The following is a 57,217-nucleotide window of genomic DNA, read 5'->3' as shown; positions in this document are numbered from 1 at the left end:
TTGCGTTATTTAGTCTATCTGTTGCTAAAGCTGATGACTCACAGACCAATCCCGTAGCGAACAAAATCAAAATAGAACTTCAAAAGAAAACCAACAGAAAGTTTGATGGTTACTACGGTTATTGTGACTTGATGATTGAAATGGAGCACAAAGGCAAGAGCGCCAAGATCAAAAAAGTAAACGGAAGTGGCGATAAACGCGTATGCCAGTTCGCTAAGTCAAATGTGAAAATTGGAAAACGTTATCGCTATAAATTCTCTGAAAAGTACATACGACTACACATAACAACGGGCAACTAGTATTCACTAATCATATTTCGATAATTTGAATATATTTATAAGTGGAATTAATATCACATTCCATTTACTGCTTTGGTGTTTATAGATACACTTGCTGACGGGAAAGTAAAATAACGTTAGGAATATCAGTTTGTTGCTCACGCAAAAAAAATATACACAAGAAGCAATGGACATCGCAGCCAAAGTATCGAAAGAAGTCGAACTTAGACATGCAAAATGGCTAGCTAGTATGAACCACCAAGTGGATCAGTCGCAAGTGGATAAACTCCTCAGTTTACAGGGGCGTTACTGTGACGACGTGATCTTTAGTGAAGAAGACAGAATCACGCGCAACCAAAGAATACTTCTCATATGTGAACAAGAGCGAGTAAAAGAAAAACGCCAAATCGTCGAAGACAAGCAGAAAACACTTCAAAAAGTCATCAGCGATGTATCGAAAGTCGCCGATCGAATGTTAATGAAGAAGCTTGAAACACTTCCAATTGATAAATTATCGAGCAATATCCCCCCATTTGAACTGTTCGCATCGTTTGCTTATTCTCCATCACTCAGCTTTTCAAAACTGGCAGACTTGGCCGGCGATAGCCACCAACTAAGCTCAACGATTATTGATCTGATTGAAAACTCGAGACTGCGTGAGCGAGGAAGTGCAGCTAGAACCAGCTCAGATGTAAGAGTTGCGATTAGCCGTCTTGGAATTGAAAATTGCCGCAAGCTATTCCCAGTCTTAATGGCACGACCAATAATGAGGTGGTCAGACAGTAATACTAAGATCCTGACTCCCAAGTTTTGGCAACAACTGGTTTTGAGTGCCAACGTTACCAAAATGCGATTGGAATCGGCAGGTGTTCAAGACGCTGATTGTGGTGTTCTAATTGGAACACTTCGTAGCCTAGGAAGCATAGTGCTGATTAATCATTTCACAGACACTTTCGAAGATGCTCTTATTGAAGTCATGCTGAACTATAGAAAAACGAACAGAAAAGATGAGTACTATGCTTGTGCCGACGTTCGACCTAATTCCGCGTTCTTACCTAAAGTTATTGTTGATATGGAAGCAGCGGTCACTAAACGACTTGTGAAAAGCTTTAACTGGCCGAAAAGTGCAGAGCATATTAAAGTTGCCATTCTAGAAGACATAGAAAACAAACCGATCTTAGAACGCAGCATCTATGGAGCAGCATTGGCACAGGCTAGGGCTTATGCAATATACGACAGCTTATCGAGAAGCGAAGTGTTCGCTGAAAAACACAAACCATTTTGGTTTGCTAACGTTCAGATCTCAGGAGAAGCGCTATCATCCATTAGAATGAGCGCTCCAGGCAAGATGACTCTTATGATATAGAGGAGTTACGATGTCACAAAACTTCAAGCGACCAAGTCTGGTCGCTTTTTTATTGCTCTGGAAAAAGGTTAAATCGTCAGTTCGGAAACTAGTATTAGTTTCTGTTATGAATATTTAGAGCCATAGTGACGGCGTAACCTAATAGGTGTGAGGCTATATCGGTAACGAGGTTAACTCAGGCGGCCAGTCGCATCATCAATGAAGACCAGTAAGCAACATTTATCAGAACGTCCTTCAAACCAATCGTGGTGAGAGCCATCAATTTGAACGAGCTCGCCTAAACAATCACGTCGGTAACGAGGTTGGTAGGGACCCAAAGTCCGTCGGCGATCATCCATTGGCGAAGCGTTTCCAAGGAGATATTAAATCCGTGAACCTGTGTAAGTTTTTCATGTACGAGCGTTGGGCCAAATCTAGATAGTATTCTGAGATAAGTTTGAGTACGTGAAGCTTGGCGTCATCGCTGATGCGATTACTCGAAGGTTTACCGCGGTTGCCATGAATTAGGGATTCAACGCCAAGTTCCTTAAAAGCTTTAAGCATGCGAGACAAGTGTCGATAGCTTGTGGCATCTCGGCGCTGTAACTTATTGTTTAACACACCTTGGATAATGGAGAAACGTTGCAATTCAAGGTCGTTCATCGTAACTAACATCCTAAATACCTCCAAGCAAACATAGGACAGATTCACTTGGAAATATTAGGATATTATCACTTTGGGCTTACAATCACAGTGCGCATTATATGTGTTATGTTAAATAAAATATCCACGTACGCCAATTCTTCTCTAGTTTGGTCTCCTATCCCTCTCAGATTTTAAAATACAGCGCTTTTTGTAGGTGTCATTAAACATAATGGTGATTTACCATAAAATACTTAATATAGATCTTAATAATCTTACGATTGTTAAGATCTATATTAATGCGCTACGCGAGTTCTACTAGTGATTGGATTGCTTGGTAGATATCTTGTCTTCGAACTGGCTTCGAAACAAAACCGTCCATGCCAGCTTTCATACATGTGATTTTGTCACTCTCAAGCGCATGCGCGGTCAAAGCAATGATTGGTGTGCTGATTCCTTTTTGTCTGATCAACCTTGTTGCAGTTATCCCATCCATTACTGGCATTGAGACGTCCATTAAAATGATATCGATACTTTGTCTTTGTTCTTCCAAAAACGTTAATGCTTCTGCACCATTACTGGCGATAAAAACGTTATGCCCAAGCTTGTTTAGGATAAGTTTAATCACCAGTTGGTTTGATTCTGTGTCTTCAACGACAAGAAGATTCATCGCTTTTGATGGATGATTTTGCTCTATCTTTACGGGCCTTTCTTGATTATTCCTGGTTAACACCGGAATCCTGATTTTGAAACGTGAGCCAACGTTCTCTTCACTTTTTACGCTGATTGTTCCGCGCATCATCTCAACCAGATGTTTGGTTATAGCGAGCCCCAAACCAGTACCACCAAACCTGCGTGTTATTGAACTGTCACCTTGATGAAAAGCCGTGAAAAGATGGCCAATCTTAGCTTTTGGAATTCCGATGCCGGTATCAGCAACAGAAATCATGAGCTCGCTATCTTTTTCAATCACAGAGATATCGATGCCACCAAAGTCAGTAAATTTGCTCGCGTTGCCAATCAAGTTAAAGAGAATTTGAGACAAGCGTGTTGAATCAATCCAATATTGCTTGTTTTGTTCAAGGTTACAATCGAACTCAAAACTCAAATTCTTAGCTGTTGCCACTTGTTTTTGTTGAGAAACAATGAGAGTTACAGCGTCACTTAAATCAGTCCACTGTTCATTCAAATGAAAGCTACCCGACTCTATTTTTGACAGGTCGAGAATATCGCTAATGATTGCGAGAAGCAGATCAGCTGAGCGCTCCATCTGATTTAGAACTTCTGATTGATCTTCGGTTAAAGTCGATTGTCTCAATATGTCGAGCATGCCTAAAACCGAGTTTAATGGAGTTCGAATCTCATGGCTCATCATGGCCAGGAACTCAGACTTAGATTGGTTTGCTCTTTCCGCTTCTTCTCTTGCTTTTGCAAGTTGCGAGGTGCGGACCTCTACGATACGTTGTAACTTTTCTTTAGTTTCAATATCGATAACGGCCCTTTCAATCAAAGGTCTAAAACGTCGGAGCGTCTCTTTGTTTTCAATACTGAAATGCCCTTTTTGAGCGCCGACAAGTATGATAATCGTTTGCGTTACTTCAGACCTAATGCCAGTTAAAAGCATGGAGCTTACCTGACTTTTTATAAAGGAGTTTAGGCTCTCAAACTCCTTTAAACGCATAGGTTCGAACAACAAAATACACTCGCCGTTAAGCGCTCGCTCTGTAGCGTTACCTTGTAACCAATTCACCCTATCAAATACACTATTGGTTGATAAAAGAGTCTTGAAACTTTGGCGATGGCTGTCACGTGTGATTACGATAAAGTCATCAAAATCAATGTACTTTTTCAAAACATTGTTCAGTCCTGAAAAAATCTCATGCCGGTTTCTGGCTTCACTCATTGCCGAAATTGCAGATAAGATTGCTTTGTTCTCATCTGCTAGTAATTTCTCTCTTTGCCTCGCTTCTTTGAGCTCGACAAGTGCCTCTTGTAACGCTTCTTGTTGGTATATCTCTAAATATTTATCTTTCATAAGGTTTATGGAAAATTGCTGAAGATATCATCAAGTTTCCATGTCCATTTTCGCCACCTATAAATCTTCCTTGCTCACCAAAAGTAAACGGGCAAATAAAAGGTAGGTTCTCTAATTCCTGGTTAATTTGTTCACAAACACTATTAATATCCTGCTTTAAGTGCAGCATAGGACCGGCACAAAAGATATTGATCACCCCTATTTTTCGAGACTCTTCTAACTTTTGATTAAAAGCCGCGTTAACCACTCTGGCCGCTCTCGCCACGAGGTGCTGCCGACTTCCTTGCATGAGTGTTAACACTTCACCTTCTTCAATATTTGTGAAAAGCTCGATACCACCCTGCTCTGTTTCTCTTATTGGGTGAGACAGCTTGTAATAAGGCCGTTCGTAAAGATGCCCAGCAATGCGACCCAGAGGGTAAGCACTAGAGTTTGTAAATAGGAAGCTCTCTTCGTCGGATTGCGTTTCTTGGTGATTGGTCCACTTACGGTAGACATCTAATGCGGGTTGGTTGTCTATTTCTAAAAGGCAGCGCCCTTTAGTTTTTGTTGCGATGCCAGTGATACCCGTTGGTGAATGCCCTGCACTAAAAGCGATATCAACTGGTTGGGATGAATAGAATAGTGTCAGACTTACGCCGTTCTGCTCGTATCCTTGTGAAGTGATTACAGACCAATTCCCTTTAACATTATTGTCGGCTGACGAACCACCAATAATGGGAACCAAAGTACCAAAGCGTTCATCGATACATTCAATAATTGATTCTTCATATCCTGGTGTTGCGTGAAGAAGGATCAGATTCGGTACTTCACCTACTCGATTCGCATGAACAAGTGCCATATTAAGTGCGTCATCAACACTTGTTTCTATATTATCCTCATAGGTAGCAATGCCCGTTCCATATGCGTGCTGACCCGAATCATAAATAGCAAGTACTGCAATCACAGGCCCTTGATGGTACCCATGATTAGTCATGATCGCTTGGCACGAGCTAGCTCCGTGGACGGTTACCTCAGGAAAGAGTTCAACGAACGCGTTTTGGATTTTTCTGAAATCATACTCTTCGGTGTAATAACAGACGATATGCGACAGGGTATCCTCTGTCAGCTCAGAGCGAAATCGTTTGATAGCTAAATATTCGTCGGTAATATGAGTAAATAATGATTGGCACTGCATACGGTTTTATTATTGTTTATCACTTTACTGTTATACCATTGCGAAAATTAAGCGCTAGGCAAGAAAGTATTAATTGCACAAAGAAGATACAATTATCTCGCGTCAGATCTGATTTATAAATGAACTCGGACAATATTTTCGTTTATTTTGAGATTAATTGCTTTTGTCTCAGAAATAGCGCTCCAATCAATCTCCTTATATTTATCACCTAAGTTAATAAAATTGCCAGATTGATTTAGATCAATTTTTACACTATCAGTTTCCGAGCTTTCAATCGAAAATCCTTCTGAAGCCTTGTTTATAGTGATCTTTGCTACCCCAATTGTTACATCACATCGCTGTTTTTGTGAACAATCTACCTCTCTATTCGTCTCGTATGTAAAGGTGCGCCAGAAAAAGGCACCAATTAAAAGACTGAGCATGATTAAGATTTGTGCAAGTCGTGCCTTTGTTAACTTTTGTGCGGCCATAATTCCTAATATCCTTGTTACAAACTTCAAACTTTTTAAATAAAAAATGATTTCCAGAGGCCTTGTAAGGTTACTACTCTGTCATTGAATTGTTAATTCAAGTATAGTGTCACGCTGAAAATGCCACTTTTTATTAAAGTCAGCAATGGAAATAAAGTGATGATAACACTTGAATTCTAGAGTTTACTTGGGTGGTGTTACGACGCAAGTCGTGTTGGAAGTAAAGTGTAGTTAATTAGAAATTGGAAGCATGCAAATGAGCCAAGTAAAGCAGCTTGAACAAAACTACAACTATACAGTCGTTCGCCAATTTACCCTTGTGACCATTTTATGGGGCATAGTTGGTATGGCTGTTGGTGTTTTGATTGCCGCTCAGTTAGTTTGGCCACAGCTAAACTTTGATACGCCGTGGTTGACGTACAGTCGTTTACGTCCATTGCATACTAATGCGGTAATTTTTGCGTTTGGTACCAGTGCCCTGTTCGCGACATCTTATTATGTTGTTCAGCGCACCTGTCAAACTCGTCTTTTTGGTGGCCCACTCGTTGCCTTCACCTTTTGGGGTTGGCAAGCAATCATCTTAGCCGCAGCAATCACCCTACCTCTAGGTTTTACCTCTGGTAAGGAATATGCTGAGCTAGAATGGCCAATCGATATCGCAATCGCGATTGTATGGGTATCATACGCGGTCGTGTTCTTCGGAACATTGGTCAAACGTAATACCTCTCATATCTATGTGGCTAACTGGTTCTTCGGTGCCTTTATCCTCACAGTAGCAGTACTTCACATCGTGAACAGCATGGCTATCCCTGTGTCACTTGGTAAATCTTACTCGATTTACTCCGGTGCCGTGGATGCGATGGTTCAATGGTGGTATGGACACAATGCGGTAGGTTTCCTACTGACCGCTGGTTTCCTAGGTATGATGTACTACTTTGTCCCTAAACAAGCTGAACGTCCTGTTTACTCTTACCGTTTATCTATCGTTCACTTTTGGGCACTGATCTCTCTATACATTTGGGCTGGCCCTCACCACCTGCATTACACAGCACTACCAGACTGGACTCAGTCTCTAGGTATGGTGATGTCTTTGGTTCTATTCGCTCCGTCTTGGGGTGGTATGATCAACGGTATTATGACGCTGTCTGGCGCATGGCATAAGCTTCGCTACGACCCTATCCTGCGTTTCCTAATTGTTTCATTGTCTTTCTACGGTATGTCTACTTTCGAAGGTCCAATGATGTCAATCAAGACTGTAAACGCGCTATCGCACTACACAGACTGGACCATTGGTCACGTTCACTCCGGTGCATTAGGTTGGGTTGCAATGGTTTCAATTGGTTCTGTATACCACCTTGTTCCACGTCTATTTGGTCAAGAGCGCATGTACTCTGTAAGTCTAATCAACGTTCACTTCTGGTTGGCGACTATTGGTACTGTTCTTTACATCGTAGCAATGTGGATCTCTGGTGTAATGCAAGGCCTAATGTGGCGCGCAGTTAACTCTGACGGCACACTAACTTACAGCTTTGTTGAATCTGTAGAAGCATCTTACCCGTTCTACTTCGTACGTTTCTTAGGTGGTTTCATCTTCCTATTCGGTATGTTCTTAATGGCATACAACACGTACAAGACGGTAACTGCACCTAAAGAAAGCCTAAAAGCTATCCCTCAACCGGCATAAGGAGATTAAAGAATGAGTAATAATTCGAATAATCGCCACGAAATCCTAGAACGTAATGTCGGTTTGTTGGCAATTTTCATCGTCTTTGCAATCAGTTGGGGTGCGCTTGTAGAAATCACTCCTCTGATTTTCCAGAAGCAAACGACGGAGCCTGTAGAAAACCTACGTGCTTATACTCCTCTGGAAATGGAAGGTCGTGACATCTACATCCGTGAAGGTTGTAACGTTTGTCACAGTCAGATGATTCGTCCTTTCCGCTCTGAAACAGAGCGCTACGGTCACTACTCTGTTGCAGGTGAAAGCGTTTGGGAACACCCATTCCTATGGGGTTCTAAGCGTACTGGTCCAGATTTGGCTCGTGTAGGCGGACGTTACTCTGACGAATGGCATCGTGTTCACCTTATTGACCCACGTGAGCTAGTACCTGAATCAAACATGCCTGGTTTCCCTTGGCTTGAAGAGAACGTGCTAGACGGCAAGCTGACACAGAAGAAACTAGAAATCTTCCGTGACCAGTTCGGTGTCCCTTATGAGGATGAAGAAATCGCGAATGCGGCTAAAGAAGTAGAAGGTAAAACAGAGATGGATGCAATCATCGCTTACCTTCAGTCTCTTGGTCATGCAATGAAGTAAGGGGGTCATATGGATTTCGGTACAATTCATAGTATTTATACCGTTGTACTCTTCGCTAGTTTTATTGGCATCGTATGGTGGGCATTTGGTAAGAAGCGTAAAGCACGCTTTGAAGAAGATGCTAACTTGGTGTTTGCTGACGAAGAACAAACGACCCCAAATAACCAAGGAGTGAAGAAGTAATGACTACATTCTGGAGTCTCTGGATTATCGTGATTACTGTCGGTACGCTAGTAGGCTGTGCGATCCTCCTGACTTGGTGCGCTAAAGATAAAATGGGCGTCGAGGAAGGGGAAGACATGGGCCACGAGTACGATGGTATTCGCGAGCTTAACAACCCTCTACCGAAATGGTGGACATACTTATTTGTGAGCACATTTGTGTTTGCAGCTGTATATCTGACCCTATTTCCAGGACTAGGTAGCTTTAAAGGTGTCCTAAACTGGCAAAGTTCAGATCAAACCGTACGTACGTTGGAAGAATCAAAAGAAGCCATCGCACGAGCACAAGAAAACAAACAACTTAACCAATACGCTAAAGAGCTTGATGATGCTGATGCTTACTTCGGTGAAGCATTCCGCGCACTTGCTCACAACGCAGATGGTCTACGCCCTATCCCTGAGATTGCGCAAGACCCTGAAGCGATTAAAGTTGGTCAGCGTTTGTTCCTACAGAACTGTTCGCAATGTCACGGTTCTGATGCTCGTGGTCAGACAGGTTTCCCTAACCTAACTGACGACGCATGGTTATATGGCGGTGAGCCAGCGGCTATCGTGACTACTATCATGCAAGGCCGTATCGGTCAGATGCCAGCGTGGAAAGATGCACTTGGCGAACAAGGTGTTCAAGAAGTTGTAAGCTACACGCTAAGCCTGTCTGGTCGTAAGGTGAATGCACGTGAAGCAGAAGCTGGTAAAGCTCGCTTTGTCGTGTGTGCAGCTTGTCACGGCACGGATGGTAAAGGTAACCCTGCTGTGGGTGCACCTGACCTAACTGACCAAGACTGGTTATTCGGCGATTCACGCGCTGCAGTAACAGAAACAGTTATGAACGGTCGCTCTGGTGTGATGCCAGCTTGGAAGGACATTCTAGGCGAAGACAAAGTTCAACTTGTCGCGGCATACGTCTGGAGTTTAAGCAACTCTGACAATAAGTAACATTTCAATAACAGCCCCTTTCATAGGGGCTGTCTTTCCTTTAAATTTAAAGCCTTACATTTTTTCATTTAGCTGTTGAGAACTTTTTTATGGTAAAGCCTTGGTATAAACAATTTTGGCCGTGGTTCCTGATCATCCTGCCTCTAACTGTTGTGGTATGGACAATCGTTACAGTGGCCGTATTCGCCAACAACTCTGTTTCTTTGGTCGCCGAGGATTACTATAAAAAAGGCAAAGGTATCAACATCGACATCAGTAAAATGAATGTCGCTCGAGACCTTGGTCTTAACGCTACCGTTTCTTCAGATGACAACACGGTGGTTATCTCCTTCAACAAAGGAGAACTGCCACACTTCCCTGCACTAACTGCAACGTTCACACACCGCACTCTACCAGATCGTGACTTTACTAAGCTTCTTACGGCGGATGCGACTGGTAATTACCGTTTAACACCTGAAAGCTCCATTCAAGGCCCTTGGTTTGTAGAACTTGAACCACACAACAAAGAATGGATGATTCAAGGTCGAGTCGAGTTCCCAGCACAACCAACAACTTTGATGAAGTAAGTCTATGTGTAAATCCTGTTATCACTGTGGTGAAGATGTACCAGCCAACACGGATTTCAAAGTAGAAATATTGGGTGAAATTCGCGATATGTGTTGCCCGGGCTGTGAAACCGTGGCTCAAACGATTGTCGATAGTGGTCTTGTCTCCTATTACCAATATCGAACTGCGCCTGCAGAGAAGGCAGATCTAGTCCCTGAGCAACTCCAAGCCCTTATCCATTATGACAACGAGGAAGTTCAGTCAGAATTTGTTCGTAACCATGAGAACATTTCTGAAGTCACACTTTCATTGGAGGGCGTGTCATGTGCCGCTTGTGCTTGGTTGATTGAAAAACAAGTGTCGGGTGTTAAAGGCTTGGTTTCCATTCGTGTTAACACCACGACCAACCGTGCTTTACTCGCTTGGGATAAAACTCAAGTTCGGCTTAGTGAACTGCTGTCGGTCATTCATAAACTCGGTTACAAAGCCGCCCCTTTTGAAGCAGATAAACAAGAAGCGGCTTACCACCATACGATGAAGCAGTACCTCTATCGCTTGGGCATTGCTGGTCTTGCAACCATGCAAGTTATGATGCTCGCAGTCGCGCTGTATTTGGAAGTCTTTGGCGATCTAGAGCCCGAGTTTAAAAACTACTTCCGCTGGGTGAGCTTAATTTTTGCGACTCCTGTGCTCCTCTATTCCGCGCTCCCTTTTTATCTCAATGCATGGCGAAGCATTAGGGGGCGAACGCTTGGGATGGATGTTCCAGTCTCTATTGCATTGATCTTCGCTTATGTGGCGAGCTTAGTTGCAACAGTGACCGAACAAGGCGAAGTTTTCTTCGAATCTATCTCGATGTTTACCTTCTTCTTATTGGTTGGCCGATTCTTAGAAATGCGGGCTCGACGCAAAGCAGCTGCAGCTAGTGGTAACCTTCTAAAACTCATCCCTGCGATTGCCACGACGTTAGACGGTGAACAAATCCCGGTGAAAACGTTGAAGATTGGCGATCGTATCCGTGTTCTTCCTGGCGAACACATTCCCGCCGATGGCAAAGTGATTTCTGGCCGCATCCATATCGACGAGTCGATGCTTACCGGTGAGTCGGTTCACGTGGTTAAGAAAGCCGGAGATGCGGTTTACGCTGGCACATTGAATGGCGAGGAGTCGTTTGAGTTAGAAGTTACGAACTCGAAAGCAGACTCGATGATTTCTAACATTGTTCGTCTTCAAGATGAAGCCCAGCACTCCAAGCCTAAAATTGCTGAAATCGCTGACGTCGTGGCACGTTATTTCGTAGGCGCGATATTAATTATTTCCGCAGGCACTTGGTTCTACTGGCATCAGACTAAACCTGATGATGCGTTCTGGATTATGCTGTCTGTCTTGGTAGCCACTTGTCCATGTGCTCTATCCTTGGCAACCCCAACCGCGCTAACTTGCGCTACCTCTCGTATGGGCAACTTTGGTATTTTACTGCGTAAAGGTCATGTATTCGAAACGCTATGTAAGATTAATCATCTTGTCGTTGATAAGACAGGCACCCTGACTAAAGGCGACATAGAAATTAGTCAAACCCAGACCTTCGCTGGCTTCAATGAAACTGAAGCACTTGCGATTGCATCGGCACTTGAAGCACACGCAAACCACCCTATTGCTCGCGCATTTTCAGGGTTTGGTCGTGAAGGTTTCACCGTCAGTGATGTTCAAAACATCATTGGTTCTGGTATTCAAGGCTTATGGAACAACAAGACGGTAAAAATTGGTAGTGCCACCTTCGTAGTTGGTGAAAACCGAGATGAGAGTAACGCTGTATATCTTTCTGTAGCCGAAGAGCACGTTGCAACCTTCTATTACCGCGACCCTATTCGTAAAGAGAGTAAAGCGTTCATTCAACGCTTTGCAGACGCCGGTATCAAAACAACCTTGTTGACAGGCGACTCACTTCAAAATGCGCAGCCTGTTGCGAATGAAATGGGTATTGACCATGTGATCGCATCGGCAAAACCAGAAGACAAACTCGCTTATCTTAAAGGGCTAGATAAAAACGACATCACCATGATGGTTGGTGACGGTATCAATGATGCACCAACTCTAGCTGGAGCTCACCTATCCGTTGCGATGGGTGGTGGTACCGATGTCGCTAAAGCCTCTGCAGATATGACGCTTCTTGGCGACAATTTAGAGAAGCTTTTAGAGGCTAGATTGCTTGCAATACGTACAAGAAAGATAATCCGAGAAAACTTGGCTTGGTCTTTGGGCTACAACCTGCTAATTTTGCCACTGGCAGTTGCAGGCTTGGTCGCTCCATACGTTGCTGTAGTGGGCATGTCAGCAAGCTCTATTATTGTTGTATCCAACTCGTTGCGACTACTTAAAGAGAAGTAAGTGAGAGATCAAACATGGAAAGTCTTTACATATTAATCCCTATCGCCATTGTATTGGTCTGTGTTGCCGTTGCTATCTTCCTTTGGGCCGTTCGTAGTGATCAGTTCGAAGACCTAGAGCGACAAGGTCACAACATTCTTCTTGATGAAGACGAAAAACCAAATAACAAAAAACAATAGCGTTACCCTATGAGTCCAGATTTTATTGGTGCGTTTATGATCGGCCTCGTTGGGGCTGGTCATTGTATGGGAATGTGTGGCGGTATCGCCTCGTTACTCTCCATGGGTGCACCGAACAACAAACCATCTTCTTCTATTCCTCTTTTCTATAACTTTGGTAGGCTTTCCAGCTACGCTTTGATTGGCGCTATTGTTGGTGGTGCTATATCAGGCCTTTCAGAGTTAAGCGGTCTTACCCAGTCTCTTGCGTGGCTTCGATTTGTCGCTGCACTTTTCATGATCTTAGTTGCACTCTACATTGCTAAATGGTGGCAAGGGCTGCTTGTTGTTGAAAAAGCTGGGCAGTATATCTGGAAGTTAATTTCCCCTGCAGGACAACGACTACTTCCCTTGAAGCACCCCTCCCATGCATTCCCATTTGGTTTTGTTTGGGGTTGGCTGCCATGCGGATTGGTCTATTCAGCGCTCACTTGGTCCGCCGTGTCGGGCAGCGCATTGAATGGCGGATTAATCATGCTAGCATTTGGGCTGGGGACTCTACCTTCGATGCTCGCGATTGGGTATGGCGCGAGGCATTTTCAGAACCTGCAAAAATCGTTAATATTTAGAAACATCTCAGCATTAATTCTAATAAGCTATGGCATGTATACTGCCGCCGGAGCAATGAAAATGCTCGGTTTCATATAGTATGAAAGTCGATATCAGTCATTTTTTTACTACCCTTTAGAAGTAAGCAGTGATAAAATATTGATGTATATCAAATAGTGAAAGGTTGTTATGATTTCTGAAAAACCTGCAACAAAGCGTATCCAATCAGGCGGTTGCGCGATTCATTGCCAAGATTGTAGCATTAGCCAACTGTGTATTCCGTTCACTCTAAATGAGTCTGAACTGGATCAGTTGGATCAAATCATCGAGCGTAAAAAGCCAATTCAAAAAGGCCAAGAGCTTTTTAAAGCAGGTGATGAGCTAAAATCTCTGTACGCTATCCGCTCTGGCACGATCAAGAGCTACACAATTACAGAACAAGGCGATGAGCAAATCACTGCGTTTCATTTAGCAGGTGACCTTGTAGGTTTCGACGCGATTACGGGTGACCTACACCCAAGTTTCGCTCAGGCACTTGAAACATCAATGGTTTGTGAGATCCCTTACGAAATCCTTGATGACCTGTCAGGAAAAATGCCTAAACTTCGTCAACAGATCATGCGTCTGATGAGTAACGAAATTAAAGGTGACCAAGAAATGATCCTTCTGCTTTCTAAAAAGAATGCTGAAGAGCGTCTTGCTGCTTTCCTATACAACCTATCGACACGTTTCTCTCAACGTGGCTTTAGCCCAAGAGAATTCCGTCTAACCATGACTCGTGGTGACATCGGTAACTACCTTGGTTTGACGGTTGAGACCATCAGCCGCCTACTTGGCCGCTTCCAGAAATCTGAGATTCTGAGCGTAAAAGGTAAGTACATCACCATCTTAGACCATGATGCATTGATGGAACTTGCAGGCGTCAGCAAAGACTAATTTGCCCTATCAATTGATGTAGCTCGAAAATGAGCTACATCATATTTCTTCTAAAATCCCTTCGAAAGTCCTCAAATTCTTCCTCAAACTGAGCTACAGTAAAAATGTACCTTGTGTACTCCAATATACTGATTTACCTTATATTCGGTATTTGGTTTTACAATAATAAGTGGGCTTAGTTATGAGTATATACAGTAAGATCCTTGTTGTTGCTGACATCAATAATGATGAGCAGCCAGCACTTGCAAGAGCAGTTCAACTCGCTCGAAAAAGTGTATCCAGAAGCCGAATCACTTTCTTTCTGTCAATCTACGATTTTTCGTATGACATGACCTCAATGCTGTCGGTCGATGAAAGAGATGCTATGCGTCGCGGTGTTATCCACCAACGTGAACAATGGATGCGTAAGATAGCCCAACCGTATTTAGACGATAGCTTCGACTTTGATGTTTGTGTTGTTTGGCATAATCGCCCTTATGAAGCGATCATTGCTGAAGTCTTTGCTGGCGGTCACGACATCGTTATTAAGGGAACGCGTAAACACGATGTTCTAGAATCCGTCATTTTCACTCCTACAGATTGGCATTTGTTGCGTAAGTGCCCTATCCCTGTGCTTCTAATTAAGAACTCCGATTGGCCAGAGCACGCGAAGATTCTCGCGTCTGTTCATGTTGGTTCGGAAAATCCAACCCATATTGATTTGAACGATTCGATGGTAGAACGCCTTAAAGAAATCACCAATCGTCTCGATGCTGAACCGTATCTCGTTAATGCCTATCCGGTTACTCCGGCGAATATTACGATTGAGTTACCCGAGTTTGACCCAACAACGTACACAGATGCTGTTCGCGGGCATCACCTAACCGCAATGAAAGCACTTCGCCAAAAGCACGGTTTGGATGAAGAGCAAACAATCGTTGAACAAGGTCTACCAGAAGACATCATCCCAGCAACGGCAGAAAAGCTAAATGCAGCAATGGTTATTCTTGGCACGACTGGTCGTACGGGGCTTTCTGCGGTGTTTATTGGTAATACGGCTGAGCATGTGATTGATAAAATCAATTGCGACGTACTGGCATTGAAACCAAACGGTTACATCAGTCCGCTCGATCCTAATACAGCGACATAACAGCGCTTTTTTTAAAGTAATATAGAAATAAAAAATCCCCCAATTGTTGGGGGATTTTTTATTCTGTTTACTGCCCTGGAGGCACGCAAATTAAAAAGGAGGCTCATTTAGCCTCCTTTTTTCGAATTAGATGTTGGTCACATCGATAAACATTGATTCGTCAATGTTCGTCGACGATACCACAGCTTCACTGAATTCGTATTCTTCGCGATTTCCTTCACGGTCCAGTGGAAGGTTTTCAAAGTCGAACAATTCACGGTCAGCAAGCTGGCTTGGGCTTACGTTCTGGATTGACTTGAAGATAGCTTCTACGCGACCAGGTGTTTTCTTGTCCCAATCGATAAGCATTGCTTTGATCGATTGACGTTGAAGGTTCTCTTGAGAGCCACACAGATTACAAGGAATGATTGGGAACTCTTTGTGCTCTGCGTATTTGATCAGGTCTTTCTCACGACAGTAAGTCAACGGACGAATCACAACGTTACGGCCATCATCTGAACGAAGCTTTGGAGGCATCGCTTTAAGGCGAGAACCATGGAACATATTCAAGAACATCGTTTCTACGATATCATCCATGTGGTGGCCAAGCGCCAATTTAGTCGCGCCGATCTTCTCTGCGAATGAGTAAAGCGTACCACGGCGAAGACGCGAACATAGGCCGCAAGTCGTTTTGCCTTCTGGCACTTTTTCTTTAACCACTGAGTAAGTGTCCTTGTCTACGATGTAGTAAGGAATGTTCAGTGTTTCAAAGTAATCTGGAAGAATGTGCTCAGGGAAACCTGGCTGCTTCTGGTCAAGGTTAACCGCAACCACCTCAAACTTGATTGGTGCTGCCTTTTGTAGATTCAACAGGATATCAAGCATCGCAAATGAATCTTTACCACCACTAATACATGCCATTACAACATCGCCTTCTTCGATCATGTTGTAATCAGTAATGGCATTTCCAACATTTCTTCTTAGGCGTTTCTGAAGCTTGTTGAATTCTAGGGTTTCTTTTCTTGTATCTACTTGGTTCATTGCGGGCTCTCACATCGCCGATAAATCGACCAGGGCTTCCTAACATGGGTTTCTATGGGGCGTGGATTATACGAGCTTTTTACGCAGGATTAAATGTTTGTGTGACCGAGTCGTCAATAAATGCACTCTAAAACAGCGCGATGGGCAATAAAAATAAAAAAGAGCCGCCATGGCAGCTCTTTCAAAATCAAATCACGATTACTTTTTCGCGTTGGGTAGATAAGGCAGAACGCGAGTCGTTGGTTGAGGAAGCGTCATATGTCCGCCTTCACCAATATCACTCAGTGCGACTTGAACTTTACCATTCACTATGGTTTTTTCTGTGCCATTGGAGAATGTAATGGTGCCATTTAACTCGTCAGCAAATTCCATCGTCACGCCTTGAACCTCTGGAGTGAACCAACCTGCAAACATACCGCCTAAATCTTCAAGCAAAGCCTGCATTTGGGGCATCAAAGGCGTAAGTTGCTCGTAAGATACGTTACCCTGTAATGGCTCTTTGGTCATCACAACTAAAGAGTAATCACATCGTGTGTCTTTCGGCGTTTGGACGAAGACAAGTGGGTTCGCTGACTTCAAGTTCTTGTCGATCGGAATAGGAAGTTCTTTAGAAGCCGGAATAACAAACTCTTCGTAATGCTCTTCTTTTTCCATCCATGCTTTTTCTATCTCACACAATTTCTTAGTGTCTGCGTCGACAAAAAAGACACCGACTTTAACGTCGTCATGCCCTTCTTTCGCATTGTTCTTCAATTGTGTGTAGAGCTTAGAATACGTAAACATGTATTCTTGCGCGTGAGTTGCAGGCGATGCTAAGACCAGTACCGCACTGCCTAGTAAACTTAGGCTTAACTTCTTCATCCGATCCGTTATTTCTTCTATTGTGTCCAGTAAGCGTTATTGTGACGAATCATCGCACGTAAGTCATTAACGTAAGCGATGCCACGTTCGGAATACGCGAGCAAACCATGAGTTAGCTCCGATGCCGTCGCCACAGATAACAAATCCTTGTGTTTCTCTGCTAAGTTAGCACGAATGTCGCGTAAATCAGCGTAAGCACGGTTGCGATTCACATTCATAAAGTAGCCGTGCACCGACTCTTGTACTGTGTCGAATTTTTCTACTTCATGCGTTTTTCCTGCCCCACGATGTGCCGGGACAATTCCGCAGCCCTTCTTATAACACCATTGACCAAACAAGTTGTTTGCTTGAGTGGCAAAACGAGAGGTTCCCCACGCAGATTCATTGGCGGCTTGGGTTAAAACCAACGCCTCAGGTAACACGTTGACACGCTTGAACATTTCATCTAGCCAAGCTTGTGTCACCGTACCTTCTTGCAATGGGTAAGAGTAAAGCGAAGCCAAACGTTCAGCGTAAGAGGTTTGCTCTGAGCTCACCTCGCCGATTTTTAAAGACGTTAGGAATGCACGCTCTTTCTCGATTCGTTGATTTTCTAAAGCTATTTTCGGTCGAAGGAAGTCGAAGAACGCTGTCTTCTTATCTTTCGTGTTCTTAATCGAGTTGAAATCAGGAATGTCACCAATATAAGGGAGGTTAGACAAATCTGGGTGTGTGACCGGGCCATGTACCACCTGCGAGTCAATCGCATTGCGATATTCGCGGTCGTAGTGCAAATATGGTCCTACAGAAACAAAAGTGGCGGCTATTGTGATAGCCGCCACTCGTAAACTCATTGATTTTAAAGATTTAGGCATCAAACACCTGAGAGTTACCATCGTGATCGTTATCATTTTGCTGTGTCGCTACGATCTTTAACTTGATACCAAACATTTCGCGATACAGGATTCCCTTCAAATGGAAGAAGAACGGTAGCACGAAGATCAAGCCAATTCCGTAGAACATTGTAGCAACAATAAACATCAACATCACGCCTAAGTAAAGCCCTGCGACGACAAAAAGCTTCTTGTTGATGGCACGAAGTGACAAAAGAAGTGACTGCATTGGCGGTACTCTTTTCTCACAAATCAATAAGATAGAATGACTAAACGCTAAAGAAAGATACAGAGACAGCAATGGGAAAATCATTCCCGCTACACCCTGCATCATCAAGCTAAACAGCGTTGCTAGAATCACTGGTACCGTAAACTGAAGACCTTTGCCCACATGACGGATCTTGGTTCGTAACCCAGCAACGTGGCTCATCGCCATTAAGCTGATACCAGCATAAATCGGCGCGCTGATCACTTCGTAACTAAAGTTAGCCACATAAATAGCGGAAACGATGTCAGTGGTAAAAGATTCTGGGTCTTGAATAGCATCAAGGATTACGCCTGGATCACCCAGTTGAAGTTGCAGTGCGATATAGAAGATACCCAACTGTACGAAAAGCAAAAGAATAATCGCAGGTGAGAAGGACAAAAACTGTAGAATGGTGGTGCGCCAAGCTTCACTAAAAACGGCTGCAGCTTTTAGTTCATACTTGCCAGAAAGAGCTCGCTCTACACTCCCTCCAAGATTGAAATCTTTCTCAAAATCGTTGTTCATATTTAATCCAAGGCTAACTTGTAAGATTTTTCTGGAAAACCAGTTAATTAATAAGGGCGTTATTATAAAGAAATCTTTCCACGTCTAAAATCATAAGTCGGCCTCAATACTTGCAAAATCTGCTATTTGGTCGATAATTAACCACTCGCAAATCCATGAAATTGAAAACATTTGCTGAAGAAATTAATGCCTTGCTTATGTATAGCGGAAAATTGAATACCCCCATAAAAACAGTATGGTAAGGAATGTTTACTTTTGCCTGCAAAATTTTTTCTGTTTCAAGATAAGAAAATGCTTTGATTTCACAATTTTGGTGATTATGATGCGCGCCTCAAAAGTGAATGACTAATGTCACATCAATTGGTCGAAACCCAATTTGAACGTGGGAGAAATACAGACGTTGAACGCTAAACAGCAAGCAGGAAAGCCAGTAGTTCGTCTATCTGGTATTAGCAAAAGTTTCGATGGCAAGGAAATCATCGGTAATTTAAATCTGGATGTTAATCATGGTGAGTTTCTGACGATTCTTGGTCCTTCTGGTTGTGGTAAAACAACAGTTTTACGCATGATCGCGGGCTTTGAGACGGCAGATAACGGTCAAATCGTATTAGATGACCAAGATGTAACACAGGTTCCTGCAGAGCAAAGGCACGTCAACACGGTATTTCAGAGTTACGCTCTCTTCCCTCATATGACCGTATTTGAAAACGTTGCTTTTGGTCTTCGCATGCAGAAAACACCTGCTGCAGAGATCGAGCCACGAGTTATGGATGCGCTACGCATGGTTCGCCTAGAAAAAATGGCACAGCGTAAGCCTCACCAACTTTCTGGTGGTCAGCAACAACGTATCGCCATTGCGCGTGCGGTTGTGAACAAGCCAAAAGTACTGCTGCTAGATGAATCTCTATCTGCTCTTGATTACAAACTACGTAAGCAAATGCAAATCGAGCTTAAACAACTACAGCGTCAACTTGGTATTACCTTTATCTTCGTTACGCACGATCAGGAAGAAGCCCTATCGATGTCTGACCGCATTATTGTTATGCGCGACGGTGTTATCGAGCAAGATGGCTCTCCACGTGAGATCTACGAAGAACCTAAGAACCTATTTGTTGCTCGCTTTATCGGTGAGATCAACGTATTCAACGCAACCATGCTAGATCGTATCGACGAGAAACGTATTCGCGCAGAGATTGAAGGTGTTGAATCCGTTGTTTACTACGATCAAGAAGCACAAGCCGGTGACAAACTACAAGTACTACTTCGCCCAGAAGACTTACGAATCGAAGAGATCAAAGAGTCTGAAGAAAAAGGCATCGTAGGTCACGTAACTGAGCGTACCTATAAAGGTATGACGCTTGATTCTGTTATCCAATTGGATTCAGGCATGCGCGTGATGGTAAGCGAATTCTTTAACGAAGATGATCCAGATGTGGACCACTCTCTCGGCCAGAAAGTCGCTATTACTTGGGTTGAGAGCTGGGAGGTAGTACTAAATGATAAGCAAGAAGCTTAATCTTCAGAACGCGATCATTACCCTAATCGTTGGTTGGTTAACACTGTTCGTGTTAGTGCCAAACCTAATGATTATCGGTACAAGTTTCTTGACGCGTGATGAAGCGAACCTCATTGAATTAACGTTTACTTTCGACAACTACCTTCGCCTACTCGATCCTTTGTACGCAAAGGTGCTGATGCACTCTTTCTACATGGCGATCATCGCAACTTTGTTGTGTTTGGTGATTGGTTACCCATTTGCTTACATCGTAGCGAAAATGCCTGAAAAATGGCGTCCGTTCATGTTGTTCTTGGTGATTGTACCGTTCTGGACTAACTCTCTTATCCGTACTTACGGCTTAAAGATTGTTCTAGGTACTCAAGGCATTTTGAACAAGTCGTTGATGGCAATGGAAATCATCGATAAGCCAATGCGTTTAATGTATACCGAAACAGCAGTAATGATTGGTCTTGTGTACATCTTGCTTCCATTTATGATTTTGCCACTTTACTCGGCAATCGAGAAGTTAGACGACACATATATCGAGGCAGCAAAAGACCTTGGTGCGAACAAGTTTCAAACCATTACACGCGTTATTCTACCTCTGACAATGCCTGGCATTATCGGTGGCTGTTTGTTGGTTCTTCTACCTGCACTAGGTATGTTCTACATCTCTGACCTTCTTGGCGGTGCGAAGAACTTACTGATCGGTAACGTTATTAAGAGTCAGGTATTGAACGCTCGTGACTGGCCATTTGGTGCTGCGACCAGTATCGCCCTCACCTTCGCAATGGCTGTGATGCTTTACGCTTACTACAGAGCAGGCAAACTATTGAATAAGAAAGTGGAGCTAGACTAATGGGACGCACAGTTAGATTTAGCTTTATGGCGCTGGTATATGCATTTTTGTATCTGCCAATCATCGTCTTAATTGTTAACTCATTTAATGCCAACAAATTTGGTATGAAATGGGGTGGTTTTACCACCAAGTGGTACGAAACCTTAGTTAATAACGACAGCCTAATGCAGGCTGCATGGCATTCATTGAACGTCGCGGTATTTTCTGCAACAGCTGCTACTATTATTGGTAGTTTGACAGCAGTTGCCCTATTCCGTTACTCGTTCAAAGGTAAAGGTGCGGTAAACGGCATGCTGTTTGTCGTAATGATGTCTCCAGATATTGTAATGGCGATTTCATTGCTTGCTCTGTTCCTAGTATTAGGCGCACAGCTTGGCTTCTTTACTCTATTGATTGCTCACATCACCTTCTGTCTACCGTTTGTTGTGGTAACAGTGTACAGCCGCTTAAATGGCTTTGATGTGAAGATGTTGGAAGCAGCAAAAGACCTTGGCGCAAGCGAATGGGTAATCTTGAAGCAGATCATCCTTCCTCTTGCTAAGCCAGCGGTTGCTGCGGGTTGGCTACTGAGCTTTACCCTGTCTCTGGACGATGTAATTATTAGCTCGTTTGTAACAGGTCCAACTTACGAAATCTTGCCATTGAAGATTTACTCAATGGTTAAGGTGGGTATTTCACCGGAAGTGAACGCCCTTGCAACGGTGATGTTGATTGTTTCTTTGGTCTTGGTAGTGATTTCTCAGTTGCTAGCAAGAGAAAAAGTAAAGTAGAATCCGCACCCGTTAACATCGCGAAACAGAATGGTTACATGCCATTCTGTTTTTCTATCTATCGTCCAAAATTGGACAACGTTTGGTTTGGAGCTAACGTCAATGAAAAAATGGGCTACTCTATTAGCTGGTAGTGCATGTGCGCTTTCTCTGTTCTCTGGTACAGCGGCAGCGGATGATAAAGAATTAGTATTTATGAACTGGGGTCCTTACATCAACAGTAATATCCTAGAGCAATTTACTAAAGAAACTGGCATCAAAGTGATCTACTCGACTTACGAGTCGAACGAGACTTTGTATGCAAAGCTAAAAACTCATAACCAAGGTTATGACCTAGTAGTACCTTCAACGTACTTCGTAGCGAAGATGCGTGACGAAGGCATGCTACAAAAGATCGATAAGACTAAGCTGAAAAACTTCGGCAACCTAGATAAAAACTACCTAGACAAGCCTTACGATCCAAATAACGACTACTCTATTCCTCACGTTGTGGCGATTACAGGTCTAGCGGTGAACGCTGACATGTACGATCCAAATGACTTCCAAAGCTGGGCTGACCTATGGAAACCTGAGCTTGAAGGTCAAGTAATGCTAATGGATGACACTCGTGAAGTGTTCCACATTGCGCTACGCAAACTAGGTTACTCTGGTAACTCTACGGATCCAAAACAAATCGATGAAGCGTACGCTGAGCTACAAAAGCTAATGCCTAACGTTCTAGTATTTAACTCTGACAACCCAGGTGCACCATACATGTCTGGCGAAGTTGGCGTTGGTATGCTTTGGAACGGTAGTGCAGCAGCAGCTCAAAACGAAGGTATGAACCTGAAGCTTGTATTCCCTAAAGAAGGCGGTATCGGCTGGGTTGATAACTTCGCAATCTCTTCTGGTGCGAAGAACGTAGAAGCAGCTCACAAGATGATCGACTTCCTACTACGTCCAGAAATCGCAGAGCAAATCTCGGCTGATACGGGTTACCTAACAGCAGTTGCAGAATCTAATGCTAAATTCAAAGACGTAGCACCACTGTTCCCTTCTCAAGAAGACCTTGACCGCGTTGAATGGCAAGATTCTGTTGGCGACATGACAGTGAAGTACGAAGATTACTTCCTAAAGCTGAAAGCGGGTCAATAATCGCTTAATAAGCCATCTAGTAAATGAAAATAGGCAGCAATACGCTGCCTATTTTTGTAATTGACTGATATAATTACACGTTGCTAGGTTTATTTGCTGCGGCTATGAACATTATCGTCTCTCGAAGTCATAACGCTCATCATTCGTACCCCAAATAAACAGGATTGTGCTTATCGCAATTTGGCTCAAATCGATTTCTGTTACTAGTATTGATTTGTCCTATTGCTGAACAAAACGGAAATAAAATGAAAAGTAAATTCTACGCAAGCGCACTGTGTGCGGCGACGCTAATCGCTACCCCTGCAATGGCTGCTGATCAAGAACTGTATTTCTACAACTGGTCGGAATACATTCCAAACGAAGTTCTTGAAGACTTTACAAAAGAAACTGGCATCAAAGTTATCTACTCTACGTACGAGTCTAACGAGAGCATGTACGCGAAGTTGAAAACTCAAGGTTCTGGTTACGACTTGGTAGTACCGTCTACCTATTTCGTATCTAAAATGCGTAAAGAAGGCATGCTGCAAAAGATCGACAAAGAGAAACTGTCTCACTTTGCTGATCTAGACACCAACTTCCTGAACAAACCGTTCGACCCGAACAACAACTACTCTATCCCATACATTTGGGGTGCGACTGGTATTGGTATCAATGCTGACATGCTAGACAAATCGTCTGTTTCTAAATGGGATGATTTCTGGGATAGCAAGTGGGAAGGTCAACTAATGCTGATGGATGATTCTCGTGAAGTATTCCACATTGCATTGACTAAGCTTGGTTACTCACCAAACACGACTAACCCAGACGAAATCAAAGCGGCTTACGAAGAGCTGAAAAAACTGATGCCAAACGTATTGGTATTTAACTCAGACTTCCCAGCAAACCCATACCTAGCAGGTGAAGTATCGCTTGGTATGCTTTGGAACGGCTCAGCTTACATGGCTCGTCAAGAAGGCGCGAACATCGATATCATCTGGCCAGAAAAAGGCACTATCTTCTGGATGGACAGCCTAGCAATCCCAGCTGGCGCGAAGAACGTTGATGCTGCTCATAAGATGATCGACTTCCTACTACGTCCTGAGAACGCTGCTAAGATTGCACTAGAGATAGGTTACCCTACTCCAGTGAAAACGGCGCACGAGCTTCTACCGAAAGAATTTGCTAACGATCCAAGCATCTTCCCACCACAAGAAGTGATGGACAGCGGTACATGGCAAGACGAAGTTGGTGAAGCAAGCGTGCTTTACGATGAGTACTTCCAAAAGCTAAAAGTAGACAACTAATCAGTCTGTCGAAATAGTTTAGAAAAGCGACTTCGGTCGCTTTTCTTGTATCTGAAACTTACTATTTGTATCTCCAGCTATCCTGCTCAAATTACCAAGCGAAAATACAAACCACCAAAATACAAAAAACGCATCGAATCACTTCGATGCCTTTCTTATATGGATACTCTACCAACTTGTTTAAGCGCTAGCTTCGTTTTCCAGAGCAAGAATCTCGTCAACAAGCTTCGGTACTTCGATGCTTGCCTTACCGTAACGCTTCTCTTCAAACTCACTCTCGACGGCACTTGGTTCTAAGTTGATCTCAATGGTATGCGCACCGTGCATCTTTGCGTCATGTACAAAGCCTGCGGCTGGATAGACGACACCAGATGTACCAATAGAAATAAATAGGTCAGCTTCTTCCAATGCCGCGTAGATCTCTCCCATGCGCAGTGGCATTTCACCAAACCAAACAATATGTGGGCGCATTTGCGAAGGAATTTGGCAGCAGTGGCATAATTCGCCAGTTTCAATGTCTTCTGAATGTTCAATAACTTGATTGGATTCACTACAACGCGCTTTAAGCAATTCACCATGCATGTGAATAATATTGGCACTGCCGCCTCTCTCGTGCAGATTATCAATGTTTTGAGTGATGATCGTCACTTTACCTTCCAACTGCTCTTCTAGACGTCCTAGCGCGATATGAGCAGCATTAGGCTTGATATCTTCGCCCTGCAGTTTTTTTCGACGTTGATTATAGAACGATTGAACAAGATCGGGATCGCGAGCAAACCCTTCAGGTGTTGCGACATCCTCAATGCGATGATTCTCCCAGAGTCCATCTTGAGCTCGAAATGTTTGAATACCAGACTCAGCTGAGATGCCTGCGCCAGTAAGTACTACAATATTTCTATAAGGGAAATTCATAACCTATCCTTGTTGTTCTTTTTCATTAGCTTAACACTGAACGAATAACAACAGTAGTAATATGGATTAGACCATGGTCGTAGTGGTCTTAATTAGAATGATAAAATGAGAGGAAAAACAATGAGACGTGTATCTCTTGTCCTTATGTTATTAGGTACTTTAGCAGGGTGTCAGCTTACAAATGTTGAGGGTGAGTTCGATGATGTAAAAGTCAAAGTAAGCACCAATGATGATAATAAGCATCCAGGTCATGGCGGAGATTTCTGCCCACCAGGTCAAGCAAAGAAAGGAAACTGTTAACTCGACTTTGCTTGTTTGAACGATATAAAAAACCCTCGATCAATGTCGAGGGTTTTGCATGTTTACAAACTGTTTTTCTCTGGCTTTCTCTTCAATAAAGCCATTGAATTTACAGGTTTGGACCTGTAGACGGTCTGTGCGGCATGTTATTGCGCAGTTGGTTCATACCCTGGTACATGCGTAGGAACCACACAAGAATTGCCAACGCAGCAAACAACATACCAATCCAAGGAATAAAGTACGCAACAGAGTCTAGCAACGTACTATGCATCCAGTAATCACTTACACCAATCAACACACCATTTGATGTTGCTACCGTTACAATCAGAACAACAAAGAACGTTAGGTATAGGAAGAAAGTACGAATCAAGCCGTAGTAATGTGAGTTCACTACGTCGCTGTCTTCGCCTTTATCCAAACGGTACCCAGCGTAAATGATTGCGACAACGCCTGAGATCAAGAACGTAAACGGGGTCAAACAACTCAGGATGTACGCAACCCAAATCCCGTTATGAGGTTTGTTCATTCGCTTTCGCTCCTTTTGGTTCCGTGTTTGCCGTATCTGTTTCGCCCATCGCTTCTTTGGATTTCACTTCCTCATACCAAAGATCGTGGTGCTCTTTCGCCCATGTCTCATCAACTTCACCAGTAACCATACCTTCTAACGCACCTTCCATACCGAATAGACCGATGTAGATGTGGAAGATAAAGCCACAGATAAGAATCAGTGCCGAAATCGCGTGAACAAGGTTAGACAATTCCATATCGCGACGAGTTTGGCCGAAAATTGGGAAATCCAGAATTAAGCCACTCACTGCAGCGATAGCACCGAAGAAGATCAACAACCAGTAGATCGCCTTTTCACCACCGTTCGAGAAACCAGCTGATGGGTGCGTACCTTTGTGTTTACCAACCATGCCACCCATTTTCATGAACCAACGGATGTCTGTCATGTTAGGGATAGATTTGCGCCACCATTTCAGTAGAACAAACATCAGCAAGATGAAGAACAGCGGACCCATGTAGTTGTGGTACTGCTTCGCCAACATGACGATGAAGCCCCAGAACTCAGTGGGTACGTACGGCTTCAAGAAGTGCTTACCGTAAACCAGCATCAAACCACTGAATGCCAGCGTTAAGAAGGTAAAAGCCATGCTCCAGTGTAGTGCACGGTCTAGTCGAGACCAGCGTTTCATCTTCTTGCCAGTACGTGGCTTGCTTAGCATCAGAGGACCTACGAATACATAAGCCATGATAACCATCGCGATACTGCCGAAAATCGCGACAGCGCCCGCAGGAGACATCCATTTCTCTTTAAGAATGTACCAAGTCTCACCCGGAGTACTGATCAGCACACCGTGTTCCGCTGATTTCGACGTGGTATAGCCTTCTTGCCCCTCTTTGACCTGACGCCAAAAATCTGCACCTGCAAGTTGTGTCATCTCCTGTTGTACCACTGGAGATGTGTCTTCTTGCGCAGACGCTGGCATCGCAAAGGTCAGCAGTAATGCTGTCATCATCGACAGCATTACAAGAGACGCACGTTTAAGAGTATTTAACATGTGTCTCTCCTACTTAGCTTTTGGTTGCGTCGTAAGAAAGATCGTTACCGTCTGTCCAACCTGCGTTTTTCGCACCGCGCTCAACCACACGTTGACGGAAGATGTCAGATACTTTCTCTGCATCACCCGCTAGCAGTGCTTTTGTTGAACATAGTGACGCACACATAGGTAGCTTACCTTCAGCAATACGGTTCGCGCCGTACTTCTCACGCTCTTCTAGAGAACCTGGTTCTGTGTTTGGACCACCTGCACAGAAAGTACATTTGTCCATTTTGCCACGCTCACCGAATGACGCTTGTTTCGGGAACTGAGGTGCACCGAATGGACAAGCGAACAAACAGTAACCACAACCGATACAAAGATCTTTGTTGTGAAGAACGATGCCGTCTTCTGTGTGCTCAAAACAGTCAGCTGGACAAACTGCCATACAAGGCGCATCTGTACAGTGCATACAAGCTACAGAGATTGAGTTTTCACCTGGTTCACCGTCGTTCAGTGTTACCACGCGACGACGTTGAATACCCCACTCAAGCGCATCATCATTTTCGTTCTTACATGCAGTAACACAGCCGTTACACTCGATACAGCGTTTGGTGTCACATAGGAATTTCATTCGTGCCATTGTCAGACTCCTTACGCTTTACGAATGTTACATAGGGTTACTTTAGTTTCCTGCATCAAAGTAACAGGGTCGTAACCGTAAGTGGTTGCCGTGTTGGCTGCTTCACCAACAACATAAGGATCCGTACCTTCTGGGTACTTAGGACGTAGGTCTTCACCTTCGAACTTACCGCCGAAGTGGAACGGAATGAACGCCAGACCCGGTTTAACACGACGAGTTACCATCGCTTTCACCTTGATGCGACCTTTCTCTGCACCTTCAACCCAAACGTCATCGCCATCTTTAAAGCCAAAATCGTTTGCGTCTTTCGGGTTCACTTCAACGAACATTTCTTGTTGAAGTTCAGCAAGCCATGGGTTTGAACGTGTTTCTTCACCACCACCTTCGTACTCAACCAAGCGACCAGAAGTCAGGATGATTGGGTACTCGCCAGACTTGTCTTCTTTCTGGATAGACTTGTAAAGCGTTGGTACACGGAAGATTGCTTCTTTGTCGTCCCAAGTTGGGTAATCCGTTACAAGGTCACGACGCGGCGTGTATAGCGGCTCACGGTGTAGCGGCACGCGGTCTGGGAATGTCCAAACAATCGCACGCGCTTTTGCATTACCAAATGGGATACAACCGTGCTTGATTGCTACGCGTTGGATACCGCCAGACAGGTCAGTTTTCCAGTTTTTACCTTCCGCTGCTGCTTTTTCTTCAGCCGTTAGGTCGTCCCACCAACCAAGCTGTTTGATTAGCTTGTCAGAGAACTCTGGGTAACCGTCTTTGATTTCACAGCCTTTTGAGTAGCTATCTTCAGCAAGTAGGCTTTGACCTTCGAATTCAACACCGAAACGCGTACGGAAGTTACCGCCACCTTCTGCAACCGTCTTTGACGTATCGTACAGAATGTGTGTACCTGGGTGCTTCATCTCTGGTGTGCCCCAACATGGCCAAGGTAGACCGTAAGTCTCACCATTCACAGGGCCGCCTTCTGCTTCTAGAGACGTCTTGTGGAATGTGTGCCAGTTTTGTTGGTGCGCTTTTAGACGCTCTGGGCTTTGACCTGTGTAACCGATCGTCCACATGCCTTTGTTGAATTCGCGAGTGATGTCTTCAATCACTGGCTGGTTGTTCTCAACACGGATGTTTTTGAACAGCAGATCTTCATAACCTAGCTTCTTAGTTAGCAGGTACATGATTTCGTGGTCAGGTTTAGATTCGAACAATGGCTCGATAACCTGATCACGCCACTGAAGTGAGCGGTTAGATGCTGTCACACTGCCGTGTGTTTCGAACTGAGTTGTTGCAGGAAGCAGGTAAACGCCGTCAGTACGATCGTTCATTACCGCTGCGACTGTTGGGTATGGGTCAACAATAACCATCATATCCAGCTTCTGCATCGCTTTCTTCATCTCAGGACCACGAGTCTGAGAGTTTACTGCGTGACCCCAGTAGAACATGGCGCGGATATTTTCACGTTGACGAATGTTGTCTTTGTTTTCAAGAACGCCATCCACCCAACGAGATACAGGAATACCTGCACTGTTCATTGGTTTTTGACCGCCGTAAGCGTTGTCATCGAAACGACCTTTCACCCACTCGTAATCGATTTCCCACACTTTTGACCAGTGACGCCAAGAACCTTCAGATAGACCGTAGTAGCCTGGTAGCGTGTCAGATAGTACGCCAAGGTCAGTTGCGCCCTGTACGTTGTCGTGGCCACGGAAGATGTTTGCACCACCGCCCGATTTACCGATGTTACCTAGCGCAAGCTCAAGTACACAGTAAGCACGTGTGTTGTTGTTACCAGTCGTATGCTGAGTACCACCCATACACCACACGATACAACCCGGGCGGTTTTCAGAAAGCAATTTCGCTGTTTGGTAAACTTCAGACTCAGGAACGCCAGTTACGCGCTCAACTTCTGCTGGTGTCCATTTCGCTACTTCTGCACGGATTTCATCCATACCGAATACGCGTTGACGGATGAACTCTTTATCTTCCCAGTTGTTCGCGAAGACATGCCATAGCACGCCCCAAATAAACGCAACGTCAGAACCCGGACGTAGAGATACGTAGTGATCCGATTTTGCAGCGGTACGAGTACGACGAGGGTCCGCAACAACGATCTTACAGTTGTTCTTCTCTTTCGCGATTAGGATGTGCTGCATCGCAACAGGGTGCGCTTCTGCAGGGTTTGAACCAATGAACAGCATCGACTTACAGTTGTGCATGTCATTGAACGAGTTGGTCATCGCACCGTAACCCCAAGTGTTTGCAACACCTGCTACGGTTGTTGAGTGACAGATACGTGCTTGGTGGTCAACGTTGTTGGTACCCCAAAGCGACGCCATCTTACGGAACATGTACGCTTGTTCGTTGTTGTGCTTCGCACTACCCAACCAGTAAACGGAATCTGGACCCGACTCTTTGCGGATATCCATCACCTTGTTACCGATTTCTTCGATCGCTTGATCCCAAGAAAGCTTCTTCCACTTACCGTTTTCAAGCTTCATTGGGTATTTCAGACGACGCTCACCGTGACCGTGTTCGCGCAGTGCTGCGCCTTTTGCACAGTGTCCACCAGCGTTGAATGGGTGGTCGAATGCAGGCTCTTGACCTGTCCATACGCCGTTTTGAACTTCAGCGTAGATACCACAACCTACAGAACAGTGAGAACAGATGGTACGTTTGACCTCTGTTTTCGCTTCTGGATCCACCGATTTAGCTTGCGCTTTCTTCATCATGCCCGGTGCAAAAAGGCTTGCACCTACAACCGCACCACCAGCAGCAAGCGAGGTGTTTTTCATGAATGCACGGCGAGAAACGCCAAGCTGATTGGTTTCTTTGCTCACACTGTCGGAGCGTTTGACAAGTTTCATCCGTTATCTCCTAAAGTGTGTCGTAGTAATCGCGAATGTGTTGAGTTTCACGATACCCTTTCTTCTTCACGTCTTTTTCAGAAGGCTCAACCGTTTCTGAAGCGCTTGCCACTTTTGTTGTACCAGCGACAACCGCACCAGCTACGGCTGCAGTCGTTAAGCCTTTCAGGAGATCCCTACGGCTTGTGTTTATTTCTTTATTATCTTTCATCATTGCTTCCTTACCTTACGGTAGATCTTTGGAGGCTATTGCCCCTCTATCGATATGACCAAGTACTGCTCGATTACTCGTAATCAGTGACGTTTTTCACATCAATTTTTAATTTGTGCTTACTGCTTTTGGTGTTCACGCTAAAGCGCACTTGTTCCAGTGTTAAGAACGCCTCACACAGTTGAGCTGCTGGCTTATAAAAGTTCGCGCTCTCTGCGTTTTCTAGTTGCTGAGTGAAAGAGTTAAACCAAGGTGCGATGTGTTTGTTAAACACCGCTTGTTGAAGATCTTCTTCTTCACCCGTTAGCATCGACATCACTTCACAAAGTGCTGCGATGTGGTCTTCCGGCTCTTTCACATTTTCATCGCGCTCGAAACCAAGCAGTTCCAAATCGTGACGAATTTCAGCCAGTGGTTTTTCCATCATTGCACCCGTCATGTGCCATGAGCCAAATGGCATCACTTCACCACGACCGATACCAATGAAAAGATCTTGGTATTCATCTTCTAGCGCTTCGCGGTTGGAATCTTTCGCCGCTTGCTGAAGCGCAATCCACGCTTTTTGCATTGCGCTTTCTGATGGTTCAACTTCTAGAGAAGTCAGGAACTCGATCATCTCTTCACTTGGTGCGCTACGGAAAAGCGCTGACAAAACCAAGTAGATCTCTGTTCTCAGTGTTTGTTCTTGTTCTCGTTGTGTATCCACTGCGAGCTCCTAGTATTTCAGTTGTTTCATTGGGTCTTCTGCCATCGACTCAAACATGTCGATCACACGGCAGTCTTCGCACATCGCGATACGATTGATCGCCGCTTCATCGGAGAAATGAGAGTGACCGCGTAACTTGTTTTGTAGCATGTCGATCATAGACTGAGGTGCGAATGGCTTATGACAGCGAATACATTCCGCGGCTTTCTCTTCGTGAATCACAACCGCTTTTTGGCGCTCTTCTTTCACCCAGTTCATGCGTGGCGTTAGAGTCAGAACTTTCTCTGGACATGCCTTTTCACACAAACCACATTGAATACAATCTTGTTCAACGAATTTAAGTGATGGAGATTCACCATCGGTATGAAGCGCACGTGTTGGACAAACTGCCACACAGCTCATACACAACGTACAATCTTTGCTCTCACAAGAAACATTGCCGTAAGGCGCGTTCGCAGGCAGTTCAACAATATTCTCAACCGGAATACGAGAAGAAGACATTGCATCCAGCGCAGTAAACAAACGCTGACGCTTGTTACCTTGAAGATCGCCAAGGGCAAGGTCGAATGAATCAGTGCAAAGTGTTGGAGGACCTTCACGAAGCGATTCCAAGTAAAGGATATCGATGGTCTCTTTTGCGATACCAAGTTGATCCAATAGCTCTTGCGCGATACCCACTTCATTGTTCAAAACACGAATGATGGTTGCAGGCATAAAACGAGAAGCTGCAAATAGCACTTGCGTCGCGCCATTAACTAGAGCGGCGAACCATGTATCGATACCGATAGAAGGCAGCTCTTCAACCACAATTGGAATCACGTTATCTGGTAGCGCTTTCAGTGCCATCACATTGTAAGTCTCGTGACGAGAGCTACAGATAAGAACGATAGGATCGAGACCGCCCGCTTGCTCGTAGTTCGCTAGCGTGCGTTCAATGAATTTTTGCGTATCTTCAGGATTAGGTAGCGCGTAATGAATCGCTTCTGTCGGACAAGCCGTTGCACAAGTACCCACTCCCTGACATAGGTATGGGTTAATCTCGATGCGATGACCGGTTTTATCGCTGCCTTCACTTGATAATGCGCCAGCAGGACAAGCATCTACACAACGCTCACAACCTTTTACGCCACGAGAACTGTGCGCACATAGGTCAGTATCCAGACGGAAGAATTTTGGCTTATCAAACGTACCCATTAATGTTGGGATCTCTTCTAGCGCTTCAGCCAGTTTTGGATAACCGCGTCCCACTGGGTAGTAACCCGGAACCGGAACCTCTTCTGACATACAGCTGCTTAGACAAAGATCGAGAACAACATCGAAACAATCACTATTGATAGCGACTTTTGCTAGGTTGCTTGTTAGACCGTTATTTTCGATAAGCACTTCAAACGTACCTAGGAAACCAGAAACCTGAACTGAGTTTGCAAAGTACAGTTCTGGATTGGTACCTTTCTCTCCGTCTGTAGAAAGAAGTGTAAGGCTGTTCATTTGAGATAGCTGCGCGGCTGCACTCTCAATGATGGCAGTCGGTCCAACAATCAGTGTATTACCGCCACTCTCGTAGCTCACCGTTGGTGGAATAAGATTGGTCAACTCTACGGTATTCTCAAACGCATACAGACGCGCTTTACCGTTATTGGAAGTTGCTTGTTCTAATAGTTGTTTCAACATTGCTCAGTTCCATTTATACGCATGGATAGTTTCTTCCATCTTTCATTGTAGTTAGCGCAGGCGATTCTGCTGATTAACTCGTCAGTAACTACCCCTTTTAGGTAGTCCCACCCGGGTTATCACTGCCTGTTAGGCAAATGGTCTAACTTCAACAAGAATGGTAATGAGCAACAGATAGCAAATGTCGTGCCAATTAAATACCGGCTAATTTTCAATAGGTTAGGTATTTATCTTAGAAATAGTAGGGATAAAAAAACCGACTGGGACATTTTGTCTCAGCCGGTTCATTGAGCGTTTAGTCAAAATGTACCTATTCTTTGTGTGGTATATTTTGTCCCACCTCTTCAGGGGCTAGTTTTGTCTCTAGAATATCACTTTTATTAGATACTGTGTTTATATCCAGTTCTTTTTGTTCTTCGGGAATTTCGGCACCTTCAGCAAGTTCTACATCAGCCGATTCAATATCGCTTTCTTCATGAGATTCAGTTGATTGTGTCGTTTCTTCTGCTGGTTCTTCTTCCGTTTTCTCTTTTACCCAATCACGAAGTGTTTCAGCCACCCCTTCAGAAAGGGACTTGAGGTTACTGTAATCATCATCGTAATCATCTAAGCCATCACGAACGTTAAACTCTTCTGATAAGAACATCTTACGCAATGCGGCTTTCTTAACGCTCTCTGAAGCCTCAGACACCAATAACTGCGCTACAGACATCTCTTCAGGATCAGTAGTTTCACTGGATGTCTCTTGAGATTCAGTCTCTATGGCAGAAGCTTCGGTAGCCAATGTTTGCGCTTCCGTGCTTAATTCTTCATGAGCTTGCGCGGTTTCTGGTTCAGTAGATTCAACAGAGCCCACAACCTTCGCGTCTGTAGGCTCTGCAGTGGTTTCTTCTAATTTACGTTTCGACCAACGGCTAAAAAAACTAGTTGCCATTTGCTCTGCCCGCTCCTTTGCGTTTCTTACGTCTTACTTCTAACAACTCACCGTGACGCCCAATAAAGGCTTCCATCCAAGCTTGAACGGCTAACGGCATATCATTTGATAATACTAGGTTATCGCCATCCATATATTGCGCAGCGACAGTTTGAGACGCCGTAAGCAATTGAATCGTCGGTGTATCACCAGAGTCGACATTATCCATAACCAAAAAAAGCTTTGGTTGTTGCGAGCTCAGGTTAAAGCGGTAATCGGTGCGCTCGTCTTTGTGCAATTGCAGCAAGCACACGTGTTGAGTGTCTTCGGTTGGGTTAATTTCAAATCCCGTCAGTTGCCATTGGGTCGTGACCCAAATACCGGTACTGATCTCATGCTCTACAAGATCCACGCCTATCGACCATGAATCTTCATTTTTCTCGAACTGTTTCTTATCCGACATAACTCACCCAGTTTGTTCTATGTTGGCTTTAAGACAGAAAAGGACATTTTGTACTTTGCTTTCAACCATTTTAGCGGTACAAAGCAATAAACGCGCCAAATCAAACTCAAATTCTCCCCAAGATCAAAACTAGTCGATACGCGGACCGATATTTGTGTCATTACTGCGATATCGCGGTTTTTGCATTGAATTGACCTAAAGCCTCGCAATTTCTCGCATAACGGCTATTTTGGAATGAGAATTGCTTTGTTGTAGCGTTAAGACGAATAGACCCATTAATGAGAGCGTGTATCGGCTCTCTCATTCATTAGGACATGACTGTGGTAAAACCAAACATTATTAAAACCAGTGAAAATCCCCTACAGACCATCGAAGTAGAAGTGTTTGACGAATACGGTGAGAAGCTAACTAAGCAAATCGCCTGTGAGCGCCCTCTTACGGTGATGTTGAACTGGAAGGAAGTCGTTACGCTAATGACGCTTGGCTCTCGCCCTGAAGCGCTTGTGTTGGGTTATTTGAAGAACCAGAGCTTCTTGTCTGATCCTGAAGCGATTGAATCGGTCATTATTGACTGGGAAACGCACTCAGCTGCGGTTATCACCAAAGAAAATACTGAGCACCTAGAAGGCGCGTTGAAGAAGAAGACGGTAACGTCTGGGTGTGGTCAAGGCACTATGTATGGCAACGTGATGAAGCAGCTTGAAGATTACCAAGTGCCACAAGTACCTTTGAAGCAATCTGAAATCTACGCGGCGCTTGAAGCATTGACGCATTACAACGATACCTACAAAAAAGCAGGTGCGGTGCATGGCTGTGCGGTATGTAAAGGCAATGAAGTTCTGTCTTTTGTGGAAGATGTTGGTCGTCACAACGCGGTTGATACGCTAGCGGGTGAAATGTGGCTTAACCAAGAGACAGGTGAAGATAAAATTTTCTACACAACGGGCCGCCTTACATCAGAGATGGTGATTAAAGTGGCACAGATGGGTATCCCTGTTTTGCTTTCTCGTTCAGGCGTTACTCAAATGGGTTTAGATCTGGCGAAAAAGTTTGGCATCACCACCATCGCTCGTGCGAAAGGCTTACGCTTCCAAGTCTTTACTGGTGCAGAGAAGATTGATTTTGACGTGAAAGGGAATCAATAACCTCTCACTAAGTCGTCATAAGTCGTCAGATGAGTTAGACTTAAACTATCATGTGGATTCACAAAGGATGTGAACTATGAACAACGATCAGCTTTGGAATTATCTACTCACCCCAAGCGGCATCATCGTTTCGATGATCATTACCTTCGGGCTCGTTGGGATTTATGCTTATCTAATGAGGCAATTTAAGGATTGAACGCCACAACCTAGCGCTAGCAAAGCATTAGCATTAACGAAGAATAGACATAAAAAAGACCTCGCGATGAGGTCTTTTTCTTTATTCAGAAGAAGGATTAACCTTCGATACCACGAGATTTTAGGAACTCAGAGTAAGTGCCTTTGAAGTCTGTGATTTTACCATCGCGGATTTCGATGATGCGTGTTGCTAGCGAGTCTACGAATACACGGTCGTGCGATACGAAGAACAATGTGCCCTTGTACTGCTCTAGTGCCGTGTTCAATGATTCGATCGATTCCATATCCATGTGGTTGGTTGGTTCGTCCATTAGCAGCATGTTTGGTTTGTGCATCATTAACTTACCAAGCAACATACGACCTTGCTCACCACCAGACAGTACCTTTACTGACTTCTTAATGTCGTCTTGGCCAAACAACATACGACCTAGGAAGCTGCGAACAACTTGCTCGTCATCGCCCTCTTGACGCCATTGACCCATCCAATCTGTCAGGTTCATGTCTTCAGCAAAATCATGTGCGTGGTCTTGCGCGTAGTAACCGATGTTCGCGTTTTCAGACCATTTGAACTCACCAGTACGTGGTTCTAGTACACCAGCAAGTGTGTTCAGTAGGGTTGTTTTACCCACACCGTTCTCACCGATGATTGCAACGCGCTCACCGACTTCAAAAATTGCATTGAAGTTAGCAAACAGGTCTTCTTCAAAACCTTGGCTTAGGTTTTCAACAATCAGAGCGTTACGGAATAGCTCTTTAGACTGTTCAAAACGAATGAATGGGTTTTGACGGCTAGACGCTTTTACTTCGTCCAGTTTGATCTTGTCGATTTGCTTCGCACGAGATGTTGCTTGTTTTGCTTTCGATGCGTTTGCAGAGAAACGCGCAACGAACGTTTGTAGCTCAGCGATTTGTGCTTTCTTCTTCGCGTTGTCGTTCAGTAGACGTTCACGAGCTTGAGAAGCCGCTGTCATGTACTCGTCGTAGTTACCAGGGTAAACACGTAGCTCACCGTAATCCAAGTCAGCCATGTGCGTACATACTGAGTTTAGGAAGTGACGGTCGTGCGAAATGATGATCATTGTGCAGTTACGCGCGTTTAGCGTGTCTTCCAACCAACGGATAGTGTCCATATCCAAGTTGTTGGTTGGTTCGTCAAGAAGCATTACATCAGGGTCTGCGAATAGAACCTGCGCTAGAAGCACACGAAGTTTCCAACCCGGTGCAACTTCACTCATTAGACCGAAGTGTTGCTCCATTGGGATACCTACAGCAAGAAGAAGCTCACCCGCTTTTGCTTCTGCCATGTAACCGTCCATTTCCGCGAACTGAACTTCTAGGTCAGCCACTTTCATGCCGTCTTCTTCGCTCATTTCAGCAAGTGAGTAGATGCGGTCACGCTCTTGCTTCACTTCCCATAGCTCTTTGTGACCCATGATTACTGTATCGATTACAGTGAATTCTTCGTACGCGAACTGGTCCTGGTTCAGTTTTGCAACGCGCTCGTTTGGATCGTAGCTTACGTTACCGCTTGTTTGTTCAAGCTCACCGCTCAGGATTTTCATAAAGGTTGATTTACCACAACCGTTAGCCCCGATTAAGCCGTAGCGGTTACCTTCGCCGAACTTAACTGAGATGTTTTCAAATAGCGGCTTAGCGCCAAATTGTTGAGTAATATTCGCTGTGGAAATCAAAACCTTTACCTTAGCAATTCAAGTTTATTAGGAAAAACCGCGCAACGTTACTGCTTAAGGCTACACACTTCAAGTTTTGTTTTTATTAATTAATGAGAAAAAGCATTCTTTAGCGGGCTGAATTTTGAGATTTGGCTAACATAAACCTTGCCATTTTTAAGGTTTCCTACACTAACCGACTCAAAACTGAGACATAAATCCGTCATGACTAACCATTGACATACCCCATGAAATTGGGTTTATAGTGCGTCCCCTTTTATCAATTCCGTACGTTATTCCTTTATTAAGCATTCGTTTCTCAAAGGAAGTCGCAACATCACGCACGGCCACTGGGTAAAACTCGCATATCGCGATAAAGCAACTACACTAACTCTAACCTTATAAGTTTTAAGAGAATTTTATGCATTTCATGGCGCGCATTTTAATGCTAGTCGGTCTCGTGCTTTCTTTACCTGCTCACGCTGAGTGGGAGTACGAATTCCAACCTGAGCCTCAAATCCTCCCTGTGGCGCAAGAAATCACTCAGGAGATCAACAAGCTGCCAGAGCCTTTGTTTATGTCTGATCAAGACAAACGTAAGGTCAACCAACTGCTCAATGCAGTAATGAGTGAGCAGCGCAAACAAACCCTTATCTTTGATCAACACTTAAAGACATTCCGTGAGTCTGGTGAAGACAAAGAATGGTTTGAGACGCAATCCAGTTACCTTACGGTCAACAGCCTAGGTCAAAGCAAAGAACGTTTATTAGAGCTTACCGACCCTATCACGCACGATAAATTGACCGGCTTTGGTCCTTATGGTGTCACGCAGTTTAAGCAAGAGTGGCGTCAAACTCAGCTTAACGTTGAATACTTGGTGTTCTTCCAGATTCGTTCTTTCCAATCTCTGATTAAAGAAATTCTGATTTCACCGATTCCGGTCGTTTGGGCTGGCATCAAAGTATTGTTTATCTACTTCGGTTTGGTGTGGTGGTTAACTAACAGCAAGCGCATCATTACCCTATTCCGCGAAACGCAGCTAGATAACATCACAAAGCCGCCAATCTGGGTTCGTTTGATTTGGTATATCAGTCGTGCGCACAGAGCAATTGCTTGGTTGATTGCGATTACGCTCTCGCTTCGAGTGCTATCAGAAATCCCAAGCTTGCAGCATTTGATCATTCTAGAAATCTTCACTTGGTGGGTTCTAGGTGGTTCTATCGCGATTAGCTTTATTCTCGAGTTTGCTTATCGCAACAGTCGCAGCACTAGCCAAGAAGTGATTGCCCTGCGCCTTTCGACCATTCGTCGTTACGTTTGGAGCGCTATTGTTGCTGGCGTAATTCTGCAAATCTCGATTCGTACGCTGGGTAAAGGCACCATCTACTCGTGGATCTACAGCGCGCTGTTCTTCTGGTTTGTATTGGTGACGCTGTCAGTATTGCGCCTATGGCGTAAGAAGGTATTTGAAGTCGCGGAGAAGCTCTCTGATCGCCCTGTTTGGGTGAACTGGTCTATCCGTCGTAAAGATACCTTGTTGCTAAGTATCATCGGTACGGCAATTTGTGCTGTGTGGATTATGCTACACAGCTTTAAACACCGCATCGTCGCAATGTTGTCTAACTACACCATGTTCAGCCAAGCGTTGGCGTACTTGTTCCGAATCGAAGTTGCCAAACAAACTGGTAATAACGGTGGTGATACCAATCTCGTAAGAATCAAAGGCGAGCAAACGTTCGAATATATTCTTCCTGGTAGCGAAGACAGCGAGTTGGTGGAGTATGCCTCTGACGAAATTAAACAACTGTCTAAATACCTGCTGACAGATAGCCCTGCCGTGTGTGTGATTTCTGGTGAACGTGGTGTCGGTACAACGACCTTCCTGCGCACTATCCTGAAGAAAGTGAAGAACGCCGAGCCGCTTTATTTGAACTGTCCATACGCAGGTTACAGTGAACTACTAAAAGAGATGGCACTACAACTTGGATTAGAAGAAGACGCGTCTGAGATTCAGGTTCTTGCGCATTTACGTAAGAGTGATACGCCTTACCTTATCGCAGTTGATAACGCCCAGCGCCTAGTTAAGCCAATGGTAGGCGGTTTAAGCGGTTTGATTAAGCTGACTAACCTACTTCGCCGCTCTAAGAAGAACCATCGCGTTGTGATGGCGATTGAGAAAGCAAGCTGGCGTTTCGTCGACCGTGCTCGTGGTGAACGTTTGTTGTTTGACTGGGTGGCGTTTATGCCGCGTTGGAGTGAAAAACAACTGTCTGCGCTGTTTGATACGCGTATTAACCAACAAATTGACAACCCAGTGACGTTTGATGGTCTTGTCGTACCTAAGCAATGGGACCAAGAAGACATCACGGAAGAAGAACGTGCGAAACAAGGTTTCTACCGTATTCTGTGGCATTACTCAGATGGTAATCCAACGGTTGCGCTACGTTTCTTCCGCCTGTCTCTTCGTCAGAACAAAGAGACGCAACAAGTGGTGGTTCGATTGTTCCACGCACCAGAGTCTCAAGAGCTAGAGAAAATGCCGAAGCCAATGCTAGCCGTGCTGCGCTCAATTGTTCAGCTTGAGGTGGCATCGCCGGAAGAGCTTTCTGAGTGTACTCAGCTAAGTATTGCGGAAGTTATTGGTACTCTGCGCTACTTCCAAAGCCGCGGCTTTATTGAATGGAGCGAAGACAAAGCTCGCGTGTCGGATCACTGGTTCCGTCACATTACCAACGTTCTCGACCGTCAACATTTATTGGTGAAATAACGATGAAAAAACTACTCACCGTATTAGCGTTATCGCTATTAAGCTCCTCTGCATTGGCGACTGAAGAGATCGCGAGTGTGGATAATATCTCGCAAATTGCCAGCCTAATTCGCTGGAGCGGCGTGTTCTTCTCTATCATTGTTATTGCATCGACTTGGCTGTTGCTTAAGTTCATGAACTCGATGGTAGAAAGCATCGGTAGCCAGTTCGTGCAATACCGCATGGTGCTGCAAAAGCTTCAATCTTTCTTGCAGTTCTTTATCTACTTAACCGCTGGTTCTGTCGTGTTTATGATTAGCTTCCGTATTAACGATCAAATCCTTGCTTTGATTGGTGGTACGTTAGCGGTTTCGGTTGGTTTCGCCTTGAAAGACCTAGCCGCATCCTTCATCGCAGGTATGACGGTTATGGTTGACCGTCCGTTCCAAGTTGGTGACCGCGTCACGTTCGAAGGTAACTACGGCGATATCATTGCGATTGGTTTGCGCTCTGTGCGTATGCGTACCCTAACCGATGACATCATTACGATTCCAAACAACAAGTTCTTGAGTGAAGTTGTGGTCAGCGGTAACTACGGTGCGCTGGATATGCAGGTAGTGATTCCGTTCTATGTGGGCATGAATGAAGACATTACGTTAGCGCGTGACTTGATTCAGGAAGCGGCGTCTTCAAGCCGTTATATCCACCTACCTAAGCCGGTAACAGTTCTCGTCAAGCAGACCATTACGGATAACTATTTGGCGATTCAGTTAACGTGTAAAGCTTATGTGGTAGATACCGCCTACGAGAAGCTGTTTGAAACCGACATTACTCTGCGTGTGATGAAAGAGTTCAAGAAGCACGGAATCAATCCACCGAAGATTGCAGTGCATACGGGTTAATTCAACGTATTTCTCTCGCGTTTAGAGAAGGACAGATACAAAAAGAGTCAGTGATTTACACTGACCCTTTTCTTTCTGCGTTAGCTAATCATAAAAACTGTTAAGCAATATTCATCACCTCAAGCAGTAGCTCGGCTTTCTTTGGCAGGTAGATACTGAACGTACTGCCTTTGCCCCATTCCGATTCGGCTTTTAGCTCGCCGCCGGTTTGACTAAGAATACTTTGAGAAACCGAAAGCCCTAGCCCAGTACCATCGCGTTTGGTGGTATAAAACGGAGAGAAGATACGGCTTAAGTTTTCTGGCTTAATACCACAACCTTCGTCAGTGACATGAATCGCAGCACCTTTCAATTCGCCGTCTTCAATCCAATCTTCACTCACAACGGTTAACTTACCTTTGCCGTCCATCGCGTGAATGCCGTTCATCTGCAAGTTCACCAGAATCTGCAGCAAGTGATGGCGATTGATCTCGACCGAAGTATGGGCCTGTAGATCGGTGACAAACTCGATGTCGCGCTTTTTAGTGCCGGTTTTAACCAGCGTGATGCTTTCATCAATGATTGGATTCACGTGCTGCCACGTAATTTCGTCTTGCACACCACCCTGACGGCTGTATTGCAGTAAGCTGCGAGTGATATTACGAATACGGTCAATTTGAGCGTGAATGGCGTCAATCTCTTCCTGAACGCGGCTTGCCTCTTCACCTAGCTCAAACTGAATCAATTCAACGTTACCCAGAATCACTGCGGTTGGGTTGTTAATCTCGTGTGCGATACCTGCAGTTAACTCACCCAGTGCGGCAAGCTTTTCGTTGACGACAAGCTTGTCACGGGTTTGGTTAAGCAGTTGAATATGAAGTTCAAGCTCTTCGGTTTTGTCTTTCAAACTCGCCGTACGTTGTTGAACTTTACCTTCCAGCTGCATGGCTGAGTTCTTCAGCTCGACTTTACGATCTTCCAGAGCGTCAAGCATGTTGTCGAATTGGCGCGCTAACTGAGCCAACTCATGGTGTTCATCCAACCCTAATGGACCAATGCGCTTTTCTTTACCCAACTGGACAAGCTTCACTACCTTGTAGATGCGCTCGATTGGACGGAATAGATCGCGAGAGCCGCGATACACCATCACGCCAGAAACTAAGAGCAACATTAAGGTAATCAAGCTGATCTCAACGATATTTGTCATATACGCTTTGACGAATGGCCACATCAAGTACCCGGTGTAGAGCATACCAATGACATTGTCGTACTGGTCTTTGATTGGTTGATAAGCTGTGATGTACCAAGCATCGTAGACGAAAGCGCGGTCGACCCATTGCTCACCTTCCGCCAATACCTTGTTGTATACCTCAGAACTTACTCGTGTACCGATAGCGCGTCCCAGACGTTGGTCACTGTCTAACGGAACGTTGGTGCTGACTCGAAGATCATCCAAGAATACCGTCAGAGTCCCCACAGGACGGAGGGTATCGTTATCACTCAAATAGATAAGATCACGAATTTGATCGACCAATACCGTGCTGTTGTTAAGCAGCAAGCCGCCATCCAAGAAGCCAATTAAGTCGTTCTTCTGGCTGTAAACTGGTATCACGGTTCTACTCACCAAGCCTCGTGCTTCCACTCCACCATTTTTTAGAATTGGTACTTCAGCACGTTTGGCGAGTTCGGGGTCTAGCTTTTCCAGCTCTTTTCTGTCCAGAACATCGAAGAAAGATTCACGCTTAGTTAAATCCATAAAGCGGAATTTGTTTTCCATCGAATTAACACGTTGGAAGGACAAAAAGTCCAAACCGTAGCGTTTCTTCTGCGCCGTCACCCACTTTTGCAACTCTGCTTGTGGGACATTTTGATTCACTCGGGTACGGAAGTCATAAGAATCCGCGAACGATTTGACGTAGTTCGCCTGCTTTTGTTGCAGCAGCGTAATGCTGTTATTAGCGACACCCAAACGCTCCGATACGTCTAACAACGCGTTTTGCCACGTATAGTGAATCGACCAATAGATCGTAATGCCGATAAGGGCTATCAGCGTTAGAAAGATTGGCGCAGATGTCAAAATCAACAGTCGATAACGCACCATGGTTTTGAATCGGTACGTCCATTTAGACAATCCTTTGTGTTGCTGCCAACTACTACTCGGCATAATCCTCGTCCTCAGAATCCCACTCTTTGTATTTGCGCTCTAGCGTTTTTCGTGCCACTCCTAAATCTCGAGCCGCCGCCGACTTGTTGCCTTCGTGCAAATTAACCAATTGTTGGATATGCGCTTTTTCCACTTCTTTTAGTGTCCAAGTGTTTGGATAGCCTTCACCAGAGAACTCTTTGCCTTCTTTGAAGGTTGGCAATTCTTCACTGTGTGACACGGTAATGGAGACATTAGGTAAAGCATTGCCGCCGTTGAGTTCACGCCAGTGATGCGCAGGCGGTTTACCTAACAAAATACAACGCTCGATGAGGTTTTTAAGTTCACGAATGTTACCTGGCCATTCGTATTCGCTCATCGCTTCCATATCTTCATGCGCCCACTTCGGCGCTTGCATACCCAGCTCACTGGTCAGCATATTGCTGAAATATGGAACCAGTTCAAACAAGTCTGTTTTACGCTCACGTAGAGGGGCAACTTCAATCTTCAGCACGTTCAAACGGTAGTAAAGGTCGCTACGGAAGTTACCTTTGTTGACCTCTTCTTGCAGGTTGCGGTTGGTCGCCGCGACAATACGAACATCAATGCTAATTTCACGCTCAGAACCAACCGGACGAATGGTGCGCTGCTCTAACACGCGTAGCAGTGACGCTTGCATGGATAAAGGCATTTCACCGATTTCGTCAAGGAATAATGTGCCACCATTGGCTACGCGGAAAAGACCTTCGCGAGATTTCTTAGCGCCAGTAAAAGCCCCTGAGGTATGACCGAATAGCTCACTCTCTAAAAGCTCTGGTGCAATCGCGCCACAGTTAAGTGGGACGAATGGACCTGTTCGACCGCTTGCTTGGTGAATGCCTCTCGCTACCAACTCTTTACCGGTGCCCGACTCACCTTCCACTAGGACAGATGCGCGAGACGGCGCAAATTGAGTGATCAGTTGTTTGAGCTGGCGAGTTTTTTCCGAACCGCCAATAATCTCTGAGGTGTTGTGACGCTGATAGTCACGCTTCATCGCGTATTGCATGCGTTCGTTCAAACGGCGATCCATACAACGACTGACCGCTTTCAGCATCTGTTCTAGGTTAAACGGCTTGAGGATAAAATCCGACGCGCCAAGCTGTAGTGCTCGAATCGCAATTTCCAAATCCGCGTAGCCGGTCATAAAGATGACATCCGCGCGTTTGTCGTCATCTTCAAACGCCTCTTCCCATTCAATCCCTGAACGCCCCGGCAAGTTGATATCCAACAGAATCAAATCGTAGTGGCGTGAGTTACGTAGCTCTTCCGCTTCTTCAATGCTGCCCGCTGTATCGACTTGCGAAAACAACTTGCCCAGAGCCTTTTTAAGGATGGCTTGCATACCGAGTTCGTCATCAACGACCAGTACTGAAAAAGCGTTGTATTGTTGGTTTGTACTAATATGGGATTGAGTAGACATATTTACCCCAGTTGGATTGGAATGGGACAGAGTGTACCAAGTTTAAACAGAGATACCCTACAAAAAGTGCGACATTTTGTACCAACGCAAATTTTTGTGCAAATAAGTCAATGAATTAGCGCATAAATCAAACATTTTGGGCTTGTAAAATGTTGGCATCTTGTTTGCTATATGGTGTGTCCAAGTGATCTCAGGATGTGGGAGACATCAATGCAATACCATCGCTTCTCGCTCCCTCACCCTAAGGTAGCTTGTGATATGAGCGCGCTATGACGCTCTGGCGACTTCTTTAGTAACCCAATACTTAAGAAGCCAAAGAATCATTGGAAAGGAAACAACTAAAATGAAAAAAATTGCGCTGACTCTAGCTGCAACGTCAATCACTCTTGTAAGCTACTCTGCTTTTTCAGCTCAAGAAGGCGAACACATTCGTCTGGCGACAACAACAAGTACTTACCACTCTGGCTTACTGGACTACCTACTTCCTCAATTTGAAAAAGACACTGGCTACAAAGTGGATATCATCGCTGCTGGTACAGGTAAAGCGCTGAAGATGGGTGAAAACGGCGACGTTGATTTGGTAATGACACACGCACCTAAAGCAGAAGGCGTGTTCGTTGAGAAAGGCTACGGTGTCCTTCCACGTAAACTGATGTACAACGACTTCGTTATCGTTGGTCCTAAAGCTGACCCAGCGCAAGTAAAAGACGATGCGTCAGTACTAGACGTATTCAAAGAGATTGCGAACAAAGACGCGACTTTCATCTCTCGTGGCGATGATTCTGGTACACACAAAAAAGAACTGGGCATTTGGGCTCAAACTAAGATGGAACCAAACTTTGGTGGCTACCGCAGCGTAGGTCAAGGCATGGGCCCTACTCTAAACATGGCGTCAGAAATGCAAGGCTACACCATGACTGACCGTGGCACTTGGTTGGCTTACCAAAACAAATTGGATCTTGCGATTCTATTCCAAGGCGACGAAAAACTGTTTAACCCGTACCAAGTGATTTTGGTGAACCCAGAGCGTTACCCAACCATCAACTACCAAGGTGCGAAGGCTTTCAGTGACTGGTTGGTAAATCCACGCGGTCAAGAGCTGATCAATGGCTTCCGTCTGAATGGCAAACAATTGTTCGTTGCGAATGCTGAGAGCAAATAACGCAATATGAATCTTGCTGATACAACACTAGAAGCCCTGCGCTTACTGGTGAATTTTGATGCAGACCTATGGGAGATCGTTGCGGTCTCCTTTAGTGTTTCTATTACGGCAATATCTTTGGTGGTATTGCCGTCTATTTTGATGTCCTTTGTCCTTGCTTACACCGACTTCCGTGGTAAGTGGTTCTTGCTGTCCATTGTGAACACCTTACAGGCGGTGCCAACGGTCGTGATTGGTTTGCTACTGTACATGATGCTTTCAAGAGCAGGACCTTTGGGTGATTGGCAAATGCTGTTTACGCAAAAAGCCATGATCTTAGGACAAATGATCGTCTGTTTTCCGGTTCTGGTTTCCATGATGCATGGTGCGCTTCAATCGAGTGACCGTCGCGCAGTTGAAACAGCGATTACGTTAGGTGCGTCAATACCTCGTATCGCTGCTACTATGATCTGGGAGACACGTTTTCCTCTATTGGCGGCCATCATTGCGGGATTCTCACGAATCGTCACAGAGGTAGGCTGTTCAATGATGGTTGGTGGCAACATTATGGGCGTAACCCGCAATATTCCGACTGCCATTGCTATGGAAAGTAGTAAAGGTGCTTTTGCGCAAGGAGTTGCATTAGGAATTGTATTACTATCGTTAGCGTTAGCGCTCAACTTCCTCTTATCGAGCATGAGAGGCAAAGGCTATCTAAGAACATGAAGCAAGCAATCGACTCGCCATCGACCCAATGTAAGGGTGAATTATGACTATAAAAATTACCGCCGAGCAATTGTCCATGCGCTTTAAAGAGCGTGTGCTTTTCCACATTCCTGAATTGGCCATTGGTCCAAACGACGCGATTTACCTAAAAGGTGACAATGGCGTTGGTAAAACCACCCTACTCAAGATCCTTGCAGGTTTACTCAAGCCTTCAACGGGGAAAGTGGTGGCTCCAAAAGATACTTGGTTGAAGAAGTGGACGCGTCGCAATGGTCGTGTTGACGTGATTTATCTCCATCAGTCTCCTTACCTTTTTGACGGCACTGTTTATGAAAACGTCGTTTATGGAGTTAAATATCAACAAGACACAGCAAAAGATAAGCGAGCTCAAGTTATTAGTGCGCTGCGCATGGTAGGGTTAGAAACCTTAGCCGACGAACACATCTCTGTATTGTCCGGCGGTGAGAAGCAACGCGTAGCAATGGCACGAGCTTGGATTTTAAAACCATCGATTTTGTTGATGGATGAACCAAGTGCCTCTCTCGACCAAGAGTCGATTGAACGTCTGGTTATCATGGCAAAAGATCTGCTTGATCGCGGTTCTAGTATTGTTGTGACGAGCCACCAAGCGAACGCGTTGACGGATTTATGTAAAAAACAGTGGTGGATTAAAGACAAGACTTTGATAGAGTCTCCACTCTTGTATGTCATACCAAAAGAAACATCCCAAGAGAACGCATATGCTTCAGCCAACACAAACTAGTTGGGTCATTTTGGCTGGTGGTCAAGCCAGCCGCATGGGTGGAAAAGACAAAGGTCTGATCGAACTGAATCAGAAGCCACTCATCGAACACGTTATCGAACGTTTATCTCCGCAAACACCACGTATTCTAATCAATGCGAACCGAAACCAAGACGCCTACCGTGCGTTTGGTTTCGTCTTCAGCGATCAATTTAAAGATTTCCCAGGTCCGATGGGCGGTATCCACGCGGGCTTGGTTCATGCAGAAACCGATTGGGTTGGTTTCGTCCCTTGCGACAGCCCACAAATCAACACTGATCTTGTTGAACGTTTTTGCAATGCGGTAAAAGAAGACACCGATATTTTGGTTGCTCATGATGGCGACCACCAGCAGCCTGTCTTCACGCTTTACCACAAGCGCGTACTGCCAAAACTGACCGCGTTTTTAGAACGTGGCGATCGTAAGATCATCCTACTCTACAAAGAGTGCAACACCAGTTACGTTGACTTTAGCGACTCACCAAACTGTTTCGTCAACTTAAATACGCCTGAAGAATTGGCGCAATTTGGACAACTCGAATCATGAAACACACGCTAAACATCCCTATTCTTGGTTTTGCTGCCTACTCTGGTACGGGCAAAACTACGCTACTTGAAGCATTACTACCAAAGTTAACCGAAGCAGGTTTACGCATCGGTATGCTAAAGCACGCACACCATAATTTCGATGTCGACCAACCGGGCAAAGACAGCCATCGCCTACGTAAAGCAGGCGCATCGCAAATGCTGATCTCTTCTCGCAACCGCTTCGCACTGATGACAGAAACACCAGAGTCAGAATCGGAGTTTGATTACCTACTGACACGTTTCGATGAAGACAAGCTAGACGTGGTTCTAGTGGAAGGCTGCAAAAACATTGCGTTCCCTAAGATCGAATTGCACCGTGAAGAAGTCGGCAAGCCTTGGCTTCATCCAAACGATGAAAACATCATTGCGATTGCTTCAGACAGTGGCGAATTAGACTCTGAACTGCCACAAATGAACATCAACGACCTTGAGGCGATTGCTCAGTTCGTTATTCAGTATGTTCAAGAAGCGAAAGCACCAAAGAGTAAAGAGAAAGAAGCCGCTTGCTGCGATACCCTTTCTCCAGCTTTCCTTTCTGTGGTTCAAGGACAAGAAAAGATCCTTTCTTTGGTGAACACGGTAGCTGAAACCGAAGCATGCAAGATTCAAGATGCATACGGTCGTGTGCTTGCAGATCACGTGGTGTCACCAGTAAATGTTCCGCAATACACCAACTCAGCGATGGACGGTTACGCCATTCGCGGTGATGACGTCGAGCGTGAAAGCTACCAAGTGGTTGCTGAAGTGATGGCAGGTCATGCTTACGATCAGCCTTTGGAAGTTGGTCAAGCGGTTAAGATCATGACGGGCGCACCAACACCTATCAATGGTGATACCGTTGTTATGCGTGAGCAAGCGAAACAGGATGGCGATACTGTCACGTTCAATGGTGCGAGCATCAAAACTGGTCAAAACGTTCGCCAAGCGGGTGAAGACTTAGCAATTGGTAGCGATGTGTTCACTGCAGGCACTCGTCTAGCCTCTCCTGAGATGGGCATGATTGCTTCTCTTGGCTTTGGTGAAGCGAACGTGTTCCGCAAGTTGAAAGTAGCCGTGTTCTCTACTGGTGACGAAGTACAAGCGCCAGGCACAGAACAGAAAGCAAATTCAATCTACGATTCAAACCGTTTCACTATCATGGGCATGTTAGAGAAGCTAGGTTGCGAGATCTTGGATTTCGGTATTCTAGAAGATAACGAGCAATTGATGATTGAAGCGCTGGAAAATGCTTCTGCGCAAGCCGACGTGGTGATGACTTCTGGCGGCGTATCCGTTGGCGATGCCGATTACATTAAGCTGGCATTAGACAAACTGGGTCAAATTGATTTCTGGCGTATCAACATGCGCCCTGGTCGTCCGCTTGCGTTCGGTCAAATCAACGATAAGCCTTTCTTTGGTTTGCCGGGTAACCCTGTGGCTGTGATGGTTTCATTTATCAACTTTGTTGAACCTGCTCTGCGTAAGATGCAAGGTGAACAAGGTTGGAAGCCACTTAAAGTCAGTGCCATTGCGACAGAAAATCTGCGCTCTCGCCAAGGTCGTACCGAGTTTAGCCGTGGTATCTACGAGCTAGACGAAACAGGTCGCCTAACCGTTCGCACAACAGGCAAACAAGGCTCTGGTATTCTGCGCTCAATGAGTGAAGCAAACTGTTTGATCGAAATCTCCCCTGCTGTTGATACAGTAAAAACGGGAGAAAGCGTGACAATTATCCCACTTCAAGGCAGAATCTAGGCCAATTCAGAATTCAAAGGTCAGCCATGTCTGACCTTTTTATTGATTACAGAAAAATTTTCAGAGAGACAGCTATGGCTCGCACCATTCTTTACACTTACAAAGACCAAGACAAAGAACTGACGTTCTCGTACCAGCAACACCGCAACATTCAAGAAGCGGTTGCAGAAGCAGAAGGTATCGACATCACTGAGTTCCTAAAGATGGAGCAACAAATCGAAGCAGTGTCTGACACTAAAGCAGTGCGCAACTACCGCGATAACTACTTCAGAAAATTAGGCTTTAGCAAAATCACCCTAGCTCAAAAAGAAAACTTGGGCGTAGGTAAAAAGAACAAATAAGCCAAGCTACACGGACCAAAACAAAAACTCGCGATTCGTCGCGAGTTTTTTATACCTATTCTTTTTGTTCGTTCTCTATAAGTAAAAAGCCCCGTTTCACCTTAACTTAAAGGAAAACGAGGCTTTCAAAGTAGGTCTTATGTGTTTTCGCTTACCGAAAACTCAGACGATTATTTGATGTTTAGGAACGCTGCACCACGTACGCCGCCTGAATCACCATGTTTTGCTTTGATGATCTTTGGACACTTCGCGACAGAAAGCAGGTACTTAGGAATACGTTTTGGCATCTCTTCGTAAATCAGTTCGAAGTTAGATAGACCGCCGCCTAGTACAACAACGTGTGGGTCAGTCGCAGTAAACAGGTTCGCAAAGCAGATTGCTAGAAGCTCCATAAAGCGTTCAACGTGCTCAACCGCTTTTGCTTCGCCTTCTGCGTGTGATTTAATGATGTCGATCGCTTTCTTCTCTTCACCGTAGTAATGCGCATAAAGAAGCTCGAAACCACGACCAGATAGGTAGCTATCTAGACAACCTTTCTTTTCACAACCACAACCTAGTAGAGGCGCGTTTTCGCCTAGGTGGAACCATGCGTCAATAGGAAGACGTGTATGACCTACCTCACCCGCTACGTGGTTACGGCCAGAGAATACTTTACCTTCGTAGATAAAGCCGCCACCAAAACCAGTACCAAGGATCAAACCTAGTACTGATGGTTCGTCTTGAAGGTCTTCATCCCATGCTTCAGAAAGCGCGAAACAGTTTGCATCGTTTTCAATTTTTACGCTGCGACCGATTTTAGCTTCAAGATCAGCACGAAGTGGTTTGCCTTTTGCTGCTGGTACGTTAACCGTTAGTACGGTTGCATCATCAGCATCTTCCATTCCAGGAAGACCAAGACCAATCGTACCTTCACAACCAAATTCCGCATCGTATTTGTTAACCAGACCTGCGATAGTTTCTACCAGCAAATCGTAGTTGTCTGTTGGTGTTGGTACACGTTCAGTTGCTACACGCTCAAGTTTTTCGTTAAACGCACCAAACTCAATTTTAGTGCCACCGACATCAAAGCCGTAATACATGCAATTCTCTCCTAAAAAGCTCAAACGACTCCCAAAAAATGCTGGAGTCAAAAAAGATAAACTCCGAGCATTATCCATATCTGTACGCCTGCAAACCGTGACCGAATGCAGATTTATCCCCTCATTGAAGCCAGTTGAACAACAAGCCATCAACAAAAGTTCATTCCTTAGAGTTAGCTCTCGATTTTAGCCCACTCTTTGAAACGTTTCAGATGCGGTCGAGACCAGTCAGTTTTTACGCGAGTTTTCGTCAGCATGTAGGTTTCACGGAAGGCTTCAAACCACAATTGCAGACACTCCGAAGCTTGCTCTTCACCTGCCTGTTTGAATACTAACGTCGCGACTTCTGCAGTAGACAAATGCTGCTCATTGTCCGAGCGGCGCATGATGTATTCAGACAATGATTCCGGTTCAATAGAAAGCACAGGCAAAGACTTCAAGAACTCGGAACGGCGGAAGATCTTACGCGCTTCACGCCAACTGCCATCAATGAAGATCAGTAACCATTTTTTGTCTGAACCATCGGATGCCTTCAAACGCTCTGGATTCAAACCATCCAATAAACGCTCAGGCTCATCCACGTAATCTGCTGGGAAGACAACCACAGGTTGATACGCATCGTTTTCTAGCAGTGCGAGCATCTCTTGAGAAGGCTCGGTACGATTCCATTGATACACGTAGGTCTCTTGAATCGTATCAGCAACTAGACGCCCGGTATTACTCGGCTTGAACACTTCGTTTTCCGATACGATCAGCATGCAGGCAATATTGGATTCGATGTTAGGCTGAATGTCGCACAAACAATATTGCTCAGAAACCTGACAATATGGACAGCGAACCACTTTACAGCCACGAGCGTTAAACGGCTTCGTTGAGATAGATTGACGGTGCTGGTATAAACGATGGAAAGCGTGGATTCTCATGGATAGAAAGTGCCAGTTAGAATAAGTGCATGTATAAAGTAGAGCGCGATTCTACTTGCATCGCCAGTGAGTCTCAAGAAATGCTCGTAAACGGACGGACATTCACATTCCTTTCTTCTCGGTGAAAGATACGGTGGAGTCTTAAGGTCTTAACAACTAAGCGAATCAATCAAGGAAATTAGCGTGACCGAAACAGCATTTAACGACCCTTCTTGGCTACGACTTAGCATCTTTATTGGTGTTTTGTTGCTGTGTACCCTTTGGGAGAACAAGCTACCGAGAAAGCAGTTGACCGTCGACCGTTCATTTCGCTGGTTTAACAACCTCACACTGGTCGCGCTAAATAGTGTCGTTATTGCCGTTGTCATGCCTATTGCCGCTTTCCAAGCTGCCATCATTGCTTATGAAAACCAATGGGGTCTACTCAATGCTTTTGCCTTGCCGACTTGGTTACACGTGCTGATAGCCGTTGTGTTACTCGATCTCATCATCTATCTACAGCATTTAGTTTTCCATCGCGTTAAGCCGCTGTGGAAGCTTCACCGCATGCATCACGCTGATCTGGATATCGATGTCACAACCGGAACACGATTCCACCCGATAGAAATCGTTCTCTCAATGATTGTAAAAATCGTAGCTGTTTTCGCTTTGGGCGTGTCTCCTATCGCCATCGTGGTGTTTGAAATCGTATTGAACGCTAGCGCGATGTTTAACCATAGCAATGCAAAGCTTTCACTGCCTTGGGATGCGAAGTTACGTAAATTGGTTGTGACGCCAGACATGCACCGCGTGCACCACTCTGTCATCGTGCGCGAGACACATTCAAACTTTGGTTTCTTCCTGTCGATATGGGATCGTTTGTTTGGCACCTACCGCGCTCAACCAGAGTTAGGTCATGATGATGTTGTGATTGGTGTTCCAGAGATTCGTGACAAAGACGAGCAAAGATTGGATAAACTGATCACCCAGCCATTTCGTTACAAGGAAAAGTCTTCCTCATGAGCAGTTCAATGAAAGTGAATGTGTTTGGAAAAATCATGCTTGCTGAATGCAGAGATGGGATTTGGACGCTTTATATCGATTCGGAAACTTCGATAAAGCGCCCAATCAAAGACTTTGTAGTGCCGCCCTTTCTTGATGAGGACGAGTTGCTGACCTACCTAGATGATATGTATCACGAACACGCGACCGCAACTCATCCCAATGTATTTCGGATTGAATAGCCCAGTTTAATTTCCGTAGCTGGACGACCGTTGGTTAACGAGAACAACGAAGAAGACTCTGTTTGCAGCACTTCAAAACCGAGTGCTTTGAAAATCTCGACATTACCCGTTTCTTCCACGCACCAGACACTCAAAGCATTCACTGAGCTATGTAACTTACATAAAGCCACAATTAAGCGACGAGCGATTCCTTGTTTTCGAGATGCACTTTCAACAGCCAGTCCAGATAATTGCAGCTCGTCGTCTGTAAGTTTGACTTTGACGCAACCAACGATTCTACCTTCAAGATAATAAGCATAATTGACCCATTCATCTTTGCTTGACGTCGGTTTCGCGGCTTTATTTGGAGAGTAGATCGCCCTCAATTCTTGAAAGCAATCTCTAGTAAGGGATACTACCGAAGGGTTTTCACTCGAAACGCGTTTAAGCATTTTCTATTCTAATTAGCTTAGGCTTTAATCAAATCGCGTTTTTTGTTTGATTGGGTCACGCCAACAAACAAACCGATAACCCCAAGAACAATTGAAGAGATGGCGAACACGCTCACATCTTGTTGTTTGTTAATGGCCGCGTACACAAACGCAATGCCAAAAAAGATTGCGCCAAAACTAAAGCCCGATAGCGCGGCAAAAACACCGAAGCTCGCCAGCTCCTTAAAGTTATCCATAACACTTCCCTGTTTAAAAATACGTAATATCGAATAAAACAATTACCGGAATATCTGACGTGAGTGGCGATGCTTTTGCGAATTCCACAGCCAAATTGATACTCCAATAGAAAACCCTAACAACAACGTTTGCCATTGCAGCTGTCCACTGCTCTCCAATACGCCCAATCCATAGTGCGCATAAGAGTTAAAGCCTACGCTGCTCAACATAATCAATAACAGTAAAACCAACCCAGTCCGGCGGTGCCTAATCAGCAAATAAACGGCGAGTAAATCAAGGAGGCCAAGAGCGCTCCAATACATGTTTAACCAGCCTGGGGCAAAATCGTAAGGCAAAAAGCCATCGACAATATTGTCGTAAATGTGGATGACACCACCCACGGTCAGGCAAAGGCATAGGAGAAACAGTACGAATTTATCCATTATCGTTTCCTTTCCTTATCTGAATGAATGCGCAAAGCATATAGAAATCAGCTAAATAATTGTAATTTCGACGCCATTTTTGAGAGCGACAGTGCCTTTAAACCGTACGTGAGAGGTTGAAAGAACAACAATGGCTGTTCTTCCTTATCATTTCGCTCCTGATAAAAGCATAGCGTTTGGTTTGATGGTTCGCTTGAAAGCTTAATTAACGTCTATTGGCCCTTTCTGTGCCTGCATCGTTATTGTGTATGGTAGGAATAAGGTATCAGCCAACGCTGAAAAAGCAGTATCAAACACAAAGAAAGGCACACCATCTAGTTTGGGCCCCGTGTTTTCTGAATAGCTAGGCTCACCATTCAACAAACACATGTTGTAATTCACTCCACTATAAACTCTTGGTATTTCCTTGCAGTAGCTCTGCTTCCCCTCATGAGAGATTCTCACATGATTGTTTGTTGGGTTTAGGGTCTCTATTGTTGCACAACCTTGCGACGCAATGGCTGCCAATATGACGAGTCGCTTTTTCATGAACTTTCCTTGTTTGTACTTCCTTCGTGAGAATGATTTACGTATTTCTTTGCTTACTGCTGAAAGCCATCGACAATGCTGTCGTAAATGTGGATGACACCACCCACTGTCAGGCAAAGGCATAGGAGAAACAGTGCGAATTTATCCATTATCGTTTCCTTTCCTTATCTGAATGAATGCGCAAAGCATATAGAAATCAGCTAAATAATTGTGATTTCGACGCCATTTTTGAGAGCGACAGTGCCTTTGAACAGCACGTGAGGGGTACGAAAGAATAACAATGGCACTTCTTTCTTATCAATTCTATCCTGATAAAAGCATAGCGTTTTGCTCGGAAGTTCGCTGAGTTGTGTAAGTTCGGGCTCTCTGTAAGGCATAAAATCTTCTTTTGATTCTTTCCAATCAACAAACTCTTGATTGGGCGACCAGAAAATCACGGTATTGGTTTTATCAAAACCGAGCTCTCTCACATCAAATCGAAACCAACGACCTAGCGTTGTCGCCTCAAGGCCGCACTTTCTCAATCCCTCTAGTACCTTGCCCGGATGAATCGGCGTAAAGTGAAGCACGTCATTCCAATAGCAATCTAACCCATGAACACAACACTGTAGAGCTTGCGTGCGATACTCGTATTTCTTGACATGTTGTTGATACAAGTTCGGGTGTGACGCTTTCAAGCAGTTAAGAGGTTTCAATCGGTCTCCCATCAAATTGCTTGGCACGCGATGGTACACATAGGTCAAAGTTATCCCTCTTGTGGTGCTTTTAAGTCAATGAACACAAACTTCATCGAAGGAGGAAAGATAAAAGCATCATCACATCGATAACCTCTTAGCCAAACACCATCATCCCGCTTCTGCAGATATAGACCTCTGGGATAGGTCTCTTCCTTAGCAAGGGGCAAAGAAGCGAGCGTTATGTATTCGTCTTTTGTGAGAGAAATACCTTGAAGTAACAAGTATGGTGCGACGGCGAGCGGACAAGGCTCTAGCCCTTTCAGAACTGCATGAGCAACAAGTTCAGCCAACGTTGCTCCAAAAGGTGCCCCCAATTCCGAAGGCGTTGTTACCAATACAGACAATGTCTGGCCACGTTGTTTGGTTTGTATCATTTGATCTTCAAACAGCTGTAAGGCAAACGGATTGAATTGAATGCGTTGTTCTTTGAGTTCTTGAAGCAACTCTGCATTCGTGTGATTACCGATTTCAACTTTCACTTCATTGCTCCAAGGCGGATAAGCTGACGAACTTGCTCTAAAACACGCTGAAAGACAGGGTGCGCATGGGAGGAAATGTCTTTCGCAACTTCATGCCAAAAGAATTCGAAATCATGCCCACCATCGTCTTGAGTGTGGAAGACCCAATGTTCCGGCAATGCTTCACATTCACACAAAACGAAATGCCAAAGTTGCTCTTGAAACCCACTCTCCCAAGCCCCTAGGTAGGTTGTTTTATTTACCAGTTCGATGCCCGACTCTTCTGCCAACTCTCTTTTTGCCGCACTTAAAAAGTCGCAATCGAAGGGTTCAACAGTGCCTTTCACCAACTGAACGCCCGCAAGAGGATGTTTGAAAAGAAGAATCTCGCGGTTTTGTTTTCGTAACACCAGAGGACACACTTTATCGACCACAGAGTACCTCCTCGCTCTGAAGGCATATTTGTTTCGCCTCGACTGGAAAGAGAGGCAACATGGCTAGCTCAGTAAAATTCACCAATCTCAGAATATATTGATTGCAAGCCGAGCGCCTTTGTTGTTCGGGGCCATTACCTAGCGTTGGGGTAGCTGCGCCGATATGTGATAAGAAGTAATGATCCATTCGGCCTTGATTTTGGTTCTGAAACACAGGAGTGAGCGATGTTAGCTCAATAGAGGTCTCCTCCAGTGCCTCGCGTTTCGCAGCTTCAGAAAGATTCTCTCCATCCTCCACACTACCGCCAGGAAACACCCAATAGTGTCTATCGCCCGTTACTCGTTCAATCAATAAAACCTCTCGGTGATCGTTTATTAATATCAGACTTGCTCGCTCTGGCATTCATCTCACTCCCTTGATTTAACGGAACATTCTAACAACCTTGATGCGATAACAAAGAATTAACAAATGCTGGTAACACATTTCTCTTGTGCAGTTAATCAATTTGCGATTTGGGTCACTCACTTTTGGTGTCAAAAAATAAAAAGGCAGAGCAATTGCCCTAATGCCGATCAGTTAAGACTTTAATCGGCAGATCAGTTGAATGATCCTACCTGTATGTAAAAATCCGATAGACCCTGTTTATCGGATTTTTTATGCACGTTTCTCAAGCCCTCGACATCATCAACAGTTATAAACCCAATCAAG

59 protein-coding genes and 1 pseudogene (1 of these 60 cut by a window edge) are annotated in these 57,217 nt (G+C 44.8%); 29 read left to right on the top strand and 31 right to left on the bottom strand.

Features of this window, described 5'->3' with window-relative positions; genetic code table 11:
- Both QTO06_RS09770 and QTO06_RS09765 read left to right on the top strand, forming a co-directional pair.
- Positions 1 to 299, top strand: partial view of a hypothetical protein gene (locus QTO06_RS09770; RefSeq protein WP_331407644.1) — the 3' portion only. The gene continues 25 nt to the left of window position 1, outside the view; the window shows 299 of its 324 coding nt (coding positions 26–324); the start codon falls outside the window, past its left edge; its stop codon occupies positions 297 to 299.
- 130 nt (positions 300 to 429) lie between these two features.
- Positions 430 to 1,644, top strand: a complete 1,215-nt coding sequence (locus QTO06_RS09765) for an HDOD domain-containing protein (RefSeq protein ID WP_331407643.1) — start codon at positions 430 to 432, stop codon at positions 1,642 to 1,644.
- A gap of 176 nt (positions 1,645 to 1,820) precedes the next feature.
- Here the strand turns inward: QTO06_RS09765 and QTO06_RS25535 are convergent.
- The 4 genes and pseudogenes from QTO06_RS25535 to QTO06_RS09745 all read right to left on the bottom strand — a co-directional run.
- Positions 1,821 to 2,298 (bottom strand): annotated as a pseudogene (locus tag QTO06_RS25535) (ISNCY family transposase); the annotation flags it as partial.
- Positions 2,299 to 2,569: 271 nt separating this feature from the next.
- Complete coding sequence (locus tag QTO06_RS09755) at positions 2,570 to 4,300, bottom strand: response regulator (protein WP_331407642.1); 1,731 nt, start codon at positions 4,298 to 4,300, stop codon at positions 2,570 to 2,572.
- Complete coding sequence (locus QTO06_RS09750; protein WP_331407641.1) at positions 4,290 to 5,477, bottom strand: FIST signal transduction protein; 1,188 nt, start codon at positions 5,475 to 5,477, stop codon at positions 4,290 to 4,292. Before QTO06_RS09750 ends, QTO06_RS09755 begins: the two co-directional genes overlap by 11 nt.
- A gap of 113 nt (positions 5,478 to 5,590) precedes the next feature.
- A complete protein-coding gene (locus QTO06_RS09745; protein WP_331407639.1) occupies positions 5,591 to 5,947 on the bottom strand; it encodes a hypothetical protein in 357 nt (118 codons plus the stop codon).
- A gap of 256 nt (positions 5,948 to 6,203) precedes the next feature.
- Here QTO06_RS09745 and ccoN point away from each other — a divergent pair, with 256 nt between their 5' ends.
- The 10 genes from ccoN to uspE all read left to right on the top strand — a co-directional run bounded on the left by ccoN (position 6,204) and on the right by uspE (position 15,187).
- Entirely contained in the window at positions 6,204 to 7,631 is a 1,428-nt protein-coding gene (gene ccoN / locus QTO06_RS09740; RefSeq protein WP_033006505.1) for a cytochrome-c oxidase, cbb3-type subunit I, read from the top strand.
- Between the two features lie 12 nt (positions 7,632 to 7,643).
- Positions 7,644 to 8,264 carry a cytochrome-c oxidase, cbb3-type subunit II gene (gene ccoO, locus QTO06_RS09735; RefSeq protein WP_005429861.1) on the top strand — a complete coding sequence of 207 codons (621 nt, stop codon included), beginning with the start codon at positions 7,644 to 7,646 and terminating at the stop codon, positions 8,262 to 8,264.
- A 9-nt stretch (positions 8,265 to 8,273) separates the two neighbouring features.
- The gene (locus QTO06_RS09730) at positions 8,274 to 8,447 is read left to right on the top strand and encodes a cbb3-type cytochrome oxidase subunit 3 (protein WP_005429887.1); all 174 of its coding nucleotides are present in this window, start codon (positions 8,274 to 8,276) and stop codon (positions 8,445 to 8,447) included.
- Positions 8,447 to 9,421 carry a cytochrome-c oxidase, cbb3-type subunit III gene (ccoP, locus tag QTO06_RS09725; protein WP_005441609.1) on the top strand — a complete coding sequence of 325 codons (975 nt, stop codon included), beginning with the start codon at positions 8,447 to 8,449 and terminating at the stop codon, positions 9,419 to 9,421. The genes QTO06_RS09730 and ccoP overlap by 1 nt, the downstream gene beginning before the upstream one ends.
- A gap of 89 nt (positions 9,422 to 9,510) precedes the next feature.
- Entirely contained in the window at positions 9,511 to 9,987 is a 477-nt protein-coding gene (locus tag QTO06_RS09720; RefSeq protein WP_331407638.1) for a FixH family protein, read from the top strand.
- A gap of 4 nt (positions 9,988 to 9,991) precedes the next feature.
- A complete protein-coding gene (locus tag QTO06_RS09715; protein ID WP_331407637.1) occupies positions 9,992 to 12,355 on the top strand; it encodes a heavy metal translocating P-type ATPase in 2,364 nt (787 codons plus the stop codon).
- Positions 12,356 to 12,369: 14 nt separating this feature from the next.
- The gene (ccoS, locus tag QTO06_RS09710) at positions 12,370 to 12,534 is read left to right on the top strand and encodes a cbb3-type cytochrome oxidase assembly protein CcoS (RefSeq protein WP_005429857.1); all 165 of its coding nucleotides are present in this window, start codon (positions 12,370 to 12,372) and stop codon (positions 12,532 to 12,534) included.
- A 9-nt stretch (positions 12,535 to 12,543) separates the two neighbouring features.
- Positions 12,544 to 13,221 carry a sulfite exporter TauE/SafE family protein gene (locus QTO06_RS09705; protein WP_331407635.1) on the top strand — a complete coding sequence of 226 codons (678 nt, stop codon included), beginning with the start codon at positions 12,544 to 12,546 and terminating at the stop codon, positions 13,219 to 13,221.
- A gap of 90 nt (positions 13,222 to 13,311) precedes the next feature.
- Positions 13,312 to 14,058 (top strand): FNR family transcription factor, encoded by a 747-nt coding sequence (locus QTO06_RS09700; RefSeq protein WP_005429849.1) that lies wholly within the window; start codon positions 13,312 to 13,314, stop codon positions 14,056 to 14,058.
- Positions 14,059 to 14,239: 181 nt separating this feature from the next.
- Positions 14,240 to 15,187, top strand: a complete 948-nt coding sequence (gene uspE, locus QTO06_RS09695) for a universal stress protein UspE (RefSeq protein WP_005441604.1) — start codon at positions 14,240 to 14,242, stop codon at positions 15,185 to 15,187.
- A 126-nt stretch (positions 15,188 to 15,313) separates the two neighbouring features.
- Here the strand turns inward: uspE and ttcA are convergent, their stop codons facing one another.
- The 4 genes from ttcA to QTO06_RS09675 all read right to left on the bottom strand — a co-directional run bounded on the left by ttcA (position 15,314) and on the right by QTO06_RS09675 (position 18,712).
- Positions 15,314 to 16,207: a tRNA 2-thiocytidine(32) synthetase TtcA gene (ttcA, locus tag QTO06_RS09690; protein WP_005441601.1), complete on the bottom strand. Its 894-nt coding sequence runs from the start codon at positions 16,205 to 16,207 to the stop codon at positions 15,314 to 15,316.
- A 198-nt stretch (positions 16,208 to 16,405) separates the two neighbouring features.
- Positions 16,406 to 17,068 carry a DUF2987 domain-containing protein gene (locus tag QTO06_RS09685; RefSeq protein ID WP_331407633.1) on the bottom strand — a complete coding sequence of 221 codons (663 nt, stop codon included), beginning with the start codon at positions 17,066 to 17,068 and terminating at the stop codon, positions 16,406 to 16,408.
- Between the two features lie 17 nt (positions 17,069 to 17,085).
- A complete protein-coding gene (locus QTO06_RS09680) occupies positions 17,086 to 17,922 on the bottom strand; it encodes a glucosaminidase domain-containing protein (protein ID WP_331407632.1) in 837 nt (278 codons plus the stop codon).
- Positions 17,915 to 18,712 (bottom strand): hypothetical protein, encoded by a 798-nt coding sequence (locus tag QTO06_RS09675; protein ID WP_331407630.1) that lies wholly within the window; start codon positions 18,710 to 18,712, stop codon positions 17,915 to 17,917. Before QTO06_RS09675 ends, QTO06_RS09680 begins: the two co-directional genes overlap by 8 nt.
- 400 nt (positions 18,713 to 19,112) lie before the next feature.
- Here QTO06_RS09675 and potA point away from each other — a divergent pair, with 400 nt between their 5' ends.
- From potA to QTO06_RS09650, 5 genes are all read left to right on the top strand, one after another.
- On the top strand, positions 19,113 to 20,228 hold the full coding sequence (gene potA / locus QTO06_RS09670; RefSeq protein ID WP_009706100.1) for a spermidine/putrescine ABC transporter ATP-binding protein PotA: 1,116 nt from the start codon (positions 19,113 to 19,115) through the stop codon (positions 20,226 to 20,228).
- Positions 20,209 to 21,069, top strand: coding sequence for a spermidine/putrescine ABC transporter permease PotB (gene potB, locus QTO06_RS09665; protein WP_331407628.1), 861 nt, complete (start codon positions 20,209 to 20,211; stop codon positions 21,067 to 21,069). Before potA ends, potB begins: the two co-directional genes overlap by 20 nt.
- Positions 21,069 to 21,839 carry a spermidine/putrescine ABC transporter permease PotC gene (gene potC, locus QTO06_RS09660; protein ID WP_005389180.1) on the top strand — a complete coding sequence of 257 codons (771 nt, stop codon included), beginning with the start codon at positions 21,069 to 21,071 and terminating at the stop codon, positions 21,837 to 21,839. Before potB ends, potC begins: the two co-directional genes overlap by 1 nt.
- 102 nt (positions 21,840 to 21,941) lie before the next feature.
- On the top strand, positions 21,942 to 22,973 hold the full coding sequence (locus QTO06_RS09655; protein ID WP_009706099.1) for an extracellular solute-binding protein: 1,032 nt from the start codon (positions 21,942 to 21,944) through the stop codon (positions 22,971 to 22,973).
- Positions 22,974 to 23,218: 245 nt separating this feature from the next.
- Positions 23,219 to 24,256: an extracellular solute-binding protein gene (locus QTO06_RS09650; RefSeq protein WP_045418766.1), complete on the top strand. Its 1,038-nt coding sequence runs from the start codon at positions 23,219 to 23,221 to the stop codon at positions 24,254 to 24,256.
- Positions 24,257 to 24,436: 180 nt separating this feature from the next.
- Here the strand turns inward: QTO06_RS09650 and cobB are convergent, their stop codons facing one another.
- Positions 24,437 to 25,168 carry a Sir2 family NAD+-dependent deacetylase gene (gene cobB / locus QTO06_RS09645; protein WP_045380475.1) on the bottom strand — a complete coding sequence of 244 codons (732 nt, stop codon included), beginning with the start codon at positions 25,166 to 25,168 and terminating at the stop codon, positions 24,437 to 24,439.
- A 120-nt stretch (positions 25,169 to 25,288) separates the two neighbouring features.
- Here cobB and QTO06_RS09640 point away from each other — a divergent pair, with 120 nt between their 5' ends.
- The gene (locus QTO06_RS09640) at positions 25,289 to 25,468 is read left to right on the top strand and encodes a hypothetical protein (RefSeq protein WP_045374047.1); all 180 of its coding nucleotides are present in this window, start codon (positions 25,289 to 25,291) and stop codon (positions 25,466 to 25,468) included.
- Between the two features lie 109 nt (positions 25,469 to 25,577).
- On the opposite strand, the gene QTO06_RS09635 is transcribed toward QTO06_RS09640, so the two are convergent.
- The 9 genes from QTO06_RS09635 to QTO06_RS09595 all read right to left on the bottom strand — a co-directional run bounded on the left by QTO06_RS09635 (position 25,578) and on the right by QTO06_RS09595 (position 34,483).
- On the bottom strand, positions 25,578 to 25,994 hold the full coding sequence (locus QTO06_RS09635) for a membrane protein (protein WP_005427687.1): 417 nt from the start codon (positions 25,992 to 25,994) through the stop codon (positions 25,578 to 25,580).
- Entirely contained in the window at positions 25,978 to 27,030 is a 1,053-nt protein-coding gene (locus QTO06_RS09630; protein ID WP_009706095.1) for a formate dehydrogenase subunit gamma, read from the bottom strand. Before QTO06_RS09630 ends, QTO06_RS09635 begins: the two co-directional genes overlap by 17 nt.
- Before the next feature lie 13 nt (positions 27,031 to 27,043).
- On the bottom strand, positions 27,044 to 27,652 hold the full coding sequence (gene fdh3B / locus QTO06_RS09625) for a formate dehydrogenase FDH3 subunit beta (RefSeq protein WP_005427693.1): 609 nt from the start codon (positions 27,650 to 27,652) through the stop codon (positions 27,044 to 27,046).
- Between the two features lie 11 nt (positions 27,653 to 27,663).
- Positions 27,664 to 30,519, bottom strand: coding sequence for a formate dehydrogenase subunit alpha (locus QTO06_RS09620; RefSeq protein ID WP_331407624.1), 2,856 nt, complete (start codon positions 30,517 to 30,519; stop codon positions 27,664 to 27,666).
- Positions 30,520 to 30,529: 10 nt separating this feature from the next.
- Positions 30,530 to 30,730: a twin-arginine translocation signal domain-containing protein gene (locus QTO06_RS09615; protein ID WP_005427585.1), complete on the bottom strand. Its 201-nt coding sequence runs from the start codon at positions 30,728 to 30,730 to the stop codon at positions 30,530 to 30,532.
- A gap of 73 nt (positions 30,731 to 30,803) precedes the next feature.
- Positions 30,804 to 31,436, bottom strand: a complete 633-nt coding sequence (locus QTO06_RS09610; protein ID WP_005441574.1) for a TorD/DmsD family molecular chaperone — start codon at positions 31,434 to 31,436, stop codon at positions 30,804 to 30,806.
- A 9-nt stretch (positions 31,437 to 31,445) separates the two neighbouring features.
- The gene (locus QTO06_RS09605; protein ID WP_005441573.1) at positions 31,446 to 33,107 is read right to left on the bottom strand and encodes a 4Fe-4S dicluster domain-containing protein; all 1,662 of its coding nucleotides are present in this window, start codon (positions 33,105 to 33,107) and stop codon (positions 31,446 to 31,448) included.
- Between the two features lie 310 nt (positions 33,108 to 33,417).
- Complete coding sequence (locus tag QTO06_RS09600; RefSeq protein ID WP_331407622.1) at positions 33,418 to 34,041, bottom strand: DUF3306 domain-containing protein; 624 nt, start codon at positions 34,039 to 34,041, stop codon at positions 33,418 to 33,420.
- On the bottom strand, positions 34,031 to 34,483 hold the full coding sequence (locus QTO06_RS09595; protein ID WP_005445811.1) for a DUF3305 domain-containing protein: 453 nt from the start codon (positions 34,481 to 34,483) through the stop codon (positions 34,031 to 34,033). Before QTO06_RS09595 ends, QTO06_RS09600 begins: the two co-directional genes overlap by 11 nt.
- Before the next feature lie 320 nt (positions 34,484 to 34,803).
- On the opposite strand from QTO06_RS09595, the gene QTO06_RS09590 reads away from it, so the two are divergent.
- The gene (locus QTO06_RS09590; RefSeq protein ID WP_005427802.1) at positions 34,804 to 35,628 is read left to right on the top strand and encodes a formate dehydrogenase accessory sulfurtransferase FdhD; all 825 of its coding nucleotides are present in this window, start codon (positions 34,804 to 34,806) and stop codon (positions 35,626 to 35,628) included.
- A 293-nt stretch (positions 35,629 to 35,921) separates the two neighbouring features.
- On the opposite strand, the gene QTO06_RS09585 is transcribed toward QTO06_RS09590, so the two are convergent.
- The gene (locus QTO06_RS09585) at positions 35,922 to 37,514 is read right to left on the bottom strand and encodes an ABC-F family ATPase (RefSeq protein ID WP_039840898.1); all 1,593 of its coding nucleotides are present in this window, start codon (positions 37,512 to 37,514) and stop codon (positions 35,922 to 35,924) included.
- 400 nt (positions 37,515 to 37,914) lie between these two features.
- Between QTO06_RS09585 and QTO06_RS09580 the strand changes: the two genes are divergently transcribed.
- Positions 37,915 to 40,260 carry an ATP-binding protein gene (locus tag QTO06_RS09580; protein ID WP_331407618.1) on the top strand — a complete coding sequence of 782 codons (2,346 nt, stop codon included), beginning with the start codon at positions 37,915 to 37,917 and terminating at the stop codon, positions 40,258 to 40,260.
- A 2-nt stretch (positions 40,261 to 40,262) separates the two neighbouring features.
- Positions 40,263 to 41,141, top strand: a complete 879-nt coding sequence (locus QTO06_RS09575) for a mechanosensitive ion channel family protein (protein WP_331407617.1) — start codon at positions 40,263 to 40,265, stop codon at positions 41,139 to 41,141.
- Positions 41,142 to 41,241: 100 nt separating this feature from the next.
- On the opposite strand, the gene QTO06_RS09570 is transcribed toward QTO06_RS09575, so the two are convergent.
- Positions 41,242 to 43,284 (bottom strand): sensor histidine kinase, encoded by a 2,043-nt coding sequence (locus QTO06_RS09570; RefSeq protein WP_331407615.1) that lies wholly within the window; start codon positions 43,282 to 43,284, stop codon positions 41,242 to 41,244.
- Positions 43,274 to 44,725 carry a sigma-54-dependent transcriptional regulator gene (locus tag QTO06_RS09565; protein ID WP_331407613.1) on the bottom strand — a complete coding sequence of 484 codons (1,452 nt, stop codon included), beginning with the start codon at positions 44,723 to 44,725 and terminating at the stop codon, positions 43,274 to 43,276. Before QTO06_RS09565 ends, QTO06_RS09570 begins: the two co-directional genes overlap by 11 nt.
- A 343-nt stretch (positions 44,726 to 45,068) precedes the next feature.
- On the opposite strand from QTO06_RS09565, the gene QTO06_RS09560 reads away from it, so the two are divergent.
- The 6 genes from QTO06_RS09560 (at position 45,069) to QTO06_RS09535 (ending at position 50,036) form a co-directional block, all read left to right on the top strand.
- Positions 45,069 to 45,887, top strand: coding sequence for a substrate-binding domain-containing protein (locus QTO06_RS09560; protein ID WP_039840902.1), 819 nt, complete (start codon positions 45,069 to 45,071; stop codon positions 45,885 to 45,887).
- Positions 45,888 to 45,893: 6 nt separating this feature from the next.
- Positions 45,894 to 46,592 (top strand): ABC transporter permease, encoded by a 699-nt coding sequence (locus tag QTO06_RS09555; RefSeq protein ID WP_005427748.1) that lies wholly within the window; start codon positions 45,894 to 45,896, stop codon positions 46,590 to 46,592.
- Between the two features lie 43 nt (positions 46,593 to 46,635).
- Positions 46,636 to 47,355, top strand: a complete 720-nt coding sequence (locus tag QTO06_RS09550) for an energy-coupling factor ABC transporter ATP-binding protein (protein ID WP_005445824.1) — start codon at positions 46,636 to 46,638, stop codon at positions 47,353 to 47,355.
- On the top strand, positions 47,333 to 47,920 hold the full coding sequence (mobA, locus tag QTO06_RS09545) for a molybdenum cofactor guanylyltransferase MobA (RefSeq protein WP_005441549.1): 588 nt from the start codon (positions 47,333 to 47,335) through the stop codon (positions 47,918 to 47,920). The genes QTO06_RS09550 and mobA overlap by 23 nt, the downstream gene beginning before the upstream one ends.
- Positions 47,917 to 49,695, top strand: coding sequence for a bifunctional molybdopterin-guanine dinucleotide biosynthesis adaptor protein MobB/molybdopterin molybdotransferase MoeA (locus QTO06_RS09540; protein WP_331407609.1), 1,779 nt, complete (start codon positions 47,917 to 47,919; stop codon positions 49,693 to 49,695). The genes mobA and QTO06_RS09540 overlap by 4 nt, the downstream gene beginning before the upstream one ends.
- A gap of 74 nt (positions 49,696 to 49,769) precedes the next feature.
- Positions 49,770 to 50,036 carry a DUF2960 domain-containing protein gene (locus QTO06_RS09535; protein WP_005377584.1) on the top strand — a complete coding sequence of 89 codons (267 nt, stop codon included), beginning with the start codon at positions 49,770 to 49,772 and terminating at the stop codon, positions 50,034 to 50,036.
- 170 nt (positions 50,037 to 50,206) lie between these two features.
- Here the strand turns inward: QTO06_RS09535 and nagK are convergent, their stop codons facing one another.
- Together nagK and QTO06_RS09525 are read right to left on the bottom strand one after the other, a co-directional pair.
- The gene (nagK, locus tag QTO06_RS09530; RefSeq protein WP_005445828.1) at positions 50,207 to 51,115 is read right to left on the bottom strand and encodes an N-acetylglucosamine kinase; all 909 of its coding nucleotides are present in this window, start codon (positions 51,113 to 51,115) and stop codon (positions 50,207 to 50,209) included.
- Positions 51,116 to 51,288: 173 nt separating this feature from the next.
- A complete protein-coding gene (locus QTO06_RS09525; protein ID WP_331407608.1) occupies positions 51,289 to 52,038 on the bottom strand; it encodes a tRNA-uridine aminocarboxypropyltransferase in 750 nt (249 codons plus the stop codon).
- Between the two features lie 183 nt (positions 52,039 to 52,221).
- Between QTO06_RS09525 and QTO06_RS09520 the strand changes: the two genes are divergently transcribed.
- Positions 52,222 to 53,040 (top strand): sterol desaturase family protein, encoded by an 819-nt coding sequence (locus tag QTO06_RS09520; RefSeq protein ID WP_331407607.1) that lies wholly within the window; start codon positions 52,222 to 52,224, stop codon positions 53,038 to 53,040.
- Complete coding sequence (locus QTO06_RS09515; protein ID WP_331407606.1) at positions 53,037 to 53,261, top strand: DUF7661 family protein; 225 nt, start codon at positions 53,037 to 53,039, stop codon at positions 53,259 to 53,261. The genes QTO06_RS09520 and QTO06_RS09515 overlap by 4 nt, the downstream gene beginning before the upstream one ends.
- Here QTO06_RS09515 and QTO06_RS09510 read toward each other — a convergent pair.
- From QTO06_RS09510 to QTO06_RS09475, 8 genes are all read right to left on the bottom strand, one after another.
- Positions 53,234 to 53,692, bottom strand: coding sequence for a GNAT family N-acetyltransferase (locus QTO06_RS09510; protein ID WP_331407604.1), 459 nt, complete (start codon positions 53,690 to 53,692; stop codon positions 53,234 to 53,236). The two genes, QTO06_RS09515 and QTO06_RS09510, sit on opposite strands and share 28 nt — an antisense overlap.
- 17 nt (positions 53,693 to 53,709) lie before the next feature.
- Positions 53,710 to 53,928, bottom strand: a complete 219-nt coding sequence (locus tag QTO06_RS09505; RefSeq protein WP_039986572.1) for a hypothetical protein — start codon at positions 53,926 to 53,928, stop codon at positions 53,710 to 53,712.
- A gap of 42 nt (positions 53,929 to 53,970) precedes the next feature.
- Positions 53,971 to 54,351 (bottom strand): hypothetical protein, encoded by a 381-nt coding sequence (locus tag QTO06_RS09500; protein ID WP_020197396.1) that lies wholly within the window; start codon positions 54,349 to 54,351, stop codon positions 53,971 to 53,973.
- A 201-nt stretch (positions 54,352 to 54,552) separates the two neighbouring features.
- Positions 54,553 to 54,879 carry a YceK/YidQ family lipoprotein gene (locus tag QTO06_RS09495; protein ID WP_331407600.1) on the bottom strand — a complete coding sequence of 109 codons (327 nt, stop codon included), beginning with the start codon at positions 54,877 to 54,879 and terminating at the stop codon, positions 54,553 to 54,555.
- 200 nt (positions 54,880 to 55,079) lie between these two features.
- Complete coding sequence (locus QTO06_RS09490) at positions 55,080 to 55,448, bottom strand: hypothetical protein (RefSeq protein WP_331407599.1); 369 nt, start codon at positions 55,446 to 55,448, stop codon at positions 55,080 to 55,082.
- 176 nt (positions 55,449 to 55,624) lie between these two features.
- Positions 55,625 to 56,095, bottom strand: a complete 471-nt coding sequence (locus tag QTO06_RS09485) for a hypothetical protein (protein WP_331407597.1) — start codon at positions 56,093 to 56,095, stop codon at positions 55,625 to 55,627.
- Positions 56,092 to 56,508 carry an NUDIX hydrolase gene (locus QTO06_RS09480; protein ID WP_331407596.1) on the bottom strand — a complete coding sequence of 139 codons (417 nt, stop codon included), beginning with the start codon at positions 56,506 to 56,508 and terminating at the stop codon, positions 56,092 to 56,094. Before QTO06_RS09480 ends, QTO06_RS09485 begins: the two co-directional genes overlap by 4 nt.
- Positions 56,498 to 56,911 carry an NUDIX domain-containing protein gene (locus QTO06_RS09475; RefSeq protein ID WP_331407595.1) on the bottom strand — a complete coding sequence of 138 codons (414 nt, stop codon included), beginning with the start codon at positions 56,909 to 56,911 and terminating at the stop codon, positions 56,498 to 56,500. The genes QTO06_RS09480 and QTO06_RS09475 overlap by 11 nt, the downstream gene beginning before the upstream one ends.
- Positions 56,912 to 57,217 lie beyond the last annotated feature (306 nt).

The sequence above is a fragment of the Vibrio sp. M260121 genome (genome assembly GCF_036533715.1).
Lineage (GTDB): Bacteria > Pseudomonadota > Gammaproteobacteria > Enterobacterales > Vibrionaceae > Vibrio.
This window is presented reverse-complemented; position numbering and strand designations above follow the sequence as displayed.

Coding starts and splice junctions, on each gene's coding strand:
- QTO06_RS09755 (WP_331407642.1), bottom strand. CDS start 4,300: ATGAAAGATAAATATTTAGAGATATACCAACAAGAAGCGTTACAAGAG.
- QTO06_RS09750 (WP_331407641.1), bottom strand. CDS start 5,477: ATGCAGTGCCAATCATTATTTACTCATATTACCGACGAATATTTAGCT.
- QTO06_RS09745 (WP_331407639.1), bottom strand. CDS start 5,947: ATGGCCGCACAAAAGTTAACAAAGGCACGACTTGCACAAATCTTAATC.
- ccoN (WP_033006505.1), top strand. CDS start 6,204: ATGAGCCAAGTAAAGCAGCTTGAACAAAACTACAACTATACAGTCGTT.
- ccoO (WP_005429861.1), top strand. CDS start 7,644: ATGAGTAATAATTCGAATAATCGCCACGAAATCCTAGAACGTAATGTC.
- QTO06_RS09730 (WP_005429887.1), top strand. CDS start 8,274: ATGGATTTCGGTACAATTCATAGTATTTATACCGTTGTACTCTTCGCT.
- ccoP (WP_005441609.1), top strand. CDS start 8,447: ATGACTACATTCTGGAGTCTCTGGATTATCGTGATTACTGTCGGTACG.
- QTO06_RS09720 (WP_331407638.1), top strand. CDS start 9,511: ATGGTAAAGCCTTGGTATAAACAATTTTGGCCGTGGTTCCTGATCATC.
- QTO06_RS09715 (WP_331407637.1), top strand. CDS start 9,992: ATGTGTAAATCCTGTTATCACTGTGGTGAAGATGTACCAGCCAACACG.
- ccoS (WP_005429857.1), top strand. CDS start 12,370: ATGGAAAGTCTTTACATATTAATCCCTATCGCCATTGTATTGGTCTGT.
- QTO06_RS09705 (WP_331407635.1), top strand. CDS start 12,544: ATGAGTCCAGATTTTATTGGTGCGTTTATGATCGGCCTCGTTGGGGCT.
- QTO06_RS09700 (WP_005429849.1), top strand. CDS start 13,312: ATGATTTCTGAAAAACCTGCAACAAAGCGTATCCAATCAGGCGGTTGC.
- uspE (WP_005441604.1), top strand. CDS start 14,240: ATGAGTATATACAGTAAGATCCTTGTTGTTGCTGACATCAATAATGAT.
- ttcA (WP_005441601.1), bottom strand. CDS start 16,207: ATGAACCAAGTAGATACAAGAAAAGAAACCCTAGAATTCAACAAGCTT.
- QTO06_RS09685 (WP_331407633.1), bottom strand. CDS start 17,068: ATGAAGAAGTTAAGCCTAAGTTTACTAGGCAGTGCGGTACTGGTCTTA.
- QTO06_RS09680 (WP_331407632.1), bottom strand. CDS start 17,922: ATGCCTAAATCTTTAAAATCAATGAGTTTACGAGTGGCGGCTATCACA.
- QTO06_RS09675 (WP_331407630.1), bottom strand. CDS start 18,712: ATGAACAACGATTTTGAGAAAGATTTCAATCTTGGAGGGAGTGTAGAG.
- potB (WP_331407628.1), top strand. CDS start 20,209: ATGATAAGCAAGAAGCTTAATCTTCAGAACGCGATCATTACCCTAATC.
- potC (WP_005389180.1), top strand. CDS start 21,069: ATGGGACGCACAGTTAGATTTAGCTTTATGGCGCTGGTATATGCATTT.
- QTO06_RS09655 (WP_009706099.1), top strand. CDS start 21,942: ATGAAAAAATGGGCTACTCTATTAGCTGGTAGTGCATGTGCGCTTTCT.
- QTO06_RS09650 (WP_045418766.1), top strand. CDS start 23,219: ATGAAAAGTAAATTCTACGCAAGCGCACTGTGTGCGGCGACGCTAATC.
- cobB (WP_045380475.1), bottom strand. CDS start 25,168: ATGAATTTCCCTTATAGAAATATTGTAGTACTTACTGGCGCAGGCATC.
- QTO06_RS09640 (WP_045374047.1), top strand. CDS start 25,289: ATGAGACGTGTATCTCTTGTCCTTATGTTATTAGGTACTTTAGCAGGG.
- QTO06_RS09635 (WP_005427687.1), bottom strand. CDS start 25,994: ATGAACAAACCTCATAACGGGATTTGGGTTGCGTACATCCTGAGTTGT.
- QTO06_RS09630 (WP_009706095.1), bottom strand. CDS start 27,030: ATGTTAAATACTCTTAAACGTGCGTCTCTTGTAATGCTGTCGATGATG.
- fdh3B (WP_005427693.1), bottom strand. CDS start 27,652: ATGGCACGAATGAAATTCCTATGTGACACCAAACGCTGTATCGAGTGT.
- QTO06_RS09620 (WP_331407624.1), bottom strand. CDS start 30,519: ATGAAACTTGTCAAACGCTCCGACAGTGTGAGCAAAGAAACCAATCAG.
- QTO06_RS09615 (WP_005427585.1), bottom strand. CDS start 30,730: ATGAAAGATAATAAAGAAATAAACACAAGCCGTAGGGATCTCCTGAAA.
- QTO06_RS09605 (WP_005441573.1), bottom strand. CDS start 33,107: ATGTTGAAACAACTATTAGAACAAGCAACTTCCAATAACGGTAAAGCG.
- QTO06_RS09600 (WP_331407622.1), bottom strand. CDS start 34,041: ATGGCAACTAGTTTTTTTAGCCGTTGGTCGAAACGTAAATTAGAAGAA.
- QTO06_RS09595 (WP_005445811.1), bottom strand. CDS start 34,483: ATGTCGGATAAGAAACAGTTCGAGAAAAATGAAGATTCATGGTCGATA.
- QTO06_RS09580 (WP_331407618.1), top strand. CDS start 37,915: ATGCATTTCATGGCGCGCATTTTAATGCTAGTCGGTCTCGTGCTTTCT.
- QTO06_RS09575 (WP_331407617.1), top strand. CDS start 40,263: ATGAAAAAACTACTCACCGTATTAGCGTTATCGCTATTAAGCTCCTCT.
- QTO06_RS09570 (WP_331407615.1), bottom strand. CDS start 43,284: ATGCCGAGTAGTAGTTGGCAGCAACACAAAGGATTGTCTAAATGGACG.
- QTO06_RS09565 (WP_331407613.1), bottom strand. CDS start 44,725: ATGTCTACTCAATCCCATATTAGTACAAACCAACAATACAACGCTTTT.
- QTO06_RS09560 (WP_039840902.1), top strand. CDS start 45,069: ATGAAAAAAATTGCGCTGACTCTAGCTGCAACGTCAATCACTCTTGTA.
- QTO06_RS09555 (WP_005427748.1), top strand. CDS start 45,894: ATGAATCTTGCTGATACAACACTAGAAGCCCTGCGCTTACTGGTGAAT.
- QTO06_RS09550 (WP_005445824.1), top strand. CDS start 46,636: ATGACTATAAAAATTACCGCCGAGCAATTGTCCATGCGCTTTAAAGAG.
- mobA (WP_005441549.1), top strand. CDS start 47,333: ATGCTTCAGCCAACACAAACTAGTTGGGTCATTTTGGCTGGTGGTCAA.
- QTO06_RS09540 (WP_331407609.1), top strand. CDS start 47,917: ATGAAACACACGCTAAACATCCCTATTCTTGGTTTTGCTGCCTACTCT.
- QTO06_RS09535 (WP_005377584.1), top strand. CDS start 49,770: ATGGCTCGCACCATTCTTTACACTTACAAAGACCAAGACAAAGAACTG.
- nagK (WP_005445828.1), bottom strand. CDS start 51,115: ATGTATTACGGCTTTGATGTCGGTGGCACTAAAATTGAGTTTGGTGCG.
- QTO06_RS09525 (WP_331407608.1), bottom strand. CDS start 52,038: ATGAGAATCCACGCTTTCCATCGTTTATACCAGCACCGTCAATCTATC.
- QTO06_RS09515 (WP_331407606.1), top strand. CDS start 53,037: ATGAGCAGTTCAATGAAAGTGAATGTGTTTGGAAAAATCATGCTTGCT.
- QTO06_RS09510 (WP_331407604.1), bottom strand. CDS start 53,692: ATGCTTAAACGCGTTTCGAGTGAAAACCCTTCGGTAGTATCCCTTACT.
- QTO06_RS09505 (WP_039986572.1), bottom strand. CDS start 53,928: ATGGATAACTTTAAGGAGCTGGCGAGCTTCGGTGTTTTTGCCGCGCTA.
- QTO06_RS09500 (WP_020197396.1), bottom strand. CDS start 54,351: ATGGATAAATTCGTACTGTTTCTCCTATGCCTTTGCCTGACCGTGGGT.
- QTO06_RS09495 (WP_331407600.1), bottom strand. CDS start 54,879: ATGAAAAAGCGACTCGTCATATTGGCAGCCATTGCGTCGCAAGGTTGT.
- QTO06_RS09475 (WP_331407595.1), bottom strand. CDS start 56,911: ATGCCAGAGCGAGCAAGTCTGATATTAATAAACGATCACCGAGAGGTT.